Source organism: Cellulosimicrobium cellulans, assembly GCF_007679345.1.
GTDB classification, from domain to species: Bacteria; Actinomycetota; Actinomycetes; order Actinomycetales; family Cellulomonadaceae; genus Cellulomonas; species Cellulomonas cellulans_A.
Genome location: NZ_VEGH01000011.1, coordinates 1 through 57,671, shown reverse-complemented (window position 1 = coordinate 57,671; position 57,671 = coordinate 1). Strand labels below are relative to the sequence as shown.

Annotated in this window: 51 protein-coding genes (1 of these 51 running past the window's edge); 5 read left to right on the top strand and 46 right to left on the bottom strand. The window is 73.5% G+C overall.

The annotated features are described in order from the left end of the window. The 34 genes from secY to FS882_RS21405 all read right to left on the bottom strand — a co-directional run. A protein-coding gene (secY, locus tag FS882_RS14890; protein WP_158374059.1) for a preprotein translocase subunit SecY crosses the window boundary here: on the bottom strand, positions 1–210 show its start. Its footprint begins 1,086 nt before the window's first position; 210 of the gene's 1,296 nt are visible here — the first part of the coding sequence; the start codon lies at positions 208–210; its stop codon lies beyond the left edge, outside the window. Positions 211–471: 261 nt separating this feature from the next. Then, positions 472–1,167 (bottom strand): 50S ribosomal protein L15, encoded by a 696-nt coding sequence (rplO, locus tag FS882_RS14885; protein WP_158374057.1) that lies wholly within the window; start codon positions 1,165–1,167, stop codon positions 472–474. Between the two features lie 2 nt (positions 1,168–1,169). Beyond that, the gene (gene rpmD, locus FS882_RS14880) at positions 1,170–1,352 is read right to left on the bottom strand and encodes a 50S ribosomal protein L30 (protein WP_146838591.1); all 183 of its coding nucleotides are present in this window, start codon (positions 1,350–1,352) and stop codon (positions 1,170–1,172) included. Then, a complete protein-coding gene (rpsE, locus tag FS882_RS14875; protein ID WP_147794349.1) occupies positions 1,352–1,996 on the bottom strand; it encodes a 30S ribosomal protein S5 in 645 nt (214 codons plus the stop codon). Before rpsE ends, rpmD begins: the two co-directional genes overlap by 1 nt. Positions 1,997–2,033: 37 nt before the next feature. Further along, the gene (gene rplR / locus FS882_RS14870; RefSeq protein ID WP_158374056.1) at positions 2,034–2,405 is read right to left on the bottom strand and encodes a 50S ribosomal protein L18; all 372 of its coding nucleotides are present in this window, start codon (positions 2,403–2,405) and stop codon (positions 2,034–2,036) included. A gap of 3 nt (positions 2,406–2,408) precedes the next feature. Continuing rightward, on the bottom strand, positions 2,409–2,948 hold the full coding sequence (gene rplF / locus FS882_RS14865; RefSeq protein ID WP_158374055.1) for a 50S ribosomal protein L6: 540 nt from the start codon (positions 2,946–2,948) through the stop codon (positions 2,409–2,411). Positions 2,949–2,973: 25 nt separating this feature from the next. After that, positions 2,974–3,372, bottom strand: a complete 399-nt coding sequence (rpsH, locus tag FS882_RS14860) for a 30S ribosomal protein S8 (RefSeq protein ID WP_158374054.1) — start codon at positions 3,370–3,372, stop codon at positions 2,974–2,976. Between the two features lie 83 nt (positions 3,373–3,455). Further along, positions 3,456–3,641 carry a type Z 30S ribosomal protein S14 gene (locus FS882_RS14855; RefSeq protein WP_122147680.1) on the bottom strand — a complete coding sequence of 62 codons (186 nt, stop codon included), beginning with the start codon at positions 3,639–3,641 and terminating at the stop codon, positions 3,456–3,458. Between the two features lies 1 nt (position 3,642). Next, the gene (gene rplE, locus FS882_RS14850) at positions 3,643–4,224 is read right to left on the bottom strand and encodes a 50S ribosomal protein L5 (protein ID WP_158374053.1); all 582 of its coding nucleotides are present in this window, start codon (positions 4,222–4,224) and stop codon (positions 3,643–3,645) included. Beyond that, positions 4,224–4,571, bottom strand: coding sequence for a 50S ribosomal protein L24 (rplX, locus tag FS882_RS14845; protein ID WP_154728251.1), 348 nt, complete (start codon positions 4,569–4,571; stop codon positions 4,224–4,226). The genes rplE and rplX overlap by 1 nt, the downstream gene beginning before the upstream one ends. Before the next feature lies 1 nt (position 4,572). Continuing rightward, positions 4,573–4,941 (bottom strand): 50S ribosomal protein L14, encoded by a 369-nt coding sequence (gene rplN / locus FS882_RS14840; protein WP_146838605.1) that lies wholly within the window; start codon positions 4,939–4,941, stop codon positions 4,573–4,575. Between the two features lie 76 nt (positions 4,942–5,017). Beyond that, positions 5,018–5,311: a 30S ribosomal protein S17 gene (gene rpsQ / locus FS882_RS14835; RefSeq protein WP_158374052.1), complete on the bottom strand. Its 294-nt coding sequence runs from the start codon at positions 5,309–5,311 to the stop codon at positions 5,018–5,020. A 7-nt stretch (positions 5,312–5,318) separates the two neighbouring features. Beyond that, the gene (gene rpmC / locus FS882_RS14830; RefSeq protein ID WP_109130752.1) at positions 5,319–5,558 is read right to left on the bottom strand and encodes a 50S ribosomal protein L29; all 240 of its coding nucleotides are present in this window, start codon (positions 5,556–5,558) and stop codon (positions 5,319–5,321) included. Further along, entirely contained in the window at positions 5,558–5,974 is a 417-nt protein-coding gene (gene rplP, locus FS882_RS14825; RefSeq protein ID WP_154728249.1) for a 50S ribosomal protein L16, read from the bottom strand. Before rplP ends, rpmC begins: the two co-directional genes overlap by 1 nt. Before the next feature lie 3 nt (positions 5,975–5,977). After that, positions 5,978–6,817 carry a 30S ribosomal protein S3 gene (rpsC, locus tag FS882_RS14820; RefSeq protein ID WP_147794356.1) on the bottom strand — a complete coding sequence of 280 codons (840 nt, stop codon included), beginning with the start codon at positions 6,815–6,817 and terminating at the stop codon, positions 5,978–5,980. Between the two features lie 2 nt (positions 6,818–6,819). After that, complete coding sequence (rplV, locus tag FS882_RS14815; protein WP_147794357.1) at positions 6,820–7,185, bottom strand: 50S ribosomal protein L22; 366 nt, start codon at positions 7,183–7,185, stop codon at positions 6,820–6,822. Positions 7,186–7,241: 56 nt separating this feature from the next. Continuing rightward, the gene (gene rpsS / locus FS882_RS14810; RefSeq protein ID WP_146838615.1) at positions 7,242–7,523 is read right to left on the bottom strand and encodes a 30S ribosomal protein S19; all 282 of its coding nucleotides are present in this window, start codon (positions 7,521–7,523) and stop codon (positions 7,242–7,244) included. A gap of 15 nt (positions 7,524–7,538) precedes the next feature. Continuing rightward, positions 7,539–8,375 (bottom strand): 50S ribosomal protein L2, encoded by an 837-nt coding sequence (gene rplB, locus FS882_RS14805; RefSeq protein ID WP_154728247.1) that lies wholly within the window; start codon positions 8,373–8,375, stop codon positions 7,539–7,541. A gap of 33 nt (positions 8,376–8,408) precedes the next feature. Continuing rightward, entirely contained in the window at positions 8,409–8,711 is a 303-nt protein-coding gene (gene rplW, locus FS882_RS14800) for a 50S ribosomal protein L23 (RefSeq protein WP_154728246.1), read from the bottom strand. Further along, the gene (gene rplD / locus FS882_RS14795) at positions 8,708–9,400 is read right to left on the bottom strand and encodes a 50S ribosomal protein L4 (protein ID WP_147796935.1); all 693 of its coding nucleotides are present in this window, start codon (positions 9,398–9,400) and stop codon (positions 8,708–8,710) included. The genes rplW and rplD overlap by 4 nt, the downstream gene beginning before the upstream one ends. Before the next feature lie 5 nt (positions 9,401–9,405). Then, complete coding sequence (gene rplC, locus FS882_RS14790) at positions 9,406–10,065, bottom strand: 50S ribosomal protein L3 (RefSeq protein WP_158374050.1); 660 nt, start codon at positions 10,063–10,065, stop codon at positions 9,406–9,408. 23 nt (positions 10,066–10,088) lie between these two features. Continuing rightward, complete coding sequence (gene rpsJ / locus FS882_RS14785; RefSeq protein ID WP_122147693.1) at positions 10,089–10,397, bottom strand: 30S ribosomal protein S10; 309 nt, start codon at positions 10,395–10,397, stop codon at positions 10,089–10,091. A gap of 403 nt (positions 10,398–10,800) precedes the next feature. Beyond that, positions 10,801–11,772 (bottom strand): hypothetical protein, encoded by a 972-nt coding sequence (locus FS882_RS14780; protein ID WP_158374049.1) that lies wholly within the window; start codon positions 11,770–11,772, stop codon positions 10,801–10,803. Between the two features lie 241 nt (positions 11,773–12,013). Continuing rightward, the gene (gene tuf, locus FS882_RS14775) at positions 12,014–13,204 is read right to left on the bottom strand and encodes an elongation factor Tu (RefSeq protein WP_158374047.1); all 1,191 of its coding nucleotides are present in this window, start codon (positions 13,202–13,204) and stop codon (positions 12,014–12,016) included. A 121-nt stretch (positions 13,205–13,325) separates the two neighbouring features. After that, entirely contained in the window at positions 13,326–15,443 is a 2,118-nt protein-coding gene (gene fusA / locus FS882_RS14770; protein ID WP_158374044.1) for an elongation factor G, read from the bottom strand. Positions 15,444–15,485: 42 nt separating this feature from the next. Next, a complete protein-coding gene (gene rpsG / locus FS882_RS14765; RefSeq protein WP_122147699.1) occupies positions 15,486–15,956 on the bottom strand; it encodes a 30S ribosomal protein S7 in 471 nt (156 codons plus the stop codon). 4 nt (positions 15,957–15,960) lie between these two features. Next, positions 15,961–16,329: a 30S ribosomal protein S12 gene (gene rpsL, locus FS882_RS14760; RefSeq protein WP_122147700.1), complete on the bottom strand. Its 369-nt coding sequence runs from the start codon at positions 16,327–16,329 to the stop codon at positions 15,961–15,963. Positions 16,330–16,771: 442 nt separating this feature from the next. After that, a complete protein-coding gene (locus FS882_RS14755; protein ID WP_158374042.1) occupies positions 16,772–20,641 on the bottom strand; it encodes a DNA-directed RNA polymerase subunit beta' in 3,870 nt (1,289 codons plus the stop codon). Positions 20,642–20,762: 121 nt separating this feature from the next. Further along, positions 20,763–24,269, bottom strand: a complete 3,507-nt coding sequence (gene rpoB, locus FS882_RS14750) for a DNA-directed RNA polymerase subunit beta (protein ID WP_158374040.1) — start codon at positions 24,267–24,269, stop codon at positions 20,763–20,765. A gap of 538 nt (positions 24,270–24,807) precedes the next feature. Continuing rightward, positions 24,808–25,200, bottom strand: coding sequence for a 50S ribosomal protein L7/L12 (gene rplL, locus FS882_RS14745; protein WP_147794369.1), 393 nt, complete (start codon positions 25,198–25,200; stop codon positions 24,808–24,810). Between the two features lie 81 nt (positions 25,201–25,281). Continuing rightward, positions 25,282–25,812: a 50S ribosomal protein L10 gene (gene rplJ / locus FS882_RS14740; RefSeq protein WP_154728239.1), complete on the bottom strand. Its 531-nt coding sequence runs from the start codon at positions 25,810–25,812 to the stop codon at positions 25,282–25,284. A 332-nt stretch (positions 25,813–26,144) separates the two neighbouring features. Beyond that, complete coding sequence (locus tag FS882_RS14735; RefSeq protein WP_158374037.1) at positions 26,145–29,123, bottom strand: FAD-binding and (Fe-S)-binding domain-containing protein; 2,979 nt, start codon at positions 29,121–29,123, stop codon at positions 26,145–26,147. Positions 29,124–29,238: 115 nt separating this feature from the next. Continuing rightward, positions 29,239–29,679 (bottom strand): OsmC family protein, encoded by a 441-nt coding sequence (locus FS882_RS14730; protein WP_154728237.1) that lies wholly within the window; start codon positions 29,677–29,679, stop codon positions 29,239–29,241. A 123-nt stretch (positions 29,680–29,802) separates the two neighbouring features. Beyond that, positions 29,803–31,320, bottom strand: a complete 1,518-nt coding sequence (locus FS882_RS21405; protein WP_222848233.1) for a D-alanyl-D-alanine carboxypeptidase family protein — start codon at positions 31,318–31,320, stop codon at positions 29,803–29,805. A 578-nt stretch (positions 31,321–31,898) separates the two neighbouring features. Between FS882_RS21405 and FS882_RS14720 the strand changes: the two genes are divergently transcribed. After that, the gene (locus tag FS882_RS14720) at positions 31,899–36,098 is read left to right on the top strand and encodes a S8 family serine peptidase (RefSeq protein WP_158374034.1); all 4,200 of its coding nucleotides are present in this window, start codon (positions 31,899–31,901) and stop codon (positions 36,096–36,098) included. A gap of 356 nt (positions 36,099–36,454) precedes the next feature. Here FS882_RS14720 and FS882_RS14715 read toward each other — a convergent pair whose 3' ends face one another. From FS882_RS14715 to FS882_RS14660, 11 genes are all read right to left on the bottom strand, one after another. Beyond that, positions 36,455–37,459, bottom strand: coding sequence for a 5'-3' exonuclease (locus tag FS882_RS14715; RefSeq protein WP_262348317.1), 1,005 nt, complete (start codon positions 37,457–37,459; stop codon positions 36,455–36,457). Positions 37,460–37,541: 82 nt separating this feature from the next. Further along, positions 37,542–38,555 (bottom strand): LacI family DNA-binding transcriptional regulator, encoded by a 1,014-nt coding sequence (locus tag FS882_RS14710; RefSeq protein WP_410053289.1) that lies wholly within the window; start codon positions 38,553–38,555, stop codon positions 37,542–37,544. A 115-nt stretch (positions 38,556–38,670) separates the two neighbouring features. Continuing rightward, on the bottom strand, positions 38,671–41,373 hold the full coding sequence (locus tag FS882_RS21055) for a glycosyl hydrolase 53 family protein (RefSeq protein ID WP_187365315.1): 2,703 nt from the start codon (positions 41,371–41,373) through the stop codon (positions 38,671–38,673). Between the two features lie 136 nt (positions 41,374–41,509). Further along, positions 41,510–42,418 carry a sugar ABC transporter permease gene (locus FS882_RS14700; protein WP_158374029.1) on the bottom strand — a complete coding sequence of 303 codons (909 nt, stop codon included), beginning with the start codon at positions 42,416–42,418 and terminating at the stop codon, positions 41,510–41,512. A 1-nt stretch (position 42,419) separates the two neighbouring features. Further along, complete coding sequence (locus FS882_RS14695; protein ID WP_158374026.1) at positions 42,420–44,063, bottom strand: ABC transporter permease subunit; 1,644 nt, start codon at positions 44,061–44,063, stop codon at positions 42,420–42,422. A gap of 109 nt (positions 44,064–44,172) precedes the next feature. Continuing rightward, positions 44,173–45,417: a maltose ABC transporter substrate-binding protein gene (locus FS882_RS14690; protein ID WP_158374023.1), complete on the bottom strand. Its 1,245-nt coding sequence runs from the start codon at positions 45,415–45,417 to the stop codon at positions 44,173–44,175. A 160-nt stretch (positions 45,418–45,577) separates the two neighbouring features. Then, complete coding sequence (locus tag FS882_RS14685; protein WP_158374021.1) at positions 45,578–47,596, bottom strand: beta-galactosidase; 2,019 nt, start codon at positions 47,594–47,596, stop codon at positions 45,578–45,580. A gap of 385 nt (positions 47,597–47,981) precedes the next feature. Continuing rightward, on the bottom strand, positions 47,982–48,533 hold the full coding sequence (locus FS882_RS14680) for a hypothetical protein (protein ID WP_158374018.1): 552 nt from the start codon (positions 48,531–48,533) through the stop codon (positions 47,982–47,984). A 142-nt stretch (positions 48,534–48,675) separates the two neighbouring features. Beyond that, on the bottom strand, positions 48,676–50,385 hold the full coding sequence (locus tag FS882_RS14675) for a hypothetical protein (protein ID WP_158374016.1): 1,710 nt from the start codon (positions 50,383–50,385) through the stop codon (positions 48,676–48,678). Between the two features lie 120 nt (positions 50,386–50,505). Next, positions 50,506–51,114: an RNA polymerase sigma factor gene (locus tag FS882_RS14670; protein WP_410053288.1), complete on the bottom strand. Its 609-nt coding sequence runs from the start codon at positions 51,112–51,114 to the stop codon at positions 50,506–50,508. A 151-nt stretch (positions 51,115–51,265) separates the two neighbouring features. Further along, positions 51,266–51,895 (bottom strand): nucleotidyltransferase family protein, encoded by a 630-nt coding sequence (locus FS882_RS14660; protein WP_187365314.1) that lies wholly within the window; start codon positions 51,893–51,895, stop codon positions 51,266–51,268. A 59-nt stretch (positions 51,896–51,954) separates the two neighbouring features. Here FS882_RS14660 and FS882_RS14655 point away from each other — a divergent pair, with 59 nt between their 5' ends. After that, the gene (locus FS882_RS14655) at positions 51,955–52,734 is read left to right on the top strand and encodes an endonuclease/exonuclease/phosphatase family protein (protein ID WP_158374012.1); all 780 of its coding nucleotides are present in this window, start codon (positions 51,955–51,957) and stop codon (positions 52,732–52,734) included. A gap of 40 nt (positions 52,735–52,774) precedes the next feature. Here the strand turns inward: FS882_RS14655 and FS882_RS14650 are convergent, their stop codons facing one another. Beyond that, a complete protein-coding gene (locus tag FS882_RS14650) occupies positions 52,775–53,221 on the bottom strand; it encodes an ATP-binding protein (protein WP_239198962.1) in 447 nt (148 codons plus the stop codon). A gap of 177 nt (positions 53,222–53,398) precedes the next feature. Here FS882_RS14650 and FS882_RS14645 point away from each other — a divergent pair, with 177 nt between their 5' ends. The 3 genes from FS882_RS14645 (at position 53,399) to FS882_RS21050 (ending at position 57,598) form a co-directional block, all read left to right on the top strand. Next, complete coding sequence (locus tag FS882_RS14645) at positions 53,399–54,928, top strand: DHA2 family efflux MFS transporter permease subunit (RefSeq protein ID WP_222848231.1); 1,530 nt, start codon at positions 53,399–53,401, stop codon at positions 54,926–54,928. Between the two features lie 281 nt (positions 54,929–55,209). Next, entirely contained in the window at positions 55,210–57,054 is a 1,845-nt protein-coding gene (locus tag FS882_RS14640) for an HNH endonuclease signature motif containing protein (protein WP_158374010.1), read from the top strand. Positions 57,055–57,349: 295 nt separating this feature from the next. Continuing rightward, positions 57,350–57,598 (top strand): hypothetical protein, encoded by a 249-nt coding sequence (locus FS882_RS21050; protein WP_187365313.1) that lies wholly within the window; start codon positions 57,350–57,352, stop codon positions 57,596–57,598. Positions 57,599–57,671: the final 73 nt, after the last annotated feature.

The following is a 57,671-nucleotide window of genomic DNA, read 5'->3' as shown; positions in this document are numbered from 1 at the left end:
CTGCAGCAGCGCACCGCCGCTGAACAGGTTCACCAGGCCGAGCAGGGTGTTGGACTCGCCCTGGTCGATGCAGATCTGCACGTTCGGGTAGGACACGCCCGGGGTCGGCAGGAACGAGCCGATCCGGAAGATCACCATGATGCCGATGGTGAACAGCAGCTTGCGCCGCAGGTCGGGTGTCCGGAACGCCCGCACGAATGCGCTGAGCACGTGTCCTCCTGCTCCGCCGAAGCGGGATGTCGTCGAGGCGGCCGGCGCGCCGCGCGCCGGTCCGTCGTCGGGTCGGGCGCACCACGGCGCCCGACGCCCTGCCGAACCCTAACGGACTTCCGTCGCTGGGTGGGCATCGCCCCCGGCGGTGCGGTGGCGGGCCGTGCGGGTGCGCGGGCCGGGGCGGCCCGGTCCCCCCGAGGGGAAAAGCCGAACGGGGCCGGCGGGGCCTGGAGCCCTCGCCGACCCCGTTCGTCTGGGTCAGTCCTGCGCGACGCTGCCGCCGGCGGCCAGGATCTTGTCCTTGGCCGAGCCGGAGTACGCGTCGACGGCCACGGACAGCTTGACCGTGAGCTCGCCGGTGCCGAGCACCTTGACGGGCTGGCCCTTGCGGACCGCGCCCTTCGCGACCAGGTCGGCCACGGTGACGTCGCCGCCCTCGGGGTACAGCGCCGACAGCTTGTCCAGGTTCACGACCTGGTACTCGACCCGGAACGGGTTCTTGAAGCCGCGGAGCTTGGGCAGCCGCATGTGCAGCGGCATCTGCCCGCCCTCGAAGCGCTCCGGCACCTGGTACCGGGCCTTGGTGCCCTTGGTACCGCGACCGGCGGTCTTGCCCTTGGACGCCTCACCACGACCCACGCGGGTCTTGGCGGTCTTGGCACCCGGGGCCGGACGCAGGTGGTGCACCTTGAGCGTGCCGCCGGCACCCTCGGTCGCCTGCGCCTCGGCCTTGGGGGCCTTGGCCGCGGCGGCCTTGGGGGCCTTCGCCTTCGCCGCCGGCTTCTCCTCGGCAGCCGCCTCGGCCTCGGCCTTCGCCTTGGTCGTGCGGGCCGGGGTCTTCCGAGCCGGCTTCTCGGCGGCAGCCGACTCGGTCGCCGTCGCCTTCTTGGCGCGCGTGGCCTTGGGAGCCGCGGCAGCGGTCTCCTCGACCTTCTCGGTCTCCTTCTCCGCCATCGTCACTCCACCTCCTCGACCGCGACGAGGTGCGTCACCGTCTTGACCATGCCGCGGATCTCAGGACGGTCCTCCTTGACGACGACGTCGCCGATCCGCTTCAGGCCCAGGGTGCGCAGCGTGTCGCGCTGGTTCTGCTTGCCGCCGATGGCGGACTTGGTCTGGGTCACCTTGAGGCGGGCCATCAGGCACCCACCTTCTCGGTCTTGGCCGCACGACCCGCCGCCTGCGCCTTCAGCAGCGGCGCCGGGGCGACGTGCTCGAGCGGCAGACCGCGGCGCGCCGCCACGGCGGCCGGCTCCTCGAGACCCTTCAGCGCCGCGACCGTGGCGTGCACGATGTTGATGGCGTTGGAGGAGCCGAGGGACTTCGACAGGATGTCGTGGACGCCGGCGCACTCGAGCACCGCACGCACCGGACCGCCGGCGATCACGCCGGTACCCGGGGAGGCGGGACGCAGGAAGACGACGCCGGCAGCGGCCTCACCCTGGATGGGGTGGGTGATGGTGCCCTGGATGCGGGGGACGCGGAAGAAGTTCTTCTTCGCCTCCTCGACACCCTTGGCGATCGCCGCGGGCACCTCCTTGGCCTTGCCGTAGCCGACACCGACCGTGCCGTCGCCGTCGCCGACGACGACCAGGGCGGTGAAGCTGAACCGGCGACCACCCTTGACGACCTTGGCCACGCGGTTGATGGACACGACGCGCTCGAGGAACGCGCTCTTCTCGGCGGCGTCGCCCCGGCGGCCGTCGCGACGACCGCCGTCGCGGCGGTCACCGCCACCCTGGCCCTGGGGAGCGCCCGTGTTGCTGCGCTGAGGAGCAGCCATCAGTGGATCCTCTTCTTCGATGCGGGAATGGTCGTCGTCACAGCGCCAGACCGCCCTCGCGGGCGGCGTCGGCCACTGCGGCCACACGCCCGTGGTACTTGTTGCCGCCGCGGTCGAAGACCACCGCGTCGATGCCGGCCGCCTTGGCGCGCTCGGCGATCAGCTCGCCGACGCGACGGGCCTTGGCCGTCTTGTCGCCCTCGGCGCCCCGCAGGTCCGCCTCGAGCGTCGAGGCGGAGACCAGGGTGCGGCCCACGGCGTCGTCGACGACCTGCGCGACGAGGTTGCGGTTCGACCGGGTGACGACCAGGCGCGGGCGCGCGGCGGTGCCGGCGACCTTCTTGCGCAGCCGGAGGTGGCGGCGCTTGCGGGCCTTGAACTTGCCCTTACCGATGATGGTGATCGCCATGGCTCACTTACCAGCCTTTCCGACCTTGCGGCGGACGTTCTCGCCCGCGTAGCGCACGCCCTTGCCCTTGTACGGCTCGGGCTTGCGGATCTTGCGGATGTTCGCGGCGACCTCGCCCACCTGCTGCTTGTCGATGCCCGCGACCGAGAACTTGGTCGGGGACTCGACGGCGAAGGTGATGCCGGCGGGCGGCGTCACGGACACCGGGTGGCTGAAGCCGAGCGCGAACTCGAGCGCGTCGCCCTTCGCGGTCACGCGGTAACCGGTGCCGACGATCTCCAGCTTCTTCTCGTAGCCGGCGGTGACGCCGGTGACGAGGTTGGCCAGCAGGGTGCGCGTGAGGCCGTGCAGCGACCGCGAGAGGCGCTCGTCGTTGGGACGGGTGACCACGAGGGCCCCGTCCTCGTCGCGCGCGACCTCGATGGGGGACGCGACCGTGTGCGTGAGGGTGCCCTTCGGGCCCTTCACCGTCACGACGGCGCCGTTGATGGTGACGTCCACGCCGGCCGGGACCGTGACGGGGATTCTGCCGATACGAGACATTGGCTAGCTCCTTTCCGTCTCGGACTTACCAGACGTAGGCGAGGACTTCCCCACCCACGCCCTTCTTGGCGGCCTGCTTGTCCGTCAGGAGACCGGAGGACGTGGACAGGATCGCCACGCCCAGGCCACCGAGGACCTTCGGCAGGTTGGTGGACTTCGCGTACACCCGGAGGCCGGGCTTCGACACGCGCTTGATGCCGGCGAGCGCACGCTCGCGGCTGGGGCCGTACTTCAGCTCGACCACGAGGTTCTTGCCCACGCGGGCGTCCTCGGTCGTCCAGCCGGCGATGTAGCCCTCGGCCTGCAGGATCTCCGCGATGTGCGACTTCAGCTTCGAGTACGGGATGGTCACCGTGTCGTGGTGAGCCGAGTTCGCGTTGCGCAGACGAGTCAGGAAGTCTGCGATCGGGTCGGTCATCGTCATGGGGGCTTCCGCCCTTCCTCGCCGTGGTTTCCGCGGCGCCCGCCCTCGAGGGGGCGGGCCGCCGCGGACCTACGACGTCGTTGTTACCAGCTGCTCTTGGTCACGCCGGGGAGCTGGCCCGCGTGGGCCATCTCGCGCACGCAGATCCGGCACAGGCCGAACTTGCGGTACACGGAGTGCGGACGGCCGCACCGCTGGCACCGGGTGTAGGCCCGCACGGCGAACTTCTGCTTGCCCGCGGCCTTGTTGATCAGGGCGGTCTTCGCCATGTCAGTCCTCCTCCTTGAACGGGAAGCCCAGGTGCTTCAGGAGCGCCCGGCCCTCCGCGTCCGTGGTCGCGGTGGTGACCACCGTGATGTCCATGCCGCGGACACGGTCGATCTTGTCCTGGTCGATCTCGTGGAACATCGACTGCTCGGTCAGACCGAAGGTGTAGTTGCCGTGGCCGTCGAACTGCTTGCCCGACAGCCCGCGGAAGTCGCGGATGCGGGGCAGGGCGGTCGACAGCAGGCGGTCCAGGAACTCCCAGGCACGGTCGCCGCGCAGCGTCACGTGGGCGCCGATCGGCATGCCCTCGCGCAGCTTGAACTGCGCGATGGACTTGCGGGCCTTGGTGACCTGGGGCTTCTGGCCCGTGATCTGCTGGAGGTCGCGGATCGCGCCCTCGATCAGCTTCGAGTCCTTCGCCGCGTCACCGACACCCATGTTCACGACGACCTTCACCAGGCGCGCGACCTGGTTCACGTTCTCGTGGGAGAACTCCTCGCGGAGCGCGGTGCGGATGGCGTCGTTGTACCGGACCTTCAGGCGCGGGACCGGGTACGCCCGGGTCGTCTCGTCGGTGGCGGTCATCAGATGTCCTTACCGGAGCGCTTGGCGACGCGGACCCGAACGGTGCGGGTCCGGCCGTCGCGCTCGACCTGCTCGGTGCGGTAGCCGACCCGGGTGCCACGCTTGGTCTCCGGGTCGACCAGCATCACGTTGCTGATGTGGATGGGCGCCTCGACCGTCTCGATGCCACCGGTGCGGGAGCCGCGCTGGCTCTGCCCCACCTTGGTGTGCTTCGTGATGCGGTGCACGCCCTCGACCAGGACGCGGTCGCGGTCCGTGAGGACCTCGAGGACGCGCCCCTGCTTGCCCCGGTCCTTGCGGGAGCCGGAGATGACGACCACCAGGTCGCCCTTCTTGATCTTCGCCATGTCAGAGCACCTCCGGCGCCAGCGAGATGATCTTCATGAACTTCTTGTCGCGCAGCTCGCGGCCCACCGGGCCGAAGATGCGCGTGCCACGGGGCTCGCCGTCGTTCTTGAGGATCACCGCGGCGTTCTCGTCGAACTTGATGTACGAGCCGTCGACGCGACGGCGCTCCTTGCGGGTGCGCACGACGACCGCCTTGACGACGTCGCCCTTCTTGACGTTGCCGCCGGGGATCGCGTCCTTGACGGTGGCGACGATGACGTCACCGATACCGGCGTAGCGACGGCCGGAGCCACCGAGAACGCGGATGCAGAGGATCTCCTTGGCACCCGTGTTGTCGGCGACACGCAGTCGCGACTCCTGCTGAATCATCTACAACTCCTGTCGTCTGCCGGTTCTCGCACACGGCGAGCCTGGCCGAACGGGTAGTGGACGAGAAGGCTGCGCCTTACTTCGCCTTCTCGAGGATCTCCACCAGACGCCACCGCTTGGTGGCGGACAGCGGGCGGGTCTCCATGATGAGGACCAGGTCGCCGATGCCGGCCGACGAGGCCTCGTCGTGCGCCTTGACCTTGCTGGTCCGCCGGATGACCTTGCCGTAGAGCGGGTGCTTGACCCGGTCCTCGACCTCGACCACGACGGTCTTGTCCATCTTGTCGCTGACCACGTAGCCGCGCCGCGTCTTGCGGTAGGGACGCGCGGTCCCCGTAGCGGTGGTGGTCTCGTTGGTGTTCTCGCTCATCGAGTCCTCACTCGCTCGCGCTGGGCGCGGTCCGGATGCCGAGCTCGCGCTCGCGCAGGATCGTGTAGATCCGCGCGATGTCGCGACGCACGGCCTTGAGGCGGCCGTGGCTCTCGAGCTGACCGGTGGCCGACTGGAAGCGCAGGTTGAACAGCTCCTCCTTGGCCTTCTTCAGCTCGGCCACGAGGCGCTCGTCGTCGAAGGCGTCCAGCTCGGTGGGAGCCAGGTCCTTGGTGCCGATAGCCATCAGTTACCACCCTCGCGAACCACGAAACGGGTCTTCATCGGGAGCTTGTGCTGCGCGCGGCGCATGGCCTCGCGCGCCAGGGGCTCCGGGACGCCGGCGAGCTCGAACATCACTCGGCCGGGCTTGACGTTGGCGATCCACCACTCCGGCGAGCCCTTGCCGGAACCCATGCGGGTCTCGGCGGGCTTCTTCGTGAGCGGACGGTCCGGGTAGATGTTGATCCAGACCTTGCCGCCACGCTTGATGTGGCGGGTCATCGCGATACGAGCAGCCTCGATCTGGCGGTTCGTCACGTAGGCGGGCTCGAGGGCCTGGATGCCGTACTCGCCGAACGCGATCGAGGTGCCACCCGTCGCGGCGCCGGAGCGCCCGGGGTGGTGCTGCTTGCGGTGCTTCAGCCTGCGCGGGATCAGCACGGCTCAGGCCTCCGTTCCGGTCTCAGGAGCGGTCGTCGCCTCGGCGGCCGGAGCAGCGGTGGCCTCGGCCGCGGGGGCCTCGGTCCGCTCGTTCCGGCGGCCGCCGCCGCGCGGGCCGCGGTCGCCGCCGCGGTCGCCACGGTCCCCACGGGGGCCGCGGGACTGCCGCGGGGCCTGGGTGGCCTGCTCACGGGCGAAGTCGCGCTCGGTCATGTCGCCCTTGTAGACCCAGACCTTCACGCCGATGCGGCCGAAGGTCGTGCGGGCCTCGAAGAAGCCGTAGTCGATGTTCGCGCGGAGCGTGTGCAGCGGCACGCGACCCTCGCGGTAGAACTCCGTGCGGCTCATCTCCGCGCCGCCGAGGCGGCCGGAGACCTGCACCCGGATGCCCTTGGCGCCGGCGCGCTGCGCGGACTGCATGCCCTTGCGCATCGCACGACGGAAGGACACGCGCGAGGCGAGCTGCTCCGCGATGCCCTGGGCGACCAGCTGCGCCTCGATCTCGGCGTTCTTGACCTCGAGGATGTTGAGCTGCACCTGCTTGCCCGTGAGCTTCTCGAGCTCACCGCGGATGCGGTCCGCCTCGGCGCCGCGGCGGCCGATGACGATGCCCGGGCGCGCGGTGTGGATGTCGACGCGGACGCGGTCACGCGTGCGCTCGATCTCCACCTTCGCGATGCCCGCGCGCTCGAGACCCGTGCTCATGAGCTTGCGGATCTGCACGTCCTCGCGGACGTAGTCGCGGTAGCGCTGACCCGGCTTGGTCGAGTCGGCGAACCACCGCGAGCGGTGATCGGTCGTGATGCCCAGGCGGTACCCGAGCGGGTTGACCTTCTGTCCCACTGTCAGGCCCTTCCCTTCGTCTCACGCTCGGCGACGACCACGGTGATGTGGCTCGTGCGCTTGAGGATCTGGCTCGCGCGGCCCTGCGCCCGGGGGCGGAACCGCTTCAGCGTCGGACCCTCGTCCACGAACGCCTCGGCCACGTAGAGGTTGCCCTCGTCGAAGCGCTCACCGGCACGCTTGGCGCCCTCGCGGGCGTTCGCGATCGCCGACTCGACGACCTTGAGGACCGTCTCGCCAGCGGCCTGCGGCGCGAACTTCAGCGTCGACACGGCCTCGCCGGCCTGCTTGCCACGGATGAGGTCCACGACGCGCCGGGCCTTCTGGGGCGTGACGCGGACGAACCGCGCCTTCGCCTTGGCTTCCATTGCTGTCCTGCCTTCTTGTCTCTGCCGTCAGGGCAGTCGCTCAGCCGACCCGGGGGTCAGCGGCGACGGCCCTTCCGGTCGTCCTTCTCGTGGCCGCGGAACGTCCGCGTCGGGGCGAACTCGCCGAGCTTGTGCCCGACCATCGACTCCGTGACGAACACCGGCGTGTGCTTGCGGCCGTCGTGCACCGCGAACGTGTGGCCCAGGAAGTCCGGGGTGATCATCGAACGACGCGACCACGTCTTGATGACGTTCTTGGTGCCGGCGGCGTTCTGCGCGTCGACCTTCTTCTGCAGGTGCCCGTCGACGAAGGGCCCCTTCTTCAGGCTGCGAGGCATATCTCCCGGCTCCTATCAGCGCTTCTTGCCGGTGCGGCGGCGACGGACGATGAGCTTGTCGCTCGGCTTGTTCGGACGACGCGTGCGGCCCTCCGGCTGGCCCCAGGGGCTCACCGGGTGACGACCACCGGACGTCTTGCCCTCACCACCACCGTGCGGGTGGTCGATCGGGTTCATCGCGACACCGCGGACCGAGGGGCGCTTGCCCTTCCAGCGCATGCGGCCGGCCTTGCCCCAGTTGATGTTCGACTGCTCGGCGTTGCCCACCTCGCCGACCGTGGCGCGGCAGCGCAGGTCGACGTTGCGGATCTCGCCGGACGGCATGCGCAGCTGCGCGTACGGGCCGTCCTTCGCGACGAGCTGCACGGACGCACCGGCCGAGCGGGCGATCTTCGCGCCGCCACCGGGCTTCAGCTCGATGGCGTGGATGACCGTACCGGTCGGGATGTTGCGCAGCGGCAGGTTGTTGCCGGGCTTGATGTCGGCGCCGGCGCCGTTCTCGACGACGTCGCCCTGCTTCAGCTTGTTCGGCGCGATGATGTAACGCTTCTCGCCGTCCGCGTAGTGCAGGAGCGCGATGCGCGCCGTGCGGTTCGGGTCGTACTCGATGTGCGCGACCTTGGCCGGCACGCCGTCCTTGTCGTGACGACGGAAGTCGATCACGCGGTAGGCGCGCTTGTGGCCACCACCCTGGTGCCGCATGGTGACGCGGCCGGTCGAGTTGCGACCACCGGTCTTGTGCAGCGGGCGGACCAGAGACTTCTCCGGCGTGGAGCGCGTGATCTCGACGAAGTCGGCGACGCTCGCGCCGCGGCGCCCCGGCGTCGTCGGCTTGTACTTACGGATTCCCATGGGGATCTGTCCTCAATCTGCTCTCGGGCCCGGTCAGCCGACCGGTCCGCCGAAGATGTCGATCGTGCCCTCGCGGAGGGTGACGATCGCGCGCTTCGTGTCCTTGCGCTTGCCGGTGCCGGAACGGGTCCGCCGCGTCTTGCCCTTGCGGTTGATCGTGTTCACGGAGTCGACCTTGACCGAGAAGACCTGCTCGACGGCGATCTTGATCTCGGTCTTGTTCGCGCGCGGGTCGACGATGAAGGTGTACTTGCCCTCGTCGAGCAGCCCGTAGCTCTTCTCGGAGACGACCGGCGCGATCAGGATGTCGCGGGGGTCCTTGGCGACGGTGGTCACTTGGCGTCCTCCTCGGCCTCGGACGACGTCGCGACGGCGGTCGCGCCGCGGCCCTTGACGGGACCGGCGAGGAACGTGTCGAGCGCGCCCTGGGTGAACACGACGTCGTCGGAGACGAGCACGTCGTAGGTGTTGAGCTGGTCGGCGACGAGCAGGTGGACCCGCTCGACGTTGCGCAGCGACTTCCAGGCCAGCTCGTCCGCGCGCTCCACGACCACGAGGACGTGCTTGCGGCCGGACAGCGTGTCCAGGACCTGCAGCGCGGCCTTGGTCGACGGCGCCTCGTTGACACCGAAGCCGGTGACGACGTGGACGCGGCCGGCGCGGGCGCGGTCCGAGAGAGCACCGCGGAGCGCCGCGGCCTTCATCTTCTTCGGGGTCCGCTGGGAGTAGTCGCGCGGGGTCGGGCCGTGGACGGTGCCACCGCCGGCGAACTGCGGCGCACGGGTCGAACCCTGGCGGGCGCGGCCGGTGCCCTTCTGCTTGTACGGCTTCTTGCCACCACCGCGGACCTCGCCGCGGGTCTTGGTGTCGTGGGTGCCCTGGCGCGCGGCGGCGAGCTGGGCGACGACCACCTGGTGGATCAGCGGGACGTTCGTCTGCGCGTCGAACACCTCACCGGGCAGGTCGGCCGTACCGGCCTTCTTGCCCTGGGCGTCGAGCACGTCGACGGTCAGCGTCTCGGACATGAGGCTCATGCCCCCTTCACGGCGGTACGCACGACGACGACGCCACGCTTCGGGCCCGGAACCGCGCCCTTGAGCAGCAGCAGACCCTTCTCGGCGTCGACCGCGTGGACGGTCAGGTTCTGGGTGGTCTGACGGGCGGCGCCCATGCGACCGGCCATCCGCAGGCCCTTGAACACGCGCGACGGCGTCGAGGCGCCACCGATCGAGCCCGGCTTGCGGTGGTTGCGGTGCGCACCGTGGGAGGCGCTGACACCGGCGAACCCGTGGCGCTTCATGACACCGGCGGTGCCCTTGCCCTTGGTGGTGCCGATGACGTCGACCAGCGCGCCGGCCTCGAAGGCCTCCGCGGTGATCTCCTGGCCGAGGGTGAACTCGGCGGCGTTCGGCGTCCGGATCTCGGCCACGTGCCGACGGGGGGTGACCCCCGCCTTCTCGAAGTGGCCCTTCAGCGGCTTCGTGACCTTGCGCGGGTCCACCTGGCCGTAGGCCAGCTGCACCGCGGCGTAGCCGTCGGCCTCAGCGGAGCGCACCTGGGTCACGACGTTGGTGCCGACCGAGACCACGGTGACGGGGACGAGACGCCCGTTGGCGTCCCACACCTGCGTCATGCCGAGCTTCGTGCCGAGCACCGCCGTGACGGGGCGCGCGTTCTGCTGGGTAACCATGAAAGATCAGTTCCTTCCCAGCGTCAGAGCTTGATCTCGATGTTCACGTCGGCCGGCAGGTCGAGACGCATGAGCGAGTCGACCGCCTTCGGCGTGGGATCGATGATGTCGATGAGCCGCTTGTGCGTCCGCATCTCGAAGTGCTCGCGGCTGTCCTTGTACTTGTGGGGCGACCGGATGACGACGAAGACGTTCTTCTCCGTCGGGAGCGGCACCGGACCCACGACCGTCGCACCAGCGCGGCTCACCGTGTCGACGATCTTGCGCGCCGAGCTGTCGATGACCTCGTGGTCGTAGGACTTGAGCCGGATGCGGATCTTCTGTCCCGCCATGGCGTCGTCTGCTTCTCTCTCTCGAACTGCTTGGTGTCCGACCCCCGCACTCGGGCGTGTCGCGATTCGCGACGTTCCTCCGCGCCGGCCCCGGCCGGGTGCGCGGGGCGCGCGCCGGCTGGGACGAGGTCGTTGTGGTGATCGGGTCCGACGCCGGGTGACCCCGGGCTTGCTGCTGGACCCGCACGCGTCCCGTGCCCGCTCTCGGGGTGTCCGGGCGCACGCGCGCAGACACCCCCGTCGTCGGGCAACTTGTCTAGTGTGCCAGCCGGGACCCGAAAGGTCCAACCGGACCTGCATCACACCCGCGCGATCACGCGCCCCGGCCCCGCGCAGCGCCGCTCGCGCCCAGCGCGCCGACTGCGCCGAGCGCGGCAGGTCCAGCCGAGCGCGGTGGCCCAGGCTACCGCGCTCGGCGCGGAGCACCGCGCTCGGCGCCCGGCCGCACGCCGAGCAGGCCGGCGGCGCTCAGCAGGCCGCGCAGGCGCGCGGGGTCGAGGGCGTCCTGCCAGGTCCAGCGGACCACGCGGATCCCGTGGGAGCGGATGCGGTCCTCCCGCTGCTTCTCCGCCCAGAGCCGCTCCTCCACCGCGCGGGTGTCGCCCACGCCGTCCGTCCGGTACTTGAGCCGACCGTCGAACTCCCCCACCAGGCGCCGGTCGGGCCACCAGAAGTCGACCCGCCCGATGAACCCGTCCCCGTCACGCAGCTCCTGCTGCAGCACCGGCGCCGGTGCCCCGGCCTCGCGCATGCGCACCCGGCTCAGGGACTCCCCCGGCGACTCCGACCGGCCGTCCGCGAACGCGAGGACGTCGCGGGCCTGCCGCACACCGCGCGCCGACCCCCGCGCCGCGAGCACGTCCCGGGCGCTGTCGACGTCGAGGCCCAGCCGTCCGAGCGCGTGGTCGGCCGCGACCACCGCCGACGCGAACGGCTCGGTGCACGCCAGGTCGACCACGGTCCTGGCCAGGGCCGTCACCCGCAGGCTGTCACGGGTCACCGGCACCGGCGGCTGAGCCGTCGACCACTTCCGCACACCGGGCGCCGACCGCCCGCCGCCGGCCGACGGCACGAGCACCTGGACGTCGTCGGGCCACGGACCCAGCGTCGGCAGCCCCCACACCGCCGCCGCGGACCGGTGCGAGAAGACGGGGTCGCGCAGCGCACCGGCGGCGGCGCGGACCCGCAGCAGGTGGCGATCCGCTCCGCGCGCGTCGTCCCACGACGGCGCGGCGCAGTACACACCGCGGCGGACTCGGCGCAGGACACCCCGGCGCACGTCCCGTGCCAGACCGTCCACGTTCTCGCCCCTGGCGCGCAGGAGCGCGGGCGTCAGGAGGGGGGCGGCCGCCGTCTCGGAGTGCGTGGAGCTCATCCGCCCACGCTGCCACCCAGCGACCCGCCCTCGCCGTCGTCCCCAGGGCGGATCTGCCCCGGTCGCCGAGCGCGGGAGATCCCGCCGAGCGCGGGAGATCCCGCCGAGCGCGGTGCCTCCAGCTACCGCACCGGGCTGGGCCTGCCGCGCTCGGCAGCGGCACGCCCCCGGGCACGCAGGAGGGCCCGGGTGCCGAAGCACCCGGGCCCTCCCGGTCGATCAGTCCCCCGTGGGGGTCAGATCACTTGATGATCTTGGTGACGCGGCCCGAGCCGACGGTGCGGCCACCCTCGCGGATGGCGAAGCCGAGGCCCTCCTCCATCGCGATGGGCTGGATCAGCGTCACGGAGATCTCCGTGTTGTCGCCGGGCATGACCATCTCGGTGCCCTCGGGCAGCGTGATGACGCCGGTGACGTCCGTGGTCCGGAAGTAGAACTGCGGACGGTAGTTCGAGTAGAACGGGTTGTGACGCCCGCCCTCGTCCTTGGCCAGGATGTAGACCTGGCCCTCGAACTCGGTGTGCGGGGTGATCGAGCCCGGCTTCACGACGACCTGGCCGCGCTCGACGTCCTCGCGCTTGGTGCCGCGGAGCAGCAGACCGCAGTTCTCGCCGGCCCAGGCCTCGTCCATCTGCTTGTGGAACATCTCGATGCCGGTGACCGTGGTCTTCTGCGCCGGGCGGATGCCGACGATCTCGACCTCGGAGTTGATCTGCAGCTTGCCGCGGTCGACCTTGCCGGTGACGACGGTGCCACGACCGGTGATCGTGAAGACGTCCTCGATCGGCATGAGGAACGGCTTGTCCATGTCACGCACCGGCTCCGGCACGGACTCGTCCACGGCGTCCAGCAGGTCCTCGACGGACTTGACCCACTGCGGGTCGCCCTCGAGGGCCTTCAGGCCGGAGACGCGGATGACGGGCGCGTTGTCGCCGTCGAAGCCCTGCGACGACAGCAGCTCGCGGACCTCCATCTCGACGAGCTCGAGGATCTCCTCGTCGTCGACCATGTCGGACTTGTTGAGCGCCACGAGCAGGTAGGGCACGCCGACCTGGCGGGCGAGCAGGACGTGCTCGCGCGTCTGGGCCATCGGGCCGTCGGTGGCGGCGACCACGAGGATGGCGCCGTCCATCTGCGCCGCACCCGTGATCATGTTCTTGATGTAGTCGGCGTGACCCGGCGCGTCGACGTGAGCGTAGTGACGCTTCTCCGTCTGGTACTCGACGTGCGCGATGTTGATCGTGATGCCGCGCTGCTTCTCCTCGGGCGCCTTGTCGATCTCGTCGAACGGCGTGAAGGGGTTCAGCTCCGGGTACTTGTCGTGCAGCACCTTCGAGATGGCAGCGGTCAGCGTCGTCTTGCCGTGGTCGACGTGACCGATGGTCCCGATGTTGACGTGCGGCTTGGTCCGCTCGAACTTCGCCTTGCCCACTGGGTCCTCCTCAGGACTCTGGTGTAGAGATTGCCGAACGATGCGGGGGGCCGTGCGGCCCCCCGCGGACGTGCGGTCCTACGGGTCGGTTGGGTGGTCGTTCTTGGTTCGACCTGTGGGACTACTCGCCCCGGGTCTTCTTGATGATCTCGTCGGCAACATTCCGAGGCACCTCGGCGTAGCTGTCGAACTGCATCGAGTACACCGCACGACCCTGGGTCTTGGACCGCAGGTCGCCGACGTACCCGAACATCTCGGAGAGCGGCACCTGGGCGCGGATCACCTTCACGCCCGTCGCGTCCTCCATGGACTGGATCATGCCGCGACGCGAGTTGATGTCGCCGATGACGTCGCCCATGTAGTCCTCGGGCGTGCGCACCTCGACGGCCATGATCGGCTCGAGGAGGACCGGGTCCGCCTTGCGGACGGCCTCCTTGAGGATCATCGAGCCGGCGATCTTGAACGCCATCTCGGACGAGTCGACGTCGTGCGCCGCACCGTCGAGCAGCGTGGCCTTGATGCCGACCAGCGGGAAGCCGGCCAGCACGCCGAGCTGCATGGCGCTCTGGATGCCCTGGTCGACGGACGGGATGTACTCGCGCGGGACGCGACCACCGGTGACGGCGTTCACGAACGCGTACATCTCGCCGTCCTCGGACACCAGCGGCTCGAAGGTCATCTGGACCTTCGCGAACTGGCCCGAGCCACCCGTCTGCTTCTTGTGGGTGTAGTCGATCTTCTCCACCGTGCGGCGGATCGTCTCGCGGTACGCCACCTGCGGCTTGCCGACGTTCGCCTCGACCTTGAACTCGCGACGCATGCGGTCGACGAGGATGTCGAGGTGGAGCTCGCCCATGCCGCCGATGACGGTCTGGCCGGTCTCCTCGTCCAGGCGGACGCGGAAGGTCGGGTCCTCCTCGGCGAGCTTCTGGATCGCCGTGGAGAGCTTCTCCTGGTCGGCCTTCGTCTTGGGCTCGATGGCCACGTCGATGACCGGCTCGGGGAAGGTCATCGACTCGAGGATGACCTGCGCGTTCATGTCCGACAGGGTGTCACCGGTGGTGACGTCCTTGAGACCGATGAACGCGTAGATGTGGCCGGCCGTGGCCTCGTCGACCGGGTTCTCCTTGTTGGCGTGCATCTGGAAGATCTTCCCGATGCGCTCCTTCTTGCCCTTGGTCGAGTTCATGACCTGGGCGCCCTGCACGACCTTGCCCGAGTACACCCGGATGAAGGTGAGCTTGCCGAAGAACGGGTGCGCGGCGATCTTGAACGCCAGGGCCGAGAACGGCTCGGTGGCGTCCGGGTGCCGCTCGATGACGACCTCCGGGTCCTTGACGTCGTGGCCCTGGATGGCCGGGACGTCGAGGGGCGACGGGAGGTAGTCGACGACGGCGTCGAGCATGGGCTGGACGCCCTTGTTCTTGAACGCCGAGCCGCACAGGACCGGGAACGCCTCGCCGGAGATGGTGAGCTTGCGGATGCCGGACTTGATCTCGGCGACCGTGAGCTCCTCACCGCCCAGGAACTTCTCGAGCAGCTCGTCGTCCGTCTCGGCGACGGCCTCGAGCAGCTCGCTGCGGAACTGCTCGGCCCGCTCCTGGAGGTCGGCCGGGATCTCCTCGATCTCGTACTTCGCGCCCATCTCGGTCTCGCCGCGCCACACGAGCGCGCGCATCTCGACCAGGTCCACGACGCCGATGAAGTCGTTCTCGGAGCCGATCGGCAGCTGGATGACCAGCGGCTTGGCCTTGAGGCGGTTCACGATGGTGTCGACCGTGAAGTAGAAGTCCGCACCCAGCTTGTCCATCTTGTTGACGAAGCAGATGCGCGGGACCTCGTACTTGTCGGCCTGGCGCCACACGGTCTCCGACTGGGGCTCCACGCCCTCCTTGCCGTCGAACACCGCGACCGCGCCGTCGAGCACGCGCAGCGAGCGCTCCACCTCGACGGTGAAGTCCACGTGACCGGGCGTGTCGATGACGTTGATCTGCGTCTCGTTCGACTTGCCCTTGTTCCAGAAGGCGGTCACAGCAGCGGACGTGATCGTGATGCCACGCTCCTGCTCCTGCTCCATCCAGTCCGTGGTCGACGCGCCGTCGTGGGTCTCGCCGATCTTGTAGTTGACGCCCGTGTAGTACAGGATCCGCTCGGTCGTCGTGGTCTTGCCGGCATCGATGTGCGCCATGATGCCGATGTTCCGGACCTTGTTCAGGTCCGTGAGCACGTCCAGTGCCACAGGTTCAGCCCCTCGGTAGTGGGGTCCGCCCTACTGCTGGGATTACCAGCGGTAGTGGGCGAACGCCTTGTTGGACTCGGCCATCTTGTGCATGTCCTCGCGGCGCTTCACCGCGGCGCCCAGGCCGTTGCTGGCGTCGAGGATCTCGTTCATGAGGCGCTCGGTCATGGTCTTCTCGCGGCGAGCCCGCGAGTAGTCCGTGAGCCAGCGCAGCGCGAGCGTGGTCTGGCGGACGGGGCGGACCTCGACCGGGACCTGGTAGGTGGCGCCACCGACGCGGCGGGAGCGGACCTCGAGCGACGGGCGGACGTTGTCCAGCGCGCGCTTGAGCACGACGACCGGGTCGCCCTGGGTCTTCTCGCGGACGCCCTCGAGCGCGCCGTAGACGATGGCCTCGGCGACGGACTTCTTGCCGTCGAGGAGGACCTTGTTGATGAGCTGCGTGACGACCGGCGAGCCGTAGACGGGGTCGACGATCAGCGGCCGGCGGGGGGCGGGACCCTTACGAGGCATCGGTTCAGCCCTTCTTCGCGCCGTAGCGGCTGCGCGCCTGCTTACGGTTCTTCACGCCCTGGGTGTCCAGAGCACCACGGATGATCTTGTAGCGCACACCGGGCAGGTCCTTCACGCGACCGCCGCGGACGAGCACGATGGAGTGCTCCTGCAGGTTGTGGCCCTCACCGGGGATGTAGGCCGTGACCTCGATGCCCGAGGAGAGCTTGACGCGCGCGACCTTGCGGAGAGCCGAGTTCGGCTTCTTCGGGGTGGTCGTGTACACGCGGGTGCAGACACCGCGGCGCTGCGGGCTGCCCTGCAGGGCAGGTGTCTTCGACTTGTTCGTCTTCGGCGTCCGGCCCTTGCGGACCAGCTGCTGGATCGTAGGCACTACGTCTCCGTCTTGTTGATGAGTCTGGTCTGACCGGCACCCGTCACCCTGGACGGCCGGCTTGGTCCGGATCGTCGCCCGTCGCGCGACTACCCCGGGGGGTCTTGCGTCCCGAACCGACCCCCGCACCCGGGCGTGTCGGCCCCTCCTGGTCCGCGCACCGGCTCCCGGGGGTCCGGGATCGGGATGCGGTGGGGGCTGTCCACCCGGCGCCCGAGGTGGTCACCCACCTGAGCGCGCGCGAGGGCCCGACGGCGCGGGCACGGTGTCCCACGTTACTCGGCCGTCACCCCAGGGTCAAAGCACCTGGTGATGGTCGGGCGGTGGGACGTCGATCACAACAGCGGGGACCCCGTGGGTGTTCCCGCTCCCCCGCACGGCCGAGGGGGCCCGGTCACGCACGCGGCGCGACCGGACCCCCTCGGACCGGTGAGGCTCGAGATCAGCGGTAGTCGCCGAAGTCGATGTCCTCGAGCGGGATCGCCTCGCCCGAGCCGAGGCCCAGGGCGGGGAAGTCGATCTCGTCGTAGCCGAAGGACGGGTACAGCTCGGCCTTCGCCTCCTCGGTGGGCTCCACCGACACCTCGTGGTAGCGGGGCAGGCCCGTACCGGCGGGGATCAGCTTGCCGAGGATCACGTTCTCCTTCAGGCCCAGCAGCGGGTCGGAGCGGCCCGACATCGCGGCCTCGGTGAGGACGCGGGTCGTCTCCTGGAAGGACGCCGCCGACAGCCACGAGTCCGTCGCGAGCGACGCCTTCGTGATGCCCATCAGCTCCGGACGACCCGAGGCCGGCTGACCGCCCTCGGCGACCGCCCGGCGGTTCGCGTCCTCGAACCGGCCGCGCTCGGCCAGCTCGCCCGGCAGCAGGTCGGTGTCACCCGAGTCGAGCACGGTCACGCGCCGCAGCATCTGCCGCACGATGACCTCGATGTGCTTGTCGTGGATGTCCACGCCCTGGGAGTTGTAGACCTCCTGGACCTCGTCCACCAGGTGCTTCTGCGTGGCGCGCGGGCCGAGGATGCGCAGGACCTTCTTCGGGTCCACCGCACCCTGGACCAGCTGCGTGCCGACCTCGACGTGGTCGCCGTCGGACACGAGCAGGCGCGAGCGCTTGGTGATCGGGTAGGCGATCTCCTCCGAGCCGTCGTCCGGCGTCAGCACGATGCGCCGCGTCCGGTCCGCCTCGTCGATGGCGATGCGGCCGGAGAACTCGGCGATGGGGCTCTCACCCTTGGGGGTGCGGGCCTCGAAGAGCTCCTGGACACGCGGCAGACCCTGCGTGATGTCCTCGGCCGACGCGACACCACCGGTGTGGAAGGTGCGCATCGTCAGCTGCGTGCCGGGCTCACCGATGGACTGCGCCGCGATGATGCCGACGGCCTCGCCGATGTCCACCAGCTTGCCGGTGGCCAGGGAGCGGCCGTAGCACTTCGCGCAGGTGCCGACGCGCGACTCGCAGGTGAGCACGGAGCGGACCTTGAGCGACTCGACGCCGGCCGCCAGCAGGCGGTCGAGCAGGACGTCGCCCACGTCGTCGCCCGCGTTCCCGATGACCTCGCCGTCGATCTCGACGGCGGTGGCCAGGGTGCGCGCGTAGACGCTGGTCTCGACCTTGTCGTGCCGGCGCAGGGCACCGCCGGTGCCCGGGACGCCGATCGGCATGGTCAGGCCGCGCTCGGTGCCGCAGTCCTCCTCGCGGACGATGACGTCCTGGGAGACGTCCACCAGACGACGGGTCAGGTAGCCCGAGTCGGCGGTCCGCAGCGCGGTGTCCGCCAGACCCTTGCGGGCGCCGTGCGTCGCGATGAAGTACTCCAGGACCGACAGGCCCTCGCGGTAGTTGGACTTGATCGGGCGGGGGATGATCTCGCCCTTCGGGTTCGCCACGAGGCCGCGCATGCCGGCGATCTGGCGGACCTGCATCCAGTTACCACGCGCACCCGAGCCGACCATCCGGAACACGGTGTTGCGGGCGGAGAAGTTCTCCTGCATCGCCTTGGCGACCTTGTCGGTGGCCTGCGTCCAGATCTCGATGAGCTCCTGACGACGCTCGTCGTCGGTGATGAGGCCCTTGTCGTACTGGCCCTGCACCTTCGCCGCGCGCGCCTCGTGCTCGGTGAGGATCTCCTGCTTGGCGGACGGGGCCGCCACGTCGGAGATCGCGATGGTCACGCCCGAGCGGGTGGCCCAGCGGAAGCCGGCCTCCTTCAGGGCGTCGAGCGAGGCGGCGACCTCGACCTTCGGGTACCGCTCCGCGAGGTCGTTGACGATCACGGAGAGGCGCTTCTTGTCGACGACGCCGTTCTCGTACGGGTAGTCCACCGGCAGCAGCTCGTTGAACAGCGCCCGGCCGAGGGAGGTCTCGAACAGGTACGGCTGGTCGGCGGAGAAGCCCTCGGGCTCCTGGCCGGGGCCGAACACGAGGCCCTCCATGCGGATCTTGACGACCGCGTTGAGGTCCAGCGAGCCCTGGTCGAACGCCATGATCGCCTCGGACACCGAGCTGAACGCCCGGCCCGCACCCTTCGCGTCCTCCTTGTCGGAGGTCAGGTGGAACAGGCCGATGATCATGTCCTGCGAGGGCATGGTCACCGGACGGCCGTCCGACGGCTTCAGGATGTTGTTGCTCGAGAGCATGAGGATGCGGGCCTCGGCCTGCGCCTCCGCGCTCAGGGGCAGGTGGACGGCCATCTGGTCGCCGTCGAAGTCGGCGTTGAACGCGCCGCAGACGAGCGGGTGCAGGTGGATCGCCTTGCCCTCGACCAGCTGGGGCTCGAACGCCTGGATGCCGAGACGGTGCAGCGTGGGCGCACGGTTCAGCAGCACGGGGTGCTCGGTGATGACCTCCTCGAGCACGTCCCACACGACCGGGCGCGCGCGCTCGACCATGCGCTTGGCCGACTTGATGTTCTGCGCGTGGTTCAGGTCGACCAGGCGCTTCATCACGAACGGCTTGAACAGCTCGAGCGCCATCTGCTTGGGCAGACCGCACTGGTGCAGCTTGAGCTGCGGGCCGACGACGATGACCGAACGGCCGGAGTAGTCGACGCGCTTGCCGAGCAGGTTCTGGCGGAACCGGCCCTGCTTGCCCTTGAGCATGTCGGAGATCGACTTCAGCGGGCGGTTGCCGGGGCCCGTGACCGGGCGGCCGCGGCGGCCGTTGTCGAACAGCGAGTCCACGGCCTCCTGGAGCATCCGCTTCTCGTTGTTGACGATGATCTCCGGCGCGCCCAGGTCCAGGAGCCGCTTGAGGCGGTTGTTCCGGTTGATGACGCGGCGGTACAGGTCGTTCAGGTCGGACGTGGCGAACCGGCCGCCGTCGAGCTGCACCATCGGGCGCAGGTCCGGCGGGATGACCGGGACGGCGTCCAGCACCATGCCGGTCGGCGAGTTCGTCGTGGTGAGGAACGCGTTGACGACCTTGAGGCGCTTGAGCGCACGGGTCTTCCGCTGGCCCTTGCCGGAGCGGATGATCTCGCGCAGGTTCTCGGCCTCGGCGTCCAGGTCGAACGCCTCGAGGCGCTTCTGGATCGCCGCGGCGCCCATCGACCCCTCGAAGTAGTTGCCGTAGCGGTCCTGCAGCTGGCGGTAGAGCAGCTCGTCGCCCTCGAGGTCCGCGACCTTGAGGTTCTTGAACTTGTCCCAGATGGTGTCCAGGCGCTCGATCTCGGCGTCCGCGCGCTTGCGGATCTGCGCCATCTCGCGCTCGGCCGAGTCGCGGACCTTGCGGCGCGCGTCGGCCTTGGCACCCTCGGCCTCGAGCTCGGCCAGGTCGGCCTCGAGCTTCGACGCGCGGGTGTTGATGTCGTTGTCGCGGCGGTCCGCGATCTCCTTGCGCTCCAGGTCGATCTCGTTCTGGAGGTTCGGGAGGTCCTCCTGGCGGCCGTCGGTGTCGACCCACGTGATCATGTACGCCGCGAAGTAGATGACCTTCTCGAGGTCCTTCGGGGCGAGGTCGAGCAGGTAGCCGAGGCGCGAGGGGACGCCCTTGAAGAACCAGATGTGCGTGACGGGCGCGGCCAGCTCGATGTGGCCCATGCGCTCACGACGCACCTTGGAACGGGTCACCTCGACGCCGCAGCGCTCGCAGATGATGCCCTTGAAGCGCACGCGCTTGTACTTGCCGCAGTAGCACTCCCAGTCCCGGGTGGGGCCGAAGATCTTCTCGCAGAAGAGCCCGTCCTTCTCCGGCTTCAGGGTGCGGTAGTTGATGGTCTCGGGCTTCTTGACCTCGCCGTGCGACCAGGTCCGGATGTCGTCGGCCGTGGCCAGGCCGATGCGCAGCTCGTCGAAGACGTTGACGTCGAGCAAGGGGTCCTACTTCCTTCGCATGCCGGTGCGCGCGGGGCGCCTCGTTCCGGCGGAATGGAGATGCTGCAAGGGGTGCGGGCGGCCCGCCGGCCCCGGGGAGGGGGCCGGCGGACGCTCGGCGTCAGATCTCGTCGACGGTGCTCGCGGCGTTCGGGCGGCGCGAGAGGTCGATGCCCAGCTCCTCGGCGGCGCGGTACACCTCGTCGTCGTTCTCCCGCATGTCGATCGACACGCCGTCGGAGGACAGCACCTCCACGTTCAGGCAGAGGGACTGCATCTCCTTGAGGAGCACCTTGAAGGACTCCGGGATGCCCGAGTCGGGGATGTTCTCGCCCTTGACGATGGCCTCGTACACCTTCACGCGGCCCGGGATGTCGTCCGACTTGATGGTCAGGAGCTCCTGCAGCGTGTAGGCCGCGCCGTACGCCTCGAGGGCCCACACCTCCATCTCGCCGAACCGCTGGCCGCCGAACTGCGCCTTACCACCCAGCGGCTGCTGCGTGATCATCGAGTACGGACCGGTCGACCGGGCGTGGATCTTGTCGTCCACGAGGTGGTGCAGCTTGAGGATGTACATGTAGCCCACGGCCACCGGGTCCGGGAACGGCTCGCCGGAGCGGCCGTCGAACAGCCGCGCCTTGCCGTCCACGCCGACCATGCGCTCGCCGTCGCGGTTCGGCAGGGTCGCGCCGAGCAGACCGGTGAGGGTCTCCTCCGGCACGCCGTCGAACACCGGCGTCGCGACCGGGACGCCCGGCTGCGACGACTTCGCGATGTCGGGCACCTGGTCGACCCAGGACAGGTCGCCCTCGGCCAGCTCGACGTTCCAGCCCTGCTTGGCGATCCACCCGAGGTGGACCTCCAGCACCTGGCCGACGTTCATGCGCCCGGGGACACCCATCGGGTTCAGGACGATGTCCACCGCGGTGCCGTCCGGGAGGAACGGCATGTCCTCGACGGGCAGGATCTTCGAGATGACGCCCTTGTTGCCGTGGCGGCCGGCGAGCTTGTCGCCGTCCGTGATCTTGCGGCGCTGGGCGATGTACACCCGGACGAGCTCGTTCACGCCGGCGGGCAGCTCGTCGCCGTCCTCGCGGTTGAACGTGCGCACCTCGATGACCGTGCCGGACTCGCCGTGCGGCACCTTGAGGGACGTGTCGCGGACCTCGCGGGCCTTCTCGCCGAAGATCGCGCGCAGCAGGCGCTCCTCCGGGGTCAGCTCGGTCTCGCCCTTCGGGGTGACCTTGCCGACCAGCACGTCGCCCGCGGAGACCTCGGCGCCGATGCGGATGATGCCGCGCTCGTCCAGGTCCGCCAGCACGTCCTCGGAGACGTTCGGGATGTCCCGGGTGATCTCCTCGGGGCCGAGCTTGGTGTCGCGGGCGTCGACCTCGTGCTCCTCGATGTGGATCGAGGACAGGACGTCGTCCTGCACGAGGCGCTGCGACAGGATGATCGCGTCCTCGTAGTTGTGGCCCTCCCACGACATGAACGCGACCAGCAGGTTGCGGCCGAGGGACAGCTCGCCCTCGTCCGTCGCCGGGCCGTCGGCCAGCACGGAGCCGACCTCGACGCGGGCGCCCTGGTCGACCAGCACGCGCTGGTTGTAGGACGTGCCCTGGTTCGAGCGGCGGAACTTCGCCACGCGGTAGGTGCTCGTCGTCGCGTCGTCGTTGGCGACCGTGATGAGGTCGGCCGACACCTCGGTGACCACGCCCGGCTTGCTCGCCACGATGACGTCGCCGGCGTCGACCGCCGCGCGCCACTCCATGCCGGTGCCGACCAGCGGCGCCTCGGAGCGGACCAGCGGCACGGCCTGGCGCTGCATGTTCGCGCCCATGAGCGCGCGGTTGGCGTCGTCGTGCTCGAGGAACGGGATGAGGGCCGTCGCGACCGACACCATCTGGCGCGGCGAGACGTCCATGTAGTCGACCGTCTCGGCCGGGACGTCCTCGGTGTCGCCGCCCTTGACGCGGACCAGGACGGTCTCGTCGGCGAACTTGCCGTCGGCGTCCACGGCCGCGTTGGCCTGGGCGATGACGTAGCGGTCCTCGTCGTCGGCGGTGAGGTAGTGCACCTCGTCCGTCACGCGGCCGAACTCGACCTTGCGGTACGGGGTCTCGACGAAGCCGAACGGGTTGATCCGCCCGAAGGTCGCGAGCGAGCCGATGAGGCCGATGTTCGGGCCCTCGGGGGTCTCGATCGGGCACATGCGGCCGTAGTGCGACGGGTGGACGTCGCGGACCTCCATGCCGGCGCGGTCGCGGGACAGACCACCCGGGCCCAGCGCGGACAGGCGACGCTTGTGCGTCAGGCCGGCGAGCGGGTTGTTCTGGTCCATGAACTGCGACAGCTGGGACGTCCCGAAGAACTCCTTGATGGAGGCCACGACGGGACGGATGTTGATCAGGGTCTGCGGCGTGATCGCCTCGACGTCCTGGGTCGTCATGCGCTCGCGCACGACGCGCTCCATCCGGGACAGGCCGGTGCGGACCTGGTTCTGGATGAGCTCGCCCACGGCGCGGATGCGGCGGTTGCCGAAGTGGTCGATGTCGTCCGTCTCGACGCGGACCTCGATCGCCTCGCCGTTGCGCTGCCCCGGCAGGGTCGCGACGTCGGCGTGCAGCGCGGCCATGTACTTGATCGCGGCGACGATGTCGTCCTTGGACAGCACCGAGTCGGCGAGCGGCACGTCGATGCCGAGCTTCTTGTTCAGCTTGTAGCGGCCGACCTTCGCGAGGTCGTAGCGCTTCGGGTTGAAGTAGAAGTTCTCGATCAGCGCGCGGCCGGCCTCGACGGTCGGCGGCTCGCCCGGGCGGATCTTGCGGTACAGGTCGAGCAGCGCCTCGTCCTGGGTCTGGACGTGGTCCTTCTCCAGGGTGTCGATGACGGCCGGGAACTGCGCGAACTCCTCGCGGATCTCCGACTCGGTCATGCCGAGGGCCTTGAGCAGCACGGTGGCGTTCTGCTTGCGCTTGCGGTCGACGCGGACGCCGACGTTGTCGCGCTTGTCGATCTCGAACTCCAGCCAGGCGCCGCGGCTCGGGATCATCTTGACCGAGAAGATGTCCTTGTCGGACGTCTTGTCGGCGGTGCGCTCGAAGTACACGCCCGGGGAGCGGACGAGCTGGGAGACGACGACGCGCTCGGTGCCGTTGATGATGAAGGTGCCGCGCTCGCTCATGAGCGGGAAGTCGCCCATGAAGACCGTCTGGCTCTTGATCTCACCGGTGGTGTAGTTCACGAACTCCGCGGTCACGAACAGCGGCGCCGCGTAGGTGAAGTCCTTCTCCTTGCACTCGTCGGCCGTGTACTTCGGCGGCTCGAAACGGTGCTCGCGGAACGACAGCGACATGGTGCCGCCGAAGTCCTCGATGGGGGAGATCTCCTCGAAGATCTCCTCCAGTCCAGCGGTCTCCGGGACGTCCTGCCGGCCGTTCTCGAGAGCGGCGGCGACGCGGGCCTGCCACTTCTCGTTGCCGAGCAGCCAGTCGAAGCTCTCCGTCTGGAGCCCGAGGAGGTCCGGGACCTCGAGGGGCTCGTCGATCCGGGCGAACGAGACGCGGCGGGAGATGGTGCGGTTCGCGATGGCTTCGGACGTTGCGGAGGAGGTGCGCGAGGCAGCCAAGAGGGGTCCTTCCCAGCAGATCGAGTTCCCTGCGACGGGCCCGGCGGTTCGCGACCCCCCGGCCACAGGCCCTGCGGGCATCGCGTACTACGATGCCGTCGGGCGCGGGTTATACGGGGTCGCGGGCACAGGCCAGCGCAAAGCGCTAGCGTAGTACAGACATGGCGCGATGTCCACGCGCCGTGGTATGGGGCGTGCGCCACACCTGGTGGGGCGGGCCTGAGCGGTCGGACCGGCAGCACGCCGTCGTGCCTCCGCCGGTCCCAACGCCCGCTCCCCCGCCGGCATTCCCGCCCGCGCCCCCGCGGGCTGCGCCCAGCGCGGTCGTTGCCGCCCAGCGCGGTCGTACCCGCCCAGCGCGGCCGTTCCCGCCCAGCGCGGTGGCTGTGACGAACGCGCTCGGCGCGGACCACCGCACTCGGCGGCTGCGTGTCTGCGCCCGGCACCCCCGGCCCCCGGGGACGACGCAGGCCCGCACCCCCAGGGGGTGCGGGCCTGCGTGCGAGGCGACCCGGCGGTCAGCGACCGCCGGAGCGGGTCACTTGAGGGTGACGGTGGCGCCGGCGCCCTCGAGGGCGGCCTTGGCCTTGTCCGCGGTCTCCTTGTTGACGTTCTCCAGGACCGGCTTCGGCGCGCCGTCGACGAGGTCCTTGGCCTCCTTCAGACCGAGCGAGGTGAGGCCGCGCACCTCCTTGATGACCTGGATCTTCTTGTCGCCGGCGGCCTCGAGGATGACGTCGAACTCGTCCTTCTCCTCCTCGGCGGCGGCCTCGGCACCGGCACCGCCGGCGGCGGGGGCGACGGCCACGGCGGCCGGGGCCGCAGCGGTGACCTCGAAGACGTCCTCGAACGCCTTCACGAACTCGGAGAGCTCGATGAGGGTGAGGCCCTTGAACTGCTCGATGAGCTCGTCGGTGGTGAGCTTCGCCATGATGGCGGTTCCTTCCGTTCGGTCCTCGCCGGTCGGGTCGACCGTGCGGGGCAGTGTGGGGAGCGCGTGAGCCGGGGTGGCTCAGGCAGCGGTGTCGGCGGTCTCCTGCTGCACGCGCAGCGCCTCGACGGTGCGCACGGCCTTCGAGGCGGGCGCGGTGAAGAGGTACGCCGTCTGGAACAGCTTGGCCTTCATCGCACCGGCCGCCTTGGCCAGCAGGACCTCGCGGGACTCGAGGTCCGCGAGCTTGGTGACGTCCGCAGCGGTCAGGGCGCGCCCGTCGAGGACACCGCCCTTGATGACCAGTGCGGGGTTCGCCTTGGCGAAGTCACGCAGACCCTTGGCGGCCTCGACCGGGTCACCGGTGACGAAGGCGATGGCGGACGGGCCCTTGAGCTCGTCGGCGATCCCCTCGATGCCGGCTTCCTTGGCCGCGATCGCGGTCAGCGTGTTCTTCACCACGGCGTAGTTCGCGTTGCCGCTCAGCGACCGGCGCAGCTGCTTGAGCTGCGCGACGGTGAGCCCGCGGTACTCGGTCAGCACGGCAGCGTTCGAGTCGCGGAACTGGTCCGTGAGCTCGGCGACTGCGGCTGCCTTGTCCGGCCTCGCCATGGCAATCCTTCCGATGGTGGTGCCGCCGGGCGTCGTCCTCGGCCCCGGCACGGAAAGAGCCCCGGCGCAGGCGCCGGGGCTCGCAGTCGAGGCGCTCGCGCGCCTCACCATCGAACATCGATCACCTGCGCGGGCCTCCGCGTGAGCGGGACTTCGGGCGGCCCCTGCGCGCGCCCCGCGGAGGCGGGGTGTGCACGGGAGCCGACGACCTGCGGTCTTGGGCAGCGACCAGAGTACGGCACGCGGCGCCGTCGCCCAAATCCGCTGGCCGGCCGCCCGCGCCCGCCGTGCCGAGGGAGGACCTCGCACGGCCCTGTCTCGGCGCGCGCGTCCTATCTCGGCGAGCGCGCCGCCGGCTTCTCCGGCTCGCCCCCGCCGGGCAGGTGCGCCGCCAGGAGCTCCGCGAGGTGCACGCCCTGCACGTCCGCCAGGTGGTCGGCCTGGGTGCGGCACGAGTAGCCGTCGGCCAGGAAGACGTCACCCGGCGCGGCCGCTCGCAGGGCCGGCAGCAGCGCGCGCTCGGCGACCTGGACCGACACGTCGTAGTGCCCCGCCTCCATGCCGAAGTTGCCCGCCAGCCCGCAGCAGCCGGCGAGCTCCGAGAACGACGCACCCGCCTCGGTCAGCAGGGTGTGGTCGGCCGTGTACGTCATCACGCTGTGGTGGTGGCAGTGCGGCTGCACGACGGCGGTGACGTCGGACAGGTCCGGCAGGCGCCAGCGGTCCCCCGGCCCGATCGGCGCGGGCGCGGTCAGCAGCTCCGCGAGCGTGCGGGTGGCGCGGGCGACGGCGACGGCCCGTGGGTCTCCCGGCAGCAGGTCGAGCAGGTCGGAGCGCAGCACCGCGGTGCAGGACGGCTCGAGCCCGACGATCGGCACGCCGTTCACCGCGTACGGCCCCAGCACCTCGAGCAGGTGCGTGAGCCGCTTGCGCGCGCCGTCGAGCTGCCCGGTCGAGATCCACGTGAGCCCGCAGCACGCGTCGTGCTCGGGCACCAGCACCTCGTAGCCGGCGGCCCGCAGCACCTTCACGGCCGCGACCGGCACCGACGGCGCGAGGCTGTCGCTGAACGAGTCGGTCCACAGCAGCACGGGCGGGCGGCCCGAGGTGCCGGTGACGGACAGCGCGCCGTCGCCCTGGGCGGTCGGCGCCGCACCGGGCCGCGCCTCGACCTCGCCGCGGCGCACCCGGGACCGGAACGGTGCCGGCGCGAACGCCACCATCTTCCGGCGGGTGTCCATGCCGCCGAGCTTCAGCACGACCTTCGCCAGCGGCCGGACGGACAGCGCGGCGTTGGCCAGCCGCGCCAGCCCCGGGACCCCGGTGACGAGCCGGGTCCACCGGGGCAGCCAGCCGAGCGCGTAGTGGTTCACCGGCCGCAGCCGGCCCCGGTAGGTGCGGTGCAGCACCTCGGCCTTGTACTGCGCCATGTCGACCCCGGCGGGGCAGTCCGAGGAGCAGGCCTTGCAGGACAGGCACAGGTCGAGGACGTCGTGCACCTCGGGCGAGGACCAGCCGCGGGACACCAGCGTCCCGTTCGCCATCTCCTGCAGGACGCGGGCGCGGCCGCGGGTCGAGTCCTTCTCGTCCTTCGTCGCCAGGTACGACGGGCACATGAACCCGCCGGCCGCCGACGAGTCCGCGCGGCACTTGCCGACGCCGACGCACCGGTGCACGGCGGTGGTGAAGTCGCCGTGGTCGTGCTCGAAGGCGAAGCCGCCGTGGCCGGCGGGGATCGGCCGGGCGTGCGGGCGACGCAGGTCGGCGTCCAGCGGACGGGGGCGGACCAGCACGCCGGGGTTGAGCAGGTCGTCGGGGTCGAGCAGCGCCTTGAACGCCTCGAACGCGCCGATGGCCTTCTCGGAGTACATGACGGGCAGCAGCTCGGAGCGGGCGCGGCCGTCGCCGTGCTCGCCGGACAGCGAGCCGCCGTGCGACGCGACCAGGTGCGCGGCGTCGGTCATGAAGGCGCGCATCGGGTCGCCGGACCGCTCCATCGGGACGTCCAGCCGCAGGTGGACGCAGCCGTCGCCGAAGTGCCCGTAGGCCAGGCCGTCGACGCCGTGCCGGGCCATGAGCGCCTCGAGCTCCCGCAGGTACCCGCCCAGCCGCTCGGGCGGCACCGCGGAGTCCTCGAACCCCGGCCACGCCTGCTCCCCCGACGGCGTCCGGCCGCCGAGGCCGGCCCCGTCCTCGCGGATGCGCCACATCGCGGCCGCCTCCGGCCCGGGCGGGAACACGCCGACCGCGCGGGTGCCGGCGTCGGCCGCGAGCGCGTGCGCCCGCTCCAGCGCCTCGTCGAGGGTGTCCCCGCCGACCTCGCACATCAGCCAGCCCGCGCCCTCGGGCAGCGGCGGGACGGCCGCGGCGCCCTTGACCCGGCGCACGACGTCCACCAGGCGGGCGTCCATGCCCTCGATCGCGAGGGGCCGGTGCGCCAGCAGGGCGGGGACCGCGTCGGCGGCCGTGGCCATGTCCGGGTAGCCGAGCACGACCAGCACCGGCGCCGCGGACACCGGCACCAGGCGCACCGTCGCGCCGAGCAGCGTGACCACGGTCCCCTCGGTGCCGACCAGCGCCTTGGCCAGGTCGGCCCCGTTCTCCGGCAGCAGGTGCTCGAGGGAGTAGCCCGACACCTGGCGGCCGAACCGGCCGAGCTCCGTGCGGAGGGTCGCCATCTCGGCGCGCACCAGGGCGTCCAGGCCCGCGACGGGCTCGAGACCCTTCCCGGCGGTGAACCGGCGGCCCCGCCCGTCGACGACGTCGAGCTCCAGCACGTTGTCGGCGGTCCGCCCGTACGCGACCGCGCGGGGACCGCAGGCGTTGTTGCCGATCATCCCGCCGAGGGTGGCGCGGGCCTGGGTGGACGGATCCGGGCCGAACCGCAGCCCGTGCGGGGCCGCGGCCTTCTGCAGCACCGCCATGACGACGCCGGGCTCCACCCGCGCGGTGCGCGCCTCGGGGTCGACGTCGAGCACCCGGTTCACGTGCCGCGACCAGTCGAGCACGACGCCCGTGCCGACGGCGTTGCCGGCGACCGACGTGCCGCCGCCGCGGGAGGTCACCGGGGCGCCCAGGCCGCGGGCGACGTCGAGGGCCGCGAGCGCGTCGTCCACGTCCCGGGGGAACACGACGACGGACGGGACGACGCGGTAGTTGGAGGCGTCGGTCGAGTACTCGGCGCGGCGGCGGGTGGAGTCGTCCACCCCGCCGGAGACGGCGGCACGCAGGGCGCGGACGAGCTCGGCGGCGTCGGGGCCGTCCGGCGTGCGGGGGTCGGCGCCCGGGGGGAGGGACGTGGCGGTCGGCACGCGGTCAGTGTTCCACCCGCCCGGGCGCTGAGTGGCGCACCGTCCAGGCCCCGGACGCGGCGACGCCCCCGCCGGCCCGGACGGGCGGACGGGGGCGCCGGAGACCGACGGCGGCTCAGGACTCCAGCGCGGCGTCGAGCGTGATCTCGGTGCCGGTGAGCGCCTTGCTGACCGGGCAGGTGGCCTTCGCGTCGTCGGCGGCCTTGAGGAAGCCCGCCTCGTCGAGGCCGGACACCTCGCCGCGGACGGTCAGCGCGATCCCGCTGATCCGGAAGCCGCCGGCCGGGTCGGGGCTCAGCGTCACGTCGGCGGTGACCTCCAGCGACTCCGGGGTGCCCCCGGCCTCGCCGATCAGCGCGGACAGCTGCATCGCGTAGCAGGACGAGTGCGCCGCCGCGATCAGCTCCTCGGGGCTGGTGGTGCCGCCGGCCTCGTCGGCCGCCCGCTTCGGGAACGACACGTCGTAGGTGCCGACCTTCGAGCTGGTGAGCTCCACCTGGCCGCCGCCCTCGTTGAGGGTGCCGTTCCAGGCGGTGCGTGCGGTGCGAGTGGGCATGTCGAGGCTCCTCACGAGTGGTGGCCGGGCGGCCGGACGGCCGCCGCGCTGCTCACCGTAGGTCGCCCCGACCGGCCCCGCACCCCCCGGGTCCCGGCGGCCGGGCCCGGGCACCCGCCGGGGTCAGCCGATGTACTCCCAGTGCCACGGCTCCGGCTTCGAGCCGGTCGAGCGGGCCCAGGCCGGCAGCGTCCAGCCGTACTCCTCGGCGTGCGCCAGCATCCAGTCGTGCTGGTCCGTGCCGAAGGTGTACGCGTTGCCGCCGAGGTCGATCGCGACGCCACCGCCGTGGTTCGACGTGCCCGGGGTGGCGCACAGGCTGCCCTTCTGCGCCCGGCACGCGACCTGCTGGCTGTAGGACCGGTAGGAGTCCGTGATCACCAGGGCGGTCCCGAACGCCTGGGTGAAGGCGACGTTCAGCTGCTCCAGCGCCTCCGCGGCGTCGCAGCGCAGCTCCTGGCCCGGCGCGAAGTCGAGCTCGCACAGCGCCGAGGACGGGATGCGGCCGTTCGCGTAGCCCTCGAGCGACGTCCGCTGGGCCTCCTTGCGGGCGGCCTCCGCGGCGACCCGGGCGGCCTCGGCGGCGGCCGCGGCCTCCTGCGCCTGCTGCGTGACGGTCTGCAGCTCCGCGGTCAGCGTCGCCACCCGGTCGCGGGCGGCGGTGAGGCGGACGGCGGCGGGGTCGGCGTCCGCGTCGGCCGAGGCCTCGGCCGTGGCGGCCGCACCGGTCGGCAGCGTCGACGGCGAGGCCGCGGGCTCGCCGGCGTCCTCGTCCGACGTGGTCTGCGCCCCGGCGGCGGCCGCGGCGTCCGCCAGCGCCGAGGAGCCGGCCTGCGCGACGGCGTCGGCCAGCGCCTCGCCGGACAGCACCGGCGCCGGGGTGCTCCCGGTGGCGGGCTGCAGCGCGCTGAGGGCCGGCTGCTCCGCCTGGGTCGCGGTGATCAGGGTGTCGAGCTCGGCGACCGCCGTGTCCAGCGCGGCGGTGGCGTCGGCGGGGACCGCGGCCGCGATCGCGTCGGCCTTGGCGTTGCCGGCCTCCTGGACGGTGCCGGCCGCGGCCACCACCGCCGCACCGCGCTCCTGCACCACCTGCGGGGTGAGGGTGGGCTCGGCGTCGGCGGCGCTGGGCGCGGGGGCCGGCTCCGTGTCCTTGCCGGCGCCGAACGAGGCGCCGCCCACGGCGGCCGGGGCGATGGCGAACCCGCCGACCCCGAGGGCGAGGCCCACGGCCACGGCGCCCTGCGCCATGCGCGCGGCGGACCGGCGCGGCGCGCGCCGGCGGCGGCGCTCCGCGCGGTTGGGGGCGTCCGCCGTGGCGAGGGTCGCCACGGGCACCCCGCGGGACGGCGTGCGCACGGACGCGCGGCCCTCGGCGCGGTGCGAGCCGCGGGCGGTCGCGGGCGCGGCGGCGCGGCGCCCGCCGGGGGCGGCGGCGCGGCGGCCGGCGGGGGCGGCGGACCGGCGGGTCGCGAACGCGTCGGCGGCGGGGGTTGCCTCGGCGGCGGGAGCCGGGTCCACGACGACAGGACCGTCCTGCGCGGGCCCGGCGGCCCGGCGGCCGCGCCGGGTGGCGGCGGGGGCGGGCGCGGCGGCGGAGGTGTCGGAGGGGGTGGGGGTGGAGGGGCGGAGGGAGGACGTCACGGCGGGGGGTGCTGCACCTTCGATCGGGGACGGGGCGGTCGACGCGCTCGGGCCCGAGGGGGTGGGCGTGCGGGCGTCGGTCCGGCCGGTGGGCGCGAGGGCGCCCACCTCCCGTCCGGGAACGGCAGGCGCCGGGGTCGTCGCGGCGGCCGGGGCCACGAGGTCGCGCTCGTCGCGCAGGACTGCGTGCCTGCCGCGGGACGTGCGCCGCGCGGCGGGCATGCTGTCACTCACGGTCGTCGAGGTTAGGCAGTGGACCTCGGGGTCGTTCAAGGGCCCGGCGACCGACTCGAGAAGATCCCGTGACGATGCGGGGGGACGATCTTCACGAGATCGTCACATCCGGCCCGGGACCTGCCGCGGGCCGGGGTGCAGCGCAGCGCGGCCGCCGGCGCGGGCGGCCGTGTGTCCCCGGTCACCCATGCTAGCGACGCCTGTGCACGGCCTGAGCGACGAATGTGTGGCGAAACCGTGACGAATCGCCCAGGAGTTTGTACGGTGAGCCAGCAGTCACCGTCGGACATGACGTTCAGTCATGACCGGGTGCACGTCTGCTCCTGCCCCAAGAACGGATTCCCATGACGCGTCGCTCGCTCCGTGCCTCGTTGACCGTCCTGGCGCTGGCCGCCTCCACCACGCTCGGGGCCGGGGGCGTCGCCTCCGCCGCCGGGCCGGGCGCCGCGTCGCCGCCGCTCCCCCTCGACCCCGGCCTCGCCGCGGGGGCGGGGGATCCGATCGCGTCCGACGACGTGCTCGCCGGGACCGAGGACAAGGTCTCCTCGGGCCTGGCGGACGCCGACGGCACCGTCACCGCCTTCGTCCAGCTCGACGCCCCCTCCGGCCTCGACGTCGCGGAGGACGGCGGCGACGCGGCCGCCGTCCAGGCCGCGACGGCGCAGGTCGAGCAGGTCGCCGAGGCCGTCGTCCCCGCCGAGTCCGACCCCGCCGCCCGCACCGCCGCGGTCGCGCCCGAGCGGATCGCCACGCTGTCGAACCTCGTCGCGGGCGCGCTGGTCACCGGCGACGCCGCGCAGGTCCGGGACCTCGCCGCCTCCGACGACGTCGTCGCGGTGTACCGGGTCACCACCAAGACCGCCGACAACTCCTCCACCGACGCGTTCACCCGGGCGCTGCAGGTGTGGCAGGACACCGGCCAGACCGGCGAGGGCGTCCGGATCGGCGTCATCGACACCGGCCTGGACTACACCCACGCCGACTTCGGCGGCCCCGGCACCGTCGAGGCCTACCAGCAGGCGTACGGCGAGGACGGCACGCAGCCGGTCCCCGAGGGCCTCTACGACCCGGCGAAGTACCTGGGCGGCTACGACTTCGCCGGCCCGCTGTACGACGCGGACCCGAACTCCGAGCTGCCCGGCGCGACGCTCACGCCGACGCCCGACGCGAACCCGATCGACAGCCTGTACACCTCGGACAACTCCGGGCACGGCACGCACGTCGCCGGCACCGCCGCCGGCTACGGCGTCCAGCCCGACGGCACCACGTTCACCGGCGACTACGCGTCGCTGACCGACCTGTCCGACTGGGAGGTCGGCCCGGGCTCCGCGCCGGGCGCCGGGCTCTACGCCCTCAAGGTGTTCGGCGACATCGGCGGCCAGACGGACCTCACCGGCCTGGCCCTGGACTGGGCCGCCGACCCGGACGGCGACGGCGACTTCGGCGACCACCTCGACGTGGTCAACCTGTCGCTCGGCGCCTCCGCCACGCCGTCCGACGACCCGGACAACCTGCTGATCGACCGGCTGTCCGACCTCGGCACCCTCGCGGTGCTCAGCGCGGGCAACTCCTCGGACATCACGGACGTCGGCGGCTCGCCCGGCTCCGCGGCGTCCGGCCTGACCGTCGCGAACTCCGTCGGCAGCCCGCAGACCTACGACGGCGTCGAGGTCACCGAGGGGCCCGACCCGGCCGCCGTCGGCACCTGGGCCGCGCAGAACTCCATCTCCTACGCGGGCACCGAGGACGTCACCGCCCCCGTGGTCTACCTGGGCGACGGCGTCGACGGCTGCACCCCGCTGACGGACCGCGCGGCGGAGATCACCGGGAACATCGTCTACCTGTGGTGGGACGACGACGACGCGACCCGCGCCTGCGGTTCCGTGGCCCGGTGGAACAACGCCGAGGCCGCCGGCGCGGTCGGCGTGCTGATCGGCACGGAGTCGACCGTGTTCTCCGCGGGCATCTCCGGCAACGCGACCATCCCGGGCGCGCAGCTGACGGCCTCGTCGACCGACGCGCTGCTCCCGGCCATCCAGGCGGGTGGCGTGGTCGCGCACATCGGCCCGTCGCTCGCCGCCGCGGTCACCTCGGACGAGATCGGCGACGCGCTCAACCCGGGCTCGTCCCGCGGCGCGCACGGCTCGCTCGGGATCATCAAGCCCGACGTGGCGGCGCCCGGCACGCTGATCTTCTCGGCCGCGTCCGGCACCGGGGCGGCGGCGCAGTCGCTGTCCGGCACCTCGATGTCGTCCCCGCACGTCGCGGGCATCGCGGCCCTGGTCCGCGCCACCCAGCCCGGCTGGACGCCCGCGCAGGTCAAGGCCGCGGTCATGAACACCGCGACCCACGACGTGTGGACGGGCGCGAACCAGTCCGGCACCACCTACGGCCCGCAGCGGGTCGGCTCCGGCCGGGTCGACGCCCGCGCCGCGGTCGCCGACACCGTGCTCGCGTACGGCTCGGAGGACCCGGACCAGGTGTCCGTGACCTTCGGCGTCGTGGACGTGGGCGCCGAGCCCGTCACGCTGAAGAAGACCGTCACGGTGCAGAACACCGGCACCGAGGCCGTGACCTACGGCACCGCCTTCGCCGCGGCCACCACCACCGGCGGCGCGACGATCACCACCTCCCCCGCGACGCTGACGGTCCCCGCCGGCCAGCAGGGGCTGGTCACCCTGACGCTCACCGCCGACCCGGCGACCCTGGAGCGGGAGATCGACCCGACCCAGGCGACCACCCAGGGCGGCGTGCCGCGCGAGTACGTGGCGTCGCTGTCCGGCCGGCTCGTGCTCACCTCGGGCGACGCCGAGCTGCGGGTGCCGGTGCAGGCCGCCCCGCGCCTGGTCTCCGAGCTGACCGCCGACCCGGTGTCCTTCGCGGACGCCGGAGCGGGCACCGCCGCGCTGACCCTGTCGGGCCGGGGCGTGGACGCCGGCGGCTGGACCTCGCTCGTCGCACCGCTCACGCTCGGGGCCACCAGCCCGAAGCTGGAGGACGTGCCCGGCTTCGTGACCTCGGAGTCCGCCGTGGCGTCCGGCGACCTGCGCTGGGTCGGCTGGACCTCCACCGCGCCGCAGCAGGCCGCCGCGGGCGGCGACCCGGCCGACGGCTACCTCGGCGTCGGCATCGCGGTCGACGGCGACTGGGCCACCCTGGGCCAGGCCGTGCTCCCGGTGATCGACTGGGACGTGGACCGCGACGGCACGCCCGAGGCGCAGACGGTGGTGCAGAAGCTGAGCGACGCGGCCGACGTCACGGTCGCCGCGACGTTCGACTACGACACCGGCGACGTGCTCGACGTCCAGGGCGTGAACGGCGCGTTCGGCGACGTGGACACCACCGTGTTCGACAACTCGGTGCTGGTCGCGCCGGTCGGGATCGCCGCGCTCGGGCTCGAGCCCGGCGCGACCCCGGCGGTCACCGTCTGGACGACGTCCGACTACGCGGCGGACCCGAGCGGCCGGGTCGATGCGGCCGAGCCGTTCACGGTGGACCCGTTCGACCCGCCGTACTGGTTCGACGGCGGCGTCACCGACGCGCTGTGGTTCGCGGCGTCCGACGCCACCGAGCTCACCGTGCACCGGTCGGTCACCACGGCCGCCACGGCGGACCGGCTGCTGGTGCTGCACAGCCACAACGCCGACCCGACGACGCGGGCCCAGGTGCTCGACGTGGCCGTGCCGGAGGCCGTGGCGACCACCACCACGCTGAAGGTCACCGGGCCGGCGAAGGTCGGCAAGGACCTGACGCTGACCGCCACCGTGTCCCCGGCCGAGGCGACGGGCACCGTCTCGTTCCGCGCGGACGGCACCGAGGTCGCCACCGCCCCCGTCTCGGGCGGCACGGCCACGGCGACGGTCCGGCTCGGCGGCGGCCCGCACGCGCTGACGGCGGTGTTCACGCCGGACACCGCGGCGTTCGCGGGGTCCGAGTCGGCGGCGGTCCAGGTGGACGTCAAGAAGGCCGGCTCGACCACGAAGGTCACGCTGTCGCAGAACTCGGGTCGGTACGGCTCGGAGGTCGCCGCGACGGTGACGGTCACCGGCCAGGGCGCCGTCCCGGCCGGCACCGTGGAGATCCGCGAGCGCGACACGGTCCTGGCGACCGGCGACCTCACGGCCGGCGAGGGGAACCAGGCGACCGCCACGATCGCCCTGCCCCGCGACCTGAAGTCCGGGTCGCACACCCTCACCGCCGTGTACACGGGCAGCGCGGACGTCGACGGCTCGCAGACCCAGCGGTCCTACCGGGTGCTGGCGACCGTCCCGACGATCAGCCTGGACACCCCGTCGTGGACGGTCGCCAAGGGCGCCACGCCCGCGGTGACCGTCACGGTCGCGGGCCCCGAGGGCGCCCCGGCCGCCGGCGGCAAGGTGACGGTCCTGGCGGGCATCCGGCCCGTGGCGACCGTCGCGCTGACGGACGGGACGGCGACCGTCACCCTCCCGGCCGTCAGCCGCACCACCACGGTCACCGCGCTGTACACCGGCGACGGCGGCTACACCCCGACGCTCACGATCGGGGTGCTGAAGGTGCGCTGAGACGCGCCCGCCGCGCGCGGGCCGGGCACCCCCGCACCCGGGGGCGCGGACGGCTCGGGCGCGGCGGGTCGGCGCGCGGGGCGCGCGGCGGAGGCGTGGACGCGGGGGGTCGTCCGCACCCTGGGGCGCCGCCGCCCGGCGCGGGAGGGCGGTGCGGACGGGCCGGGGGGATCCAGGACCGGCCGCACCGCAGGGGGGTCACCGGGGGGCGGTGACCCCCCTCTCGCGCGCCCGGGGGTCGGGCGGCGGCGAACCCGGCGGATCGTCGCGTCGCACCCCGATCGTCAGGGCGGCGGAGTGACGATCCGGTGGGATCGCGAGGGCGCCGCGTCCGGCCGCCTCCCCGGCCGGGGCGGTCAGCGGCTGGCGAGAGCGGTCAGGACCCGGCGGACGCTCGACTCCAGGCCCCAGCGGGCCGTCAGGTCGACCAGGGCCTCGCCGTCCACGGGCTCGCGCGGCAGCGCGAACGCGTCCGGGGCCGCCGGGTCCGCCCCGTCGGCGAGCCGCACCGGCGCGTCCGCCGCCACCCGCACCACGTCGGGCGCCACCGCCAGGTAGTCGTCGGCCTCGACCAGGCGCCGCCGCTGCGTCGCGGTCAGCCCGCGGTCGCCGGCGTCCCGCGCGGCGAGCAGCCCCGGCAGGTCGCCGTACTTCGCGAGCATCGCAGCGGCGGTCTTCTCGCCGATGCCGGCGACGCCGGGCAGACCGTCGCTGGGGTCGCCGCGGAGCACCGCCATGTCGGCGTAGGCGCTGCCCGAGGCCACGGCGTACCTCTCCCGCAGCCGGGCGGCGTCGACGACCTCGATGTCCTTGATCCCGCGGATGGTGGAGAGCACCCGCACGGGCGCCTCGTCGTCGACCAGCTGGAACAGGTCGCGGTCCCCCGTCACGACGAGCACCGGCGTCCGCTCCCCCGCCGGCCGCGCCACCTCGTGCGCGGTGAGCGTGCCGATGACGTCGTCGGCCTCGTACCCGGGCGCCCCGGCGCGGGCGATGCCGAGGGCGGCCAGCACCTCGGCGATCACCGGCACCTGCGGCGCGAGCGCTTCCGGGACCTCCTCGGCCACCGTCACGCCGTCCGACGACGCGGCCGCCGCGGCCTCCGCCCCGCCGACCACCCGGTGCGCCTTGTACGACGGGATGGCCGCGACCCGGAACGCCGGGCGCCAGTCCTCGTCCCAGCAGGCGACGAGCCGGTCGGGCCGGTGGTCGGTCACCAGCCGGGCGATCATGTCCAGCAGGCCGCGCACGGCGTTCACCGGCGTGCCGTCGGGCGCCTTGACCGAGTCGGGGACCCCGTAGAACGCCCGGAAGTACAGGGACGCGGAGTCGAGCAGCATCAGCGCGTGACGGTCGGCCATGCCCTGAGTGTGGCACCCGGCCGCCGCGCCGCCCGGGAGCCGTCGCCGAGCCCGCGCCGGCCGCGTGCGGCCGCCTGCGCGGTCAGGCCGAGGCCCGCTCCACCAGCGACGTCGGCAGCGTGATCCGGGCGGGCTCGGCGCCCTCGACCACCTCGAGCAGCAGCCGCACCATCTCGGACGCGATCCGCTCGAACGGCTGCCGCATGGTGGTGAGCGGCGGCTCGAGCGTCGCCGCGAGCCCGGAGTCGTCGAAGCCGCCGACCGCGACGTCCCCGGGGACCGAGCGCCCCGCCTCGCGCAGGGCGACCAGCGCGCCCGCGGCCATCAGGTCGGAGGCCACGAACACGGCGTCCAGGTCGGGCCGCCGGTCCAGCAGCTCGCGCATCGCCGCCTGGCCGGACGCCCGCGAGTAGTCCCCGTGCGCGACCAGCGCGTCGTCGTACGCCTCCCCGAGCGCCGACCGGTACCCCGCGAGCCGGCGGAACCCACCGGGGGTGTCCATCGGCCCGGTGATCGTCGCGACCCGGGACCGGCCCCGCGCGAGCAGGTGCTGGGTCATCCGCCGGGCCCCGCCCTCGTCGTCCGCGGACACCCAGCCGATCCGGTCCTCGTACCCGAGCGGCTCCCCGCAGGCGATCGTCGGCACCCCCTGGCGCAGCAGGTCGCCGACCACGGGGTTGCCGCGGTGGGAGGAGATGAGCAGCACGCCGTCGACGTGCCCCGCGGCGACGTAGTCGGTGATCCGCCGCCGCTCCTGCTGGGTGCCGGCGACCATGAGCAGCAGCGGCATCTCCCGGGCGGCCAGCGCCTCGGCGGCCGCGCGCAGCAGGATCGAGAACGTCGGGTCCTCGAACAGCAGGTGCTGCGGCTCGGTGAGCAGGAACGCCACGGAGTTGGCCCGCCCGGTGACGAGGCTGCGGGCGTGCTGGTTCGCGGAGTACCCGGTCGACCGGATGGCCTCCTGCACGGCCGCGAGCGCCTCGGGCGACACCCAGTGCCCCCCGTTGAGCACCCGGGACACGGTCCCGCGGGAGACGCCGGCGGCCGCGGCGACGTCGCGGATCGTCGGGCGGCGGCGGGGCTGGTCCACGGCCACCGACCTTACGGCCACGGCAGCCCCCGCAGGTCGCAGCGCGCCGGGCGCACCCGGCCGGGGTGCCGCGCCGCGGAGGCGGCGCGGACATCCCGGCCGGGTCGGTCGCGCACGCCGGTCAGCGTCCCGGACGCCCGGGGGCGGTGCGCGCGGCCCGGCGGCGCCGGGTCAGGAGCACCGCGCCGGAGCCCACGAGCGCCAGGGCGGTCGCCAGCGCGAGCCCCGCCCCGGCGGCGCCGGTGGCGGCGAGCCGCCCGGACGCGGCGGTCCCGCCGTCCGCGGCGAGGACCGTGACCGGCAGCGCGAGCAGGACGGTCCCCGCGGCGTCGCGCACCTGCAGGTGGTGCAGGCCCGGTGCGAGGTCCGCGGGGATCGTGACCGTCACGGTCGCGGCGCCGTCGACGAGCCCGGCGGTGGCGAGCCGCTGGTACACCGACGCGATGCCGACCTCCACCCGCTCGCCGGGCATGCCGGTGAGCGCGAGCGTCACCGTGCCGCCCGCCCGGACGGTGGTGGCGGACAGGGTCCCGGCCGGGGCGTCCTGCGCGGGCGGGGTCGTCGGCCCGGGGGTGGGCGGCGTCGTCGGCCCCGGGGTCGGGGGCGTCGTGCCGGGCAGCGCGACCAGCCCGTCCAGCGCGGCGGTGAGCGCCGCCACCGCGCCGTCGACCGTCGCCTGCCCGGGGGCCGCGGCCCGGAGCACGAAGTCCGCCCGGCCCGCCGCCGCGTCGAGGGCGGCGACCGAGTCGGCCGTGTACCGCGCGCGGTCGACCCCGGCCGCGCGCTCCGCGAGACCCCGCAGCGCGGCGGTGTCGGCGACGGCGGTGTCGGGCACGGCGACGAGCTCGAACGCGTCGAGCGATCCCCACGCCCCGCCGGACAGCGCGAGCGAGGCCGAGACCACGACGACGCCGTCGGCGGCGACGGTCAGCACGTCCGTCTGCGGGTGCTGCCAGTTCGCGAAACCGTCGAGCCGGAAGTCCGCGGTGACCGAGGAGATGCCGGAGCTCGCGGAGATCTGCATTGTGTCCGCCGACCCGGCGTCGCCGCCCTGGGCACGCGCCGACAGGCGGTACTGCCCGGCCGGCACGCCGGTGACGGTCTGCTCGATCGTGAACGCGTACGGGGCGGCGGCCCAGAAGTGCGTCGACCGCTGCCCGGCGTACGGGTCGTTCGTCGAGCTGATCGTGTAGCCGGTGCCGGTGCCGGTCCACGGCGCCGCCCCGTCCTCGAACCCGCCGTTGACGACGAGGTTCTCGCCCTGCCCGGCGTCGGCCAGCACCGTGACCGTCGCGGTGGCGGCGTGCCCGCCCGCCGTCGTGCCGGCGAAGGTGTAGGTCCCGGGGTCGAGCAGCCAGGACGGGTCGTCCCGCCAGGTGACCGCCTCGTCCTCGGTGGTGCCGTCGGTGTAGGACACGCGCAGCGTGCCGGGCAGCGGCACGGCGTCGCCGGCGACGACGGTCAGGCGCGGCTGCTCGACGGCGTCCACCTGGCGCGGGGCGACCGACCCGGTGCGCGCGTACTCGTACACCCGCAGCGACTCGAGCGGGGTGCCGTCGAACGCGAACAGCGCCTGGTTGTCCCAGGAGGAGCCGCCGTACTCGTCGGCCCACTCGCCGCCGAGGGCCCCGGTGGGGTCGTAGAACTCCTGGGAGTGGGTGCTGGCCCAGCCGGACCCGTCCCGCTCCCACAGGTCCCAGTTCGCGTCCACCTGCTCGGGCGGGCCGACCGGCAGCCACGCGGGCTCCCAGTAGAAGGTGCCGATGCCGCGACCGCCGGAGACGTCCGCGACCGCCTGCATCACGTCGCGGACCGCCAGGGCCTGGCCCTGCACCGAGGCGGAGTACGCGGTGGGGGCGGTGCGGATGACGTTGGGGTACCCGTCGCCGTCCTCGAGGGTGTACGCCCACGACGTCTCGGCGACCGCGACCTCCTTGTCGTAGGTCGTCGCGACCTGGTCGAGCACCGCCGTCAGGTTGGCGAGGCTGCCGTGCCAGAACGCGTAGTACGAGCTGAGGAAGACGTCGTAGTCGACGCCACCGTCGTGCAGGGCCTTCGCGGCGGCGGCGTACTGCCCGGCGCGCTCGGGGTTGGTGAAGTGCACCGCGACCTTCACGTCGGGACCGAGGGTCTCGCGGACCGCCTCCGAGCCGGCCCGGAACAGCCGGACCGTGCTGTCCCAGCCCTGGACGCCGGCGATCTCGCCGCCGGTCGTCTCGTTCCCGATCTGCACCATCCCGACGTCGACCCCGGCATCCGCCATGGCCCGCAGCGTGTCCGCCGTGTAGCCCTTCAACGCCGCGGCCCGCTGGTCCAGGTCGAGCCCGGCCCACGCCCGCGGCGAGCGCTGCTGGCCGGGGTGCGCCCAGAAGTCGGAGTAGTGGAAGTCGACCAGCACCCGCATGCCGGCAGCGGTCGCCCGGCGCCCGATCTCGACGGCGCGCGCGGCGTCCACGTTCCCCCCGCCGTACCCGAGCGCGGGGTCCGCGCTGGTGTAGGGCTCGTTCCACACCCGGACGCGGGCGTAGTTGACGCCGGCGTCCGCGAGGACGTCGAAGACGTCCGCCGGCCGGCCCGCCTCGTCGCGGAACACCACCCCGGACTCCTCGAGCGACAGGACGCTGGAGAGGTCGGCACCGTTGATCCAGCCCTCCCCCATGCCGTCGACGCGCGGGACGGTGATGCCCGCCTCGACCGGCACCGGCTCGTCCGCGGCCACCGCCGCCCCGCCCGCGGCTCCCGTCACGCCCGCCACCCCCGTCATCGTCAGCACAGCGGCCAGCGCCACCGTGCGCGCACCCCGCCGTCGTGGTCTGGTCCTCATCGACCGGTCCTCTCTGGATCGCCGTGGCGCGGGCGCGCCGGAGCGCGCGCCCGCCCGTCCGTCCGTGGTCCCCCTGCCGCCCGGCGTCCGTGCCCGGCGTTTCCTCGCCCCGGGACGGTCCCCGGGGGCGCGGCGGTCAGCCCTTGACCGAACCCGCCGACAGCCCGCCGACGATGTACCGCTGCAGCGACAGGAACAGCGCCAGCACGGGGATCGACCCGATGACCGCGCCGGCCGCGAACAGCCCCCACCGCGAGGTCAGCTGGTTGGACACCCACTGGTACATGCCGACGGCGAGCGTCCAGTTCTCCTCGCTCGTCAGCACGATGCGCGCCAGGATGAAGTCGCCGAACGCGGAGATGAACGCGAGCAGCGCCACGACGGCCAGGATCGGCGTCACGAGCGGCATGATCAGCCGCCAGTAGATCTGCGAGTGGGTGGCGCCGTCGATGCGCGCGGCCTCGTCGATCTCGCGGGGTACGGAGTTGAAGAACCCGTACATGAGGAACGTGTTCGCCCCGAGCGCGCCGCCGAGGTAGACGCAGATCAGCGCGACCCGCGAGTTCACGCCGAGCGCCGGGATCACGTTCCCCAGCGAGATCAGCAGCAGGAACACGGCCACGAACGCCACCGTCTGCGGGAACATCTGGATCATCAGCAGCGAGGTGAGCGACGCGCGCCGCCCCTGGAACCGGAACCGGGAGAACGCGTAGGCCGCGGCGGCGCCCATGAGCACCGCGCCGAACGCGGCGACGCCGCCGATCAGCAGGGTGTTGCCGACCCAGGTCCAGTACAGGGTGTCGCCGAGCGCGACGAAGTTGTCCAGGCCGACGGTCCGGAACAACGAGCTCGACCCGGCGAGCGAGCCGGACGGGTCGAGCGCGGCGGACAGCGCGTAGACCAGCGGGAAGACCGCGTAGAACACGATGACCAGGCCGACGGGGTACTTCCAGCCGATCTCCGCCCACCACCGCGTGCGGCGGGCGCGCGTCGGGCGGCCCGGGGCGGGGGCGGCGGTCCGCTGCGCGGGGTTCGCGAGAGCCATCTCAGATCTCCTCGAGCTTGCGGGTCCGGCGGAACGCCAGGCCGGAGACGACGCCGATCACGACGAACACCACGATGGACAGGGCGCTGGCGAGGCCGTAGTCGGCGCGGCCGCCCGACACCCCGGAGATCTGGTAGATCGCGGAGATCAGGATGTCGGTCGACCCCATCGGCGTGCTGGCGCCGGGGAAGGCCGGCCCGCCGCCGGTGAGCATGTAGATGATCGTGAAGTTGTTGAAGTTGAAGGCGAACGACGCGATCGCCAGCGGGGCGGTCGACACGAGCAGCATCGGCAGCGTGATCGACCGGAACTGCCGCCAGCGCCCGGCGCCGTCGACCCGCGCGGCCTCCATCACGTCGCCCGGCAGCGCCTGCAGCGCGCCCGTGGTGACCAGGAACCAGTACGGGTAGCTCAGCCAGAGGTTGACCCAGAGGATCGCGGCCTTCGCCAGCCACGGGTCGGACAGCCAGCCGATGTCGGCGCCGAAGAAGAACCAGTCGTTGATGACGCCGAACTCGGAGTTGAGCATGCCGCGCCACAGCAGGGCGGACATGAACGCCGGGAACGCGTACGGCAGGATGAACAGCGTCCGCAGCGCCTTGCGGCCGCGGATGCGCGGGTCGTTGTAGATCAGCGCGAACAGCAGGCCGAGCCCGAAGCTCGTGAGCACCGTGAGGATCGCGAACGCGAACGTCCACACGGCGACCTTGAGCAGCGGCCCCGCGTAGCTCGCGTCGGTGAAGGCCCGGACGAAGTTGTCGAAGCCGACGTTGACGTACCAGCCGGCCGCCAGCCGCTCGCCGTCCTCGGTGACGAACTGCCCGCGGTCGCTCGGGCTGTAGACGGCGCCGGTCTCGGTGTTGGTGATCGTCTGCGCGTCCGGGTCCCACACCAGCCGGGAGGTGTACACCGCGGCGGTCGAGCCCTCGCGGGTGCGCAGCGAGCCGTCCTCGGCGTCGTCGGACACCGGGACGCGGAGCGCGACGACCTCGGCCTGCAGGTCCGCGTCGGAGTAGAGCTGGGCCCGCGGCACGACCTCCCAGCCGGGCACCGCGACCGGCGTGCCGCGGTCGTCGACCTGCGCGCCGCCGACCGCGTCCAGCGGCTCGTCGGCCGTGCCGACGCGGACCGTGCCGTCGTCGTTCACCGCGAACCCGAGCGCGTCGCCGTCCCGCACCACCGCGAGCGGGTACTCCGGCGAGCCCTCGACCTGGCGCTCGTCCTGGATCAGGGCGGCGTCGACGGCCTGCTGCATGCTGCCGAGGTGGCCGGTGCCGTAGTTGGTGAAGGCCACGTAGCCCGTGTAGAGCAGCGTGAACATCTGGAACACGGCGAGGAACACCAGGCCGGGGAACAGGTACTTCAGCGGCAGGGCGCGGCGGGAGAAGTAGATCCAGTCCGCCGCGGCGAGCAGCACGACCAGCGCGGCGAGCACCACCCAGGCGCCCGCCCGGTAGGCCGACAGGATCGCCAGCACGCCGCCCGCGTTGACCACCATCATCAGCAGGAGCTTCACGGCGAAGCCCCAGCCGAGGCCGCGCCACGCGCGGGCGTGCGACTCGCGGGGCGCCGGGGCGCCCGGCTCGCCGGACCGGTCGGGCGGGGTGCCGGGCGGGTGCGCGGCGGTGCTCGTGCCGACGGACATCGTTGCTCCTCGTGCGGGTCGTGGCGGGCGCGGGTCCCGGGGGGCGGGCGCGGCCCGGGGTGGTGCCGGTGGTGCGGGCGGGGCGCGTACGCCCCGCCCGCACCGGGGGTCAGCCGATCGCCGACTCGACGCTGGCGACCATCGAGGACCAGGTGCTGTCGGGGTCCTGGCCGGTGATCAGCGCGATCTGCGCGGCGTTCCAGAAGTCCCAGACGGCGCCCATCTCGGGGATGTTCGGCATCGGCACGCCGTTCTGCGCCGAGGCGAGGAAGCCGGCGATGACCGGGTCGTCGCTGACCTGCTCCGCCACGGCGGTGAGCGCCGGGATGCGCGGGTCGGCGTCGTACAGCGCCTGCTGCGCCTCGTCGGTGGCCACGTAGTTCGCGAGGAAGTCGTTCGCGAGCAGCGCGTTCGACGACTGCGCCGACAGGTAGAAGCCCTGCACGCCCACGAACGGCGCCGCGGTGCCGCCGCCGGCCGACGGGATCGGGCTGACCGCGACCTCGACGCCCGCGTCCTGGTACGTGGGGATGGTCCACGGGCCCTGGATGATGAACGGCGACTGGCCGGTCGCGAACAGCTCGTTGCCGATGTCGTAGTCGACGGTGTCGGTGAAGTAGCCGGTGCCGGCCGAGCCGTTCTCGTGGATCCACCGGGCGTAGGCCAGACCGGCGTCGCCGCCCATGCCGACCTCGGAGGTGTACGAGCCGTCCTCGTCCTGGACGAACACGGGGGCGCCGAACGACGTCTGGAAGGCGTACGAGGTGTACATGTCACCCTCGGCGCCGTTCGTGTAGAGGATGAACGGCCGGTCGGCGAAGCCGGCGTCGGTCGCCATCTGGATCATCTCGTCGAACGTCTGCGGGGCGGTGTCCCCGACCAGCGCGGTGTTCTGGATCAGCGCGACCGACTCCTGCGCGTACGGCAGGGCGTACAGCTGGCCGTCGTAGGTGAAGGCATCGAGCGTGACCTGCTCGAAGTCGTCGGCGCGCGAGCCGAGGCTGATCGTGTCGACGACGCCGGACTCGACGAACTCGCCCAGCCAGTCGTGCGCGCCGACCGTGATGTCCGGGCCCTCGCCCGTGGGGACCTGGGCGAGGAAGTCGGCCCGGAGGTCCTCGAAGTTCTTCTGCACGACCGTGACGGTCGCGCCGCTGTCCGCCTCGAAGTCCGCGGCGGCGTTCTTGATCGCCTCGGCGCGCTCGGCGTCCGACCAGATCACGAGCTCGCCGCCCGAGCCCGCCGCGGCGGTGCCGCCGTCGGCCGTCGTGGCGGGGGCGGGGTCGCCGCTGCACGCGGCGAGGAGGGCCACCGTCGCCACTGCGGCGACGCCGGCTGCGAAGTGCCTGCGCATGTGTCGTCCTTTCCGGGAGGGCCGCCGCGTGCGCGTCGATCGCGTCCTTGCGACCCGTGGTGGGTGCGGGGGCGCTCGGTGCGCCACCGCGGTACGGGCTGCCGGCCAGCCCTGCCGCCGGAGGGGTCCGGCGGGGCGGGCGGCAGCCGCGGTCGTGCGGTCAGCGACCACCCCCCTGCGGGCGCGCGGCGGTGCGCAGCACCGCCACCTCCCCCGCGCCGACCTCGTACGACTCGCCGGCGTCGGTGCCGGAGAGCAGCTCCGTGCCCGGCACCGCGAGGGTGACCGGCTCGTCGCGGTGGTTCACCGCGACCACGTAGTCGTGGGCGTCGCCGCGCCGGACCGTGACCTCGAGGCCCTCGGGCAGCCCCGGCGGCGTGATCCCGGCGTCCGCGTACACCGCGGCGAGCACGGGGGCGAGGGCGTCGACCCCCAGCTTCGTGCTCACGTACCAGCCGGCGCCGGCGCCGTGCGCGTGCCGGGTGATCGCGGGCAGGCCGTCCGCCGGACCGCCGCGGTAGGTCCCGCGGACCTCGGCGCCGTCCAGCGCCAGGTGCTCGCTCCAGGCCGCGGTCGGGATCGTCGTGCCGTCCAGGTCGACCGCGACCTCGTGCTGCGGGCGGACCGGCAGGAACTCCTCCACGGTCAGGCCGAGGGCCGTGCGCAGCGGGGCCCCGAAGCCGCCCTCGTGCACGGCGTCGTGCTCGTCCACGACGCCGGCGAAGCAGGACACCAGCAGGGTGCCGCCCTGGGCGACGTAGTCGGAGAGGTTCTTCCCGGCCGCCTGGGTCACCAGGTACGACGACGGCGCGACCACCAGGCGGTAGCCGGACAGGTCGTCCTCGGGGTGCGCGAAGTCGACGGTCACGCCGTCCCGCCACAGCCGCTCGTAGTAGGCGCGGACCCGCTCGCGGAAGCCGAGCTCGTCCGACGGCCGCCACTCCAGGTCCTGGGCCCAGAGCGACTCCCAGTCGTAGAGCACGGCGACGTCCGCCTGCACCCGCGAGCCCCGGACCTCGGCCAGCCGGCCGAGCTTCGCGCCCAGCTCGACGACCTCGCGGAACACCCGGGACCCGGTGCCGGCGTGCGGGAGCATCGCCGAGTGGAACTTCTCCGCGCCGGAGCGGGAGGCCCGCCACTGGAAGAACAGGATGCCGTCCGCGCCGCGACCGAGGTGGGTGAACGCGTTGCGGTGCATCTCCCCCGGGCGCTTGGCGATGTTGTGGCCCTGCCAGTTCACCGCCGACGTCGAGTGCTCCATGAGGATCCACGGCTTGCCGCGCGCGACGGACCGGGTCAGGTCCGCGGACAGCGCCAGGCCGACGTGCGCGTCCTCGTCCGGGGACCACAGGTAGTGGTCGTCGGAGACGACGTCGACCTCGCGGGCCCAGCGCCACAGGTCGGTGTTGTACGACTGGTGCGCCATGAAGTTGGTGGTCACCGGCTGGGCGGCGTGGGCGCGGATCGCGTCCCGCTCCGCGCGGAAGCAGGCTCGCAGGGCCTCGTCGGTGAACCGCGCGAAGTCGAGCCGCTGCGCCGGGTTCGGGGTGGAGGCGGTCGCGCCGGGGGCGCCGACGTGCTCCCAGTCGCCGTAGACCTGGCCCCAGAACGCGGTGCCCCACGCGGCGTTCAGCCCGTCGAGGGTGCCGTAGCGCTCCCGGAGCCAGCCCCGGAACGCCGCGACGGACGCCGGGGAGAAGTCCTCCCCGACGGGGGCGCCGTACTCGTTGTGCACGTGCCACAGCACGACGGCCGGGTGGTCCGCGTACCGGCGGGCGAGCGCGCCCCCGATCCGGGCCGCCGCCGCGCGGTACTCGGGCGAGGACGGCGAGACCATGCCGCGCGAGCCCGGGCCGAGCGCGGTCCCCTCGCGGGTGACGACCCGCGCGTGGGGGTACGTCGCGTAGAACCAGGCGGGCGGCGCGGCGGTGGGGGTGCCGAGGTCGACCGCGATGCCGTTCGCGTGCAGCAGGTCGAGCACGTCGTCCAGCCAGCCGAAGTCGTACTCCCCCTCGCGCGGCTCCAGCAGAGCCCAGGAGAAGATGCCGACGCTGACCAGGTTGACGCCCGCCTCGCGCATCAGGGCGACGTCCTCGTCCCAGACGTGGCGCGGCCACTGCTCCGGGTTGTAGTCGCCGCCGTAGGAGATCCCCTGCGTCGGCCAGCCGAACTCCGTCATCCCGCTCCTGCTCCCTCACCTCGCTGTGCACGGTCACAGTACGGTGCACAGGACTGAGGCGCCCAGGGCGGCATCGCCTCTGTTACGCAACTGTGACCGTGCACGGTGCAGGCGACGCACACGCGAGCCCGACCCCGACGCGGGGGGCGCGGCCGCGGGCGCGGCGAAGCCGGCGAGGGGGTGGCCGACGCGGCGAGGGGGTGGCCGACGCGTCGAAGGGGTACCCGACGCGTCGAGGGGGTGGCCGACGCGTCGAGGGGGTACTCGACGCGTCGAAGGGCTAGTCGCCGACTACTCGCTCGACGCGTCGGGTACCCGCTCGCGGACGACGCGACGCTGCGGTGCGGCGTCGTCCGCTCGCGGCGGGCGGCGCGGCGCCGCCGGGTCAGCGGCGGGTGTGCGACGCCAGGGTGGCCAGGGTCAGGGCGACCGCGTCCTCGGCGAACGCGCCGCGCCAGTCCGGACCGCGCTGCGCCGCCCACGCGCGCCACGCGGCCCCGCCCCAGGTGCCCGCGGCCGAGAACAGCGCCGCCGTCGCCGCGGGGAGCACGACCGACCGGCCGCGCTGCCGCGCGAGGACGACTCCGCCCAGCGCCGCGGCGACCGCGCGGCTCTGGGGACCGGGCGGGTCGAGCCGGCTCGGCGTGCTGGGCAGCTTGTCGCCGGTCAGCTCGGCGACGACCCCCAGCCGCGCGCCGAGCCGCTTCAGCCGGCCGCTCGCCGGGTCGGCGAGCGTCGGGGCCGCGAGCGCCAGCGACGCCCGGGAACCCGCGGCGACGCCGAGCACCGCGCTGCGCAGGAGGAGGCCGGCGGCGGTGCCCCGGTGCCGTGGTGGCGTCCCGGCCGGCGCCAGGGCCACGGTCGGGTCGCCCGGGGCAGGTCCGGGGCCGGCGCGGTGGTGGGTGCGGTGACCGGTGCTGTCGTGTCGTCGTCCCATCCACCGACGGTCCCGTGCCGGGCGCGCGTCGGCAACCGCTGGCAGGCACGGGGGCGGGGAGCCGCCCTCCGGCTCCCCGCCCGCGTCAGGGCTGTCGCCCCCTGCGCGTCCCGCCGCCCTCCGCAGCGGGACGCGTCGCCGGTCACCCGGCGAGATCGAGCGAGCCCTCGTCCACCGCGACGACGCTCCACGTGGAGCCGTCCGCGTCGGAGAGCTCGTAGGCCGGCACCAGGAGCGCCGAGCCGTCGGCACCGGTCACCTGGCTGACGCCGAGCCGCGCACCGGTGATCGTGACCTGCTGAACCGCCCACGGGATCGCGGCGCCCGGCCGGGCGGTCGGGGGGACCGTCGGGTCGGCGGACGCGGACGACGAGGAGGCGGCCGCGTCGTCGGCGACCTCGGCGCGGGCCAGCGGCATGACCCCGCCGAAGCCGGCGCCGAACCGCGGGTCGTTCAGCCGCTCGACCGCCGTCGCCGCGCCCACGACCGGGTACGCCCCGAGGTCGACCAGCGGGGCCAGCGAGCCGTACAGCGACTGCACGCCGTCGGCGACCAGCGTCACCGACCAGGTGAGCCCCGTCTGCTGCCCGTCGAGCACCTGGTACGCCGTCACCGTCGACGATCGGGCGTCCCCGGTGTCGACGACCTCGTACTGGAAGCCGTCGGGGTCCACGCCGAGCGCGCCGAGCAGGTCCCGCGCGGCCGAGGTGGCGGCGTCGCCGGTCGGGGCGGGGCCGGCCGCCGGGTCGCAGGACGGGCCGACCACCGACGGCAGCGCCGGGTCGACCAGCGCCGGGTCCAGGGTCGCCGGCTCCGGGGTCGGGACGACCTCCACGGCCGCGCCGTCGGGGGCCGCACCCTCGGAGGCCGTGCCCGCGGAGCCGTCCGACGCGGCGCCGTCCGACGCGGCGCCGTCGCCGGGCCGGTCGGGGGCGGACGCGGTGCAGGACCACGGGTCGCGGGTCGGGTCGTAGTAGCTCAGCCCGGCGGTCCCGTCCGGCTGCAGCGACAGGCTCGGGCCCGAGCCGTCCTGCGCGCCGACGGTCCACGCGCCGTACTGCAGGACCGGCTCCCCGGCCACACCCAGCACGCCGGCCGCGCGGGCGGCGGTCTCGGCGGAGAACACCGACGCGGCGTCGAACGCCCACGCGTGCCCCGACGCGGTGTCGTCGGCGAGGCCCGAGGCGGAGAAGACCGCGCGGCCGCCGAACCCGGGCGCGATCCGCAGGTCCGCGGTCGACCCCGCGGCGTCCATCTTCATCGTGCCCTCCGCCGCGGCGCCGGGGGCGGACAGGGTGATCGGGGCCTCGGCGGTGACCGCGTCGGCGCCACCCCCGGTGCCCAGGGCGTAGCCGCCCGCCCCGGCCACGACGGCCGCGGCCGCGGCCACCGCGGCGACCTGGAGCCACCGCGAGCGGCGACGGGGCGCGAGCGCGACGACCGCGGCGCCTGCGCCGGCGTCGGCACCGGCGTCGGCACCGGCGTCGGCCTCGGCACCGTCCGGGGCCCCGGGGGCCTCCTCGGCGGCGGTCCGGCGGGCCACCTCCGCCCGCAGCGCGGCCGAGTCGAGCCGGGAGCTCGCGGCCGGGTCGGCGGCCCTGAGCCGCGCGAACGCCTCGTCGTCGGGAGCCTCGCTGTCGGGCGCTGCGCGGCCGGCCTGGTCCGTGCGCGCCGAGTCGGCGGGCGTCGCGCGGTCGGCCGCCGCGCTGCCGGGCGCCGCGCTGTCGGGCGCCGCGCGGTCGGCCGCCGCGCTGCCGGGCGCCGCGCCCTCGGGCTGCCCGGCGCGCGCGTCGTCGTGACCGCCCGGCGAGCCGCCGGCGGCGGCCGGGTGCTGGTCTCGGTGCTCGTCCACGGTGGCCTCCTCGGGGTCGTGCGCCCGCCGCCGGTGCGGAGCGGGCGCGTCCACCCCCTCTGTGTCCCCGGGTCGCCGGGGCTTGCACACGTCCCGGCGGCGCCGGTGCGCGCGGTGCGGTCAGTCCGCCGCCCACACCTCACGGAGCCGGGACCGGGCGCGGGACAGCGCGGCGTCCGCCCCGCCACGGGACACCCCGAGCACGAGCGCGAGGTCGTCGCCCGACAGCCCCTCCCAGGCAGTGAGCAGCAGCACCTGCCGGTCGCGGGCGCTGAGCCGGGCCAGCGCCACGCGCACCCGCTCGTCGCGCACGGCCCGGACAGCGGGGTCGTCGGGATCGGGCTCGTCGGGCACCGTCTCGACCGGGACCGGGCGGCCCTTGCGCCGGTGGTTCGCCAGCACGAACCCCGCCGTGCGGTAGAGCCAGGGCAGCTCGTGGCCGTCCGGCACCTCGGCGCGGCGGCGCCACGCGACGGTCAGCACGTCGGCGGCGAGGTCCTCGGCGTCGTCGCCCGCGCCGCGGCGCAGGAGGTACCGGTGCACCGCGGGTGCGTGCCGGGCGAACAGGTCCTCGAACCAGGGCCCGTCGCGCACGGCCGCGCCGTCGGTCGCACCGGGTCCGGCGGGTGCGTCCGGCCCCGCGGGCGCGTCCGGTCCCCCGGGCGCGTCGGCGGGCAGGTCGGACCCCGCGGCGTCCGTCCCGGCGGCAGGCTGTCGAGCGCTGTGCACGCGTTCCCCTCGCGTCGGTGGCGGGGCGCGCGCGTCGGCGCACGCCTGTGCCACCACTGTGTCGCGTCGGGGCCGGTCCTTGCACGACCGGGCGGGCGAGTCGCGCCGGGCCCGCGCCGGGGCCGCGCCGGGCGTCGACGGCCGCCCCTGCTCAGCGCAGAGCGGGCCCCACCGGCGAGATCCCGAGCTCGTGCACCAGCAGCAGGAACGCCCTGCCGTACGGCGTCGCGCCCGTCTCCTGCTGCACCCGGTCCCAGTCGATCTGCTCCCGCAGCGCCCGGACCATCGCGATCATCCGCGTGAAGTCGCAGTAGTGCTCGCCGAGCACCCGCATCTTCGCGGAGATGATGTCCGTCGCGTCCAGCACCGGCATCCGGACGGCCAGCACCTCCATCACGTCGGACCGGCCGAGCATCTTGTGCGTGATCGGCTCGCCGACCATCCGGAACAGGATGTCGACCAGCGCCCCGTGGTGGAACGCCTTGAACAGCCAGTTCTCGGCCGGGTCCTGCACGTCCAGGCCCGCCGCGGCGAGCGCCGCCTTGGCCTGCGGCACGTCCTCCTCGGAGATCGCGAAGTCGGCGTCGTGGTCGGGCTCCGGCGCACCGCGCGCCCACGCGGCGTAGCCGCCGACCAGGGCGAACGGGATGCCCGCCTCCTCGAGCGCGACGGCAGCCATCCTCAGGGCGTCCTGCAGGGCGGTGCGCGGGTCGGGCGGGTCCGCGGCGCCGGGGCCCACCTCGGCACCCGCGACCGCGGCGGTGGCGGCGTCGGAGGTCATGCCCCCGGAGTCTGCACGACGACGCGCGCGTCCGCAGGACGACGGGAAGAATCGCGGGCGTGCGACTCGCGACCTTCAACATCCTGCACGGGCGGAGCTTGACGGACGGCAAGGTGGACCTGGACAGGTTCGCCGGCGCCGTGCGCGGGCTCGACGCCGACGTCCTGGCGCTCCAGGAGGTCGACCGCGACCAGCCGCGGTCGCACCAGGCCGACCTCACCGCGGTCGCCGCCGAGGCGATGGGCGCGCAGGCCCACCGCTTCGTCGCGACGCTGCACGGTCACCCGGGCACGTGGACCGCGGCGACCGGCGAGGACCAGCCGTCGATCGCCGCCTACGGCATCGCGCTGCTCAGCCGGCACCCCGTGAGCGCGTGGCGCGTGCTGACGCTGCCGACGCTGCGCCGCCGGGTGCCGATGGTGCACCGCGGGAGCCGGCGGCCGTCGCTGGTGCAGGACGAGCAGCGCGCCGCGCTCGCCGCGGTCGTCGAGACGCCGGACGGGCCGCTCACCGTCGTCGCCACGCACCTGACGTTCATCACCGCGTGGAACGTGATGCAGCTCCGGCACCTGGTGCGCGCCTGCCGGGCCCTGCCCCGTCCGATCGCGGTGACCGGCGACCTGAACCTCGAGGGGGCGACCCCGGCGCGCGTGTCCGGCTGGCGGTCGGTGGGGCGCGTCGACACGTTCCCGGTGTCGGTGCCGGACCGGCAGATCGACCACGTGCTGCTCGACGGTCCGGTGGTGCCGTCGAGCGAACCGGTCGCCGTCGACACCGGGATGTCGGACCACCGCGCGCTGGTGGTGGACCTGGCGCTCGGCGAGGGCCGACCGCGCTGACCGGGGTGCCGGTCGGCCTCCGGGCCGGTCGGCCTCGACGTCAGTCGGCCTCCGGGTCGACCAGGAACCACACCGTCTTGCCGTCGGCGCCGTGCTCGTCCACGCCCCAGGTGCGCGACAGCGCCTCGACCAGCGCCATGCCGCGCCCGCTCACGGCGGTCGGCGCGGGGTGCTGCACCTGCGGGCGCGCGGGGCTCTCGTCGGTCACCGCGACGCGCACGCCCCGGTGGTCGATCCGCACCGCCACGCGCACCCGGCCGTGCTCCGGTCCGTGCACGACGGCGTTGGCCACCACCTCGCCGGTCAGCAGCTCGATCACCTGGTTCGCCGACCCCGAGACACCTGACGCCGCGACCCGGTGCATGATCCAGTGCCGCGCCGCGCGCGGGGCCGACCGACGGGCGTCGAGGACCAGCTCGTCGTGCTCCGCGCGCGCGTCGGCGCGCCTCGCTCCCGGCGCCGAACGGAGGTCCCTGACGTCACCCACCCGCCTACTGTGCCTGACGCGGCGCGTGCGCGCTGGCCGAGCGACACGCCGGGTAGGGGTGTCAAGCCCGTCCTCGGGGGTGTCCGCCGCGGGTCTCCGGCCGTACTGTCGCAGGGCGCGGCAGGCGCCGGACGGGGCTCCGGCGCCGACGCCGTCGCCCAGCCGCCAGGAGGTCCCGTGCCCGTCGACGCCGCCGACGCCGCGCCCGGTCCCGCGCCCGCGGGCCTCGTCCTGCGGTCCGCGGCGGGCCGGGGCACGCTGCTCGCGACGGTGCTCGGCTCCGCCCTCGTCTTCCTGGACGGCACGGTGGTCGGCATCGCCCTGCCGGCGATCGCGGCGGACCTCGGCGCCACCACCGCGGGGCTGCAGTGGACCGTCAACGGCTACGCGCTCACCCTCGCGGCGCTGCTGCTGCTCGGCGGGTCCCTGGGCGACCGGTTCGGCCGGCGGCGGGTGTTCGTCATCGGCACGGTGGCCTTCGCCGCGGCGTCCGTGCTGTGCGCCGTCGCCCCGACCGTCGGGCTGCTCGTCGCGGCCCGCGCGCTCCAGGGCGTGGGCGGCGCGCTGCTCACCCCCGGGTCGCTGGCGATCCTGCAGGCGACCTTCGTCGCCGGGGACCGAGCCAAGGCCATCGGCGCCTGGTCCGGGCTCAGCGGCGCCGCGGGGGCCGTCGCGCCCTTCCTCGGCGGCTGGATCGTCGAGCAGGTCGGCTGGCGGTGGGTGTTCGGCATCAACATCCCGCTCGCCGCGCTGGTGGTCGTCGTGGCCGTGCGGTTCGTGCCGGAGTCCGCCGACCCGGAGGCGTCCGGGCGGCTCGACGTGCTGGGCACCGTGCTCGCGGGCATCGGGCTCGGGGCACTCACCTGGTCGCTCACCGCCTGGTCCGAGGAGGGCGGGCTGACCGGGCCGGTCGCCGCCGTCGGCGCCGCCGGTGTGCTGGCGCTGGCCGGGTTCCTGGTCGCGGAGGTGCGCTCGGACCACCCGGCCCTGCCGCTGCGGCTGTTCCGGTGGCGGCCGTTCGCCGCCGTGAACCTCGCGACGCTGCTGGTGTACGCCGCGCTGACCGGGATCTTCTTCTTCCTGCCCGTGACGCTCCAGGTCGTGACCGGCTGGTCGCCGCTGGCCGCCGGGATCGCCTCCCTGCCGGTGACCCTGCTCATGCTCCTGCTGTCCGCCCAGGGCGGGGCGCTCGGGGCGCGGATCGGCCCGCGCATCCCGATGACGGTCGGGCCCCTGCTGGCCGGGGCCGGGGCCGTGCTGCTCGGGGGCATCGGCTCGGACGCGGCCTACCTGCTCGACGTGCTGCCCGGGGTGCTGCTGGTCGGCATCGGGCTGGTGCTCACCGTCGCGCCGCTGACGGCGACCGCGCTCGCAGCCGCGCCCGACCACCTGGCGGGGGTCGCGTCCGCGACCAACAACGCCGTCGCCCGGGTCGCCGGTCTCCTGGCGGTGGCCGTGCTGCCACTGGTCGCCGGGGTCGGGGCGGGGCTGTCCGACCCGGACGTGCTGGCCGACGCGCACCCGGTGGCGATGCTGGCGTGCGCGGGGCTGATGGCCGCGGGGGCGGTCGTGTCGGCGATCGCGATCCCGGGGTCCGCGGCGGAGGTCGCCCCGCCTGCGTCGGTCGCGTCGACGGACGCGGGTGCACCCGCTTCCCCGGAACCGCCGAGCACCCCCGGGGCGGTGGGCGGCGACGGCCGGGACTGATCGCGGGGTGCGACGCGGCGCGGCACGCGGCCTCCCGGGGCGCTGGCGGCGCGGTCCGGCAGCGCGGTCCGGCAGCGCGGTCCGGCAGCGCGGTCCGGCGGCGCGGTCCGGCAGCGCGGTCCGGCGGCGCGGTCCGGCAGCGCGGTCCGGCGGTGCGGTCCGGCGGCGGTGCCCGGTCGGTGAGCGGGTGCCGAGTCCTCCACAGGAGACGGGGCGTGCTGCGTCCCCAGGACGGGCGCTCGGCCCGGTGGCGTGCGGGTGGTCGCCGGTAGCGTTCTTGCATGGCTGACCAGCAGGAACACCCCGACGGCGACGTGGTCGCGGACCTGGTGCTGCCGGTCTACGGGGCCGACGGGGTGTGCCTGACCGAGTACGGACCGGACCCGGTGGTGGCCTTCGGTGGGGCGCCGCGGACCGGCGAGCAGCGGCAGGTCGAGGCCATCGCCGCGTGCGCTGCCGGGCCGGTGCTGGACGACTGGCTGCGGGGCCTGGACCTGACCGTGCTGGCCCCGGCGATCCTGGTCGAGGTGGTTGCCGCGCGGGCGCGGATGGAGGCCCACCAGCACGCCGCGATGCTGGACGCCGTCGCGGAGCTGGCGAACCGGCCCGAGATGGCCCCGGACTGGTCACCGCTCGCGGGTGCACCGCCGACGCACCCGTGCGTGGCCGGGGACGAGCTGGCCATGCGGCTGGGCTGGGCGCGGGTCTCGGCGAACAGGACCGTGAACCGCGCGCTGCTCCTGACCGGGATGCTGGCGGCCACCGGCGAGGCACTGGAGACCGGGCACATCGACGCCGCCAAGGCCGACGTGATCGCGACCGGGCTGACCGACCTGCCCTACCAGGCCGCCCACGCGGTGGAGAACGCGGTGCTGCCCGACGCCCACCAGTGCTCCCGCAAGCAGCTCGAGCAGCGCGTGGCCCGCGAGGTCCGCCGCGCCGACCCCCACGGGGAGGCCGGGCGACACACCCTGGCCCGACGAGGTCGGCGGGTGACCCACCCGCGGCAGCGCCCGCACGGCATGGCCGCGATGTGGCTCGTGATGGCCGCCGAGGACGCCACCCGGGTGGACGGGGTCCTGGACCACACGGCCCGTGCCGCGAAGGCCCTGGGCGACCCGCGGACCCTGGACCAGCTGCGCGCCGACGGGTTGCGGGACCTCGTCGTCGGCGACGTGCCGTCCTCGGACGGGCCGGCGTTCGAGGTGCACCTCGACCCACCCGCGCCGGTGCTGCCGGCCCCGCGACGAGGGTCGGACCGGACCGTGACCACCATCCGGCGTCAGCCGGTGCGCCCGCGCCCGGTCGAGCCGATCCCGACCGCCACCGTCGTCCCGGTGAGCGAGCCCGCCGCCGGGAGCGCGCCGTCCGTGCCCGCGTCCAGCACCGCGCCGTCCGTGCCCGCGTCCAGCACCGCGCCGTCCGTGCCCGCGTCCAGCACCGCGCCGTCCGTGCCCGCGTCCAGCACCGCGCCGGCCGCCACCGCACCCACCGAGCCCGACGGCGCGCCGACCGCCACCGCGCCCGCCGATACCGCGCCGACGACCACTGCCCGGCGGGGCTGCGGGCGCTGCACCGGACGCCCCGGCGCCGAGGTCCGGGTCACCATCGCCGCCTCCACCCTGCTCGGGCTCGACGACGAACCTGCCGACCTCGACGGGTACGGCCCCATCGACGCCGTCCGCGCCCGGGCAGTGGCCGACGGCGGGGTGTGGCGGCGGGTGGTCACCGACCCGGTCACCGACCAGGTGCTCGACGTCGGGCGCGAGCGATACCGACCACCCGCAGGACTCGCGGAGCTCGTCCGCACCCGCGACACGACCTGCGTCGCACCGGGGTGCACCTTCTCGGCCCGACGCGCCGACCTGGACCACACCATCGAGTACCACCGGCAACCCGGCGACCCACCCGATCAACCCCTGGGCCGCACCGACGCCGACAACCTCGGACCGATGTGCCACCGCCACCACCGCCTGAAGACCGACGGCGGCTTCCGCCTGCGGCAGATCGAACCCGGGCTCTTCGAGTGGATCACCCCCGCGGGCCACCGCTACCTGGTGCGCCCCGGGACCGGCCGGACCCACGACGCCACCACCGACCCCCTCGACGCAGCCCCGCCGTTCTGAACCCGCGCCCGAGCACGGCCGGTGAGCCCACGGGACCGGGACGCGCAGCTGTGCGGTCGAGCCGTAGTGGTGCAGGAGTGCCGTCAGGACGTGGACGTGCGGGCGTTGCCGTGTCGAGACGCGGACGTGCAGGCGTGCCGTCGGGCCGTGGACGTGGCTGTGCAGGCGTCCCGTCGGGACGTCGCCGCGCAGGACGCCGACACCGGGCGCTCCCACGTCCGTGCCCTGTCAGTGCCCTCAGTGCCCTGTCGGTGCCCCCAGTGCCCTGTCGGTGCCCTCCGGCACCATGTCCCCCATGCCCGACTACGTCGCCCACCTCACCGTCCCGGACGTGCCCGACGACGAGACCCGCGCCGGCATGGCCGACGCCCTCGGCGCGCTGCGCGACGACGCCCCGCCGGGGTTCGTCGGGCCGGGCCGGGTGACGTTCGACCTCCGGGGCGAGGCCCCGGACCTGGAGACGGCGGTCCGTGCCGCGAACACGCACGCGGCGGAGATCCTCGACGACCTCGCGTGGGAGGTGGAGGTCGAGGTCCTGGGCTGACTGTGAGGGTTGTGGCTGCGGCTCGCTGAGCGGTGGGCTGTGGTCGGTGGGTGCGCGCGTGACCCTTGGCCTG

Excerpts from the sequence above, each read along its gene's own strand:
- rplO (WP_158374057.1), bottom strand. The coding sequence starts at position 1,167 with ATGGCGGAGAAGGAGACCGAGAAGGTCGAGGAGACCGCTGCCGCGGCT.
- rpmD (WP_146838591.1), bottom strand. The coding sequence starts at position 1,352 with ATGGCCCGCCTCAAGGTGACCCAGACCAAGTCCGCCATCGGCGGCAAG.
- rpsE (WP_147794349.1), bottom strand. The coding sequence starts at position 1,996 with ATGGCTGCTCCTCAGCGCAGCAACACGGGCGCTCCCCAGGGCCAGGGT.
- rplR (WP_158374056.1), bottom strand. The coding sequence starts at position 2,405 with ATGGCGATCACCATCATCGGTAAGGGCAAGTTCAAGGCCCGCAAGCGC.
- rplF (WP_158374055.1), bottom strand. The coding sequence starts at position 2,948 with ATGTCTCGTATCGGCAGAATCCCCGTCACGGTCCCGGCCGGCGTGGAC.
- rpsH (WP_158374054.1), bottom strand. The coding sequence starts at position 3,372 with ATGACGATGACCGACCCGATCGCAGACTTCCTGACTCGTCTGCGCAAC.
- FS882_RS14855 (WP_122147680.1), bottom strand. The coding sequence starts at position 3,641 with ATGGCGAAGACCGCCCTGATCAACAAGGCCGCGGGCAAGCAGAAGTTC.
- rplE (WP_158374053.1), bottom strand. The coding sequence starts at position 4,224 with ATGACCGCCACCGACGAGACGACCCGGGCGTACCCGGTCCCGCGCCTG.
- rplX (WP_154728251.1), bottom strand. The coding sequence starts at position 4,571 with ATGGCGAAGATCAAGAAGGGCGACCTGGTGGTCGTCATCTCCGGCTCC.
- rplN (WP_146838605.1), bottom strand. The coding sequence starts at position 4,941 with ATGATTCAGCAGGAGTCGCGACTGCGTGTCGCCGACAACACGGGTGCC.
- rpsQ (WP_158374052.1), bottom strand. The coding sequence starts at position 5,311 with ATGAGCGAGAACACCAACGAGACCACCACCGCTACGGGGACCGCGCGT.
- rpmC (WP_109130752.1), bottom strand. The coding sequence starts at position 5,558 with ATGGCTATCGGCACCAAGGACCTGGCTCCCACCGAGCTGGACGCCTTC.
- rplV (WP_147794357.1), bottom strand. The coding sequence starts at position 7,185 with ATGGAAGCCAAGGCGAAGGCGCGGTTCGTCCGCGTCACGCCCCAGAAG.
- rpsS (WP_146838615.1), bottom strand. The coding sequence starts at position 7,523 with ATGCCTCGCAGCCTGAAGAAGGGGCCCTTCGTCGACGGGCACCTGCAG.
- rplB (WP_154728247.1), bottom strand. The coding sequence starts at position 8,375 with ATGGGAATCCGTAAGTACAAGCCGACGACGCCGGGGCGCCGCGGCGCG.
- rplD (WP_147796935.1), bottom strand. The coding sequence starts at position 9,400 with ATGTCCGAGACGCTGACCGTCGACGTGCTCGACGCCCAGGGCAAGAAG.
- rplC (WP_158374050.1), bottom strand. The coding sequence starts at position 10,065 with ATGGTTACCCAGCAGAACGCGCGCCCCGTCACGGCGGTGCTCGGCACG.
- rpsJ (WP_122147693.1), bottom strand. The coding sequence starts at position 10,397 with ATGGCGGGACAGAAGATCCGCATCCGGCTCAAGTCCTACGACCACGAG.
- FS882_RS14780 (WP_158374049.1), bottom strand. The coding sequence starts at position 11,772 with ATGAGCTCCACGCACTCCGAGACGGCGGCCGCCCCCCTCCTGACGCCC.
- rpsG (WP_122147699.1), bottom strand. The coding sequence starts at position 15,956 with ATGCCTCGTAAGGGTCCCGCCCCCCGCCGGCCGCTGATCGTCGACCCC.
- rplL (WP_147794369.1), bottom strand. The coding sequence starts at position 25,200 with ATGGCGAAGCTCACCACCGACGAGCTCATCGAGCAGTTCAAGGGCCTC.
- rplJ (WP_154728239.1), bottom strand. The coding sequence starts at position 25,812 with ATGGCGAGGCCGGACAAGGCAGCCGCAGTCGCCGAGCTCACGGACCAG.
- FS882_RS14730 (WP_154728237.1), bottom strand. The coding sequence starts at position 29,679 with ATGCCCACTCGCACCGCACGCACCGCCTGGAACGGCACCCTCAACGAG.
- FS882_RS14720 (WP_158374034.1), top strand. The coding sequence starts at position 31,899 with ATGACGCGTCGCTCGCTCCGTGCCTCGTTGACCGTCCTGGCGCTGGCC.
- FS882_RS14715 (WP_262348317.1), bottom strand. The coding sequence starts at position 37,459 with ATGGCCGACCGTCACGCGCTGATGCTGCTCGACTCCGCGTCCCTGTAC.
- FS882_RS21055 (WP_187365315.1), bottom strand. The coding sequence starts at position 41,373 with ATGAGGACCAGACCACGACGGCGGGGTGCGCGCACGGTGGCGCTGGCC.
- FS882_RS14700 (WP_158374029.1), bottom strand. The coding sequence starts at position 42,418 with ATGGCTCTCGCGAACCCCGCGCAGCGGACCGCCGCCCCCGCCCCGGGC.
- FS882_RS14695 (WP_158374026.1), bottom strand. The coding sequence starts at position 44,063 with ATGTCCGTCGGCACGAGCACCGCCGCGCACCCGCCCGGCACCCCGCCC.
- FS882_RS14690 (WP_158374023.1), bottom strand. The coding sequence starts at position 45,417 with ATGCGCAGGCACTTCGCAGCCGGCGTCGCCGCAGTGGCGACGGTGGCC.
- FS882_RS14685 (WP_158374021.1), bottom strand. The coding sequence starts at position 47,596 with ATGACGGAGTTCGGCTGGCCGACGCAGGGGATCTCCTACGGCGGCGAC.
- FS882_RS14680 (WP_158374018.1), bottom strand. The coding sequence starts at position 48,533 with ATGGGACGACGACACGACAGCACCGGTCACCGCACCCACCACCGCGCC.
- FS882_RS14660 (WP_187365314.1), bottom strand. The coding sequence starts at position 51,895 with ATGACCTCCGACGCCGCCACCGCCGCGGTCGCGGGTGCCGAGGTGGGC.
- FS882_RS14640 (WP_158374010.1), top strand. The coding sequence starts at position 55,210 with ATGGCTGACCAGCAGGAACACCCCGACGGCGACGTGGTCGCGGACCTG.
- FS882_RS21050 (WP_187365313.1), top strand. The coding sequence starts at position 57,350 with ATGCCCGACTACGTCGCCCACCTCACCGTCCCGGACGTGCCCGACGAC.